At 50.3% G+C, this 57,671-nt stretch carries 56 protein-coding genes, 1 other RNA gene and 1 pseudogene (1 of these 58 running past the window's edge); 42 read left to right on the top strand and 16 right to left on the bottom strand.

The annotated features are described in order from the left end of the window. The 4 genes in view from CWE07_RS02840 to CWE07_RS02825 are tightly spaced (at most 41 nt apart) and all read right to left on the bottom strand, a layout consistent with a single transcriptional unit that may run on beyond the window. Positions 1–241: the beginning of a BON domain-containing protein gene (locus tag CWE07_RS02840; RefSeq protein WP_111570230.1), read on the bottom strand. Its footprint begins 332 nt before the window's first position; the window shows 241 of its 573 coding nt (coding positions 1–241); its start codon is at positions 239–241; the stop codon falls past the left edge of the window. A gap of 1 nt (position 242) precedes the next feature. Next, the gene (locus CWE07_RS02835) at positions 243–812 is read right to left on the bottom strand and encodes a D-sedoheptulose-7-phosphate isomerase (protein ID WP_111570231.1); all 570 of its coding nucleotides are present in this window, start codon (positions 810–812) and stop codon (positions 243–245) included. 41 nt (positions 813–853) lie between these two features. Beyond that, positions 854–1,204 (bottom strand): YraN family protein, encoded by a 351-nt coding sequence (locus CWE07_RS02830; RefSeq protein WP_111570232.1) that lies wholly within the window; start codon positions 1,202–1,204, stop codon positions 854–856. Beyond that, on the bottom strand, positions 1,173–3,029 hold the full coding sequence (locus CWE07_RS02825) for a penicillin-binding protein activator (RefSeq protein ID WP_126818966.1): 1,857 nt from the start codon (positions 3,027–3,029) through the stop codon (positions 1,173–1,175). Before CWE07_RS02825 ends, CWE07_RS02830 begins: the two co-directional genes overlap by 32 nt. Before the next feature lie 75 nt (positions 3,030–3,104). Between CWE07_RS02825 and rsmI the strand changes: the two genes are divergently transcribed. Beyond that, positions 3,105–3,950 (top strand): 16S rRNA (cytidine(1402)-2'-O)-methyltransferase, encoded by an 846-nt coding sequence (gene rsmI / locus CWE07_RS02820; protein ID WP_111570234.1) that lies wholly within the window; start codon positions 3,105–3,107, stop codon positions 3,948–3,950. A gap of 75 nt (positions 3,951–4,025) precedes the next feature. Beyond that, an RNA gene (gene rnpB / locus CWE07_RS02815) (RNase P RNA component class A) lies at positions 4,026–4,379 on the top strand. A 3-nt stretch (positions 4,380–4,382) separates the two neighbouring features. Here rnpB and CWE07_RS02810 read toward each other — a convergent pair. Beyond that, positions 4,383–6,542 (bottom strand): putative bifunctional diguanylate cyclase/phosphodiesterase, encoded by a 2,160-nt coding sequence (locus CWE07_RS02810; RefSeq protein WP_111570235.1) that lies wholly within the window; start codon positions 6,540–6,542, stop codon positions 4,383–4,385. 268 nt (positions 6,543–6,810) lie between these two features. Here CWE07_RS02810 and mraZ point away from each other — a divergent pair, with 268 nt between their 5' ends. From mraZ to lpxC, 16 genes are all read left to right on the top strand, one after another. Beyond that, positions 6,811–7,269 carry a division/cell wall cluster transcriptional repressor MraZ gene (gene mraZ / locus CWE07_RS02805; protein ID WP_111570236.1) on the top strand — a complete coding sequence of 153 codons (459 nt, stop codon included), beginning with the start codon at positions 6,811–6,813 and terminating at the stop codon, positions 7,267–7,269. Then, entirely contained in the window at positions 7,266–8,207 is a 942-nt protein-coding gene (gene rsmH, locus CWE07_RS02800; protein WP_111570237.1) for a 16S rRNA (cytosine(1402)-N(4))-methyltransferase RsmH, read from the top strand. Before mraZ ends, rsmH begins: the two co-directional genes overlap by 4 nt. Beyond that, positions 8,204–8,521 carry a cell division protein FtsL gene (ftsL, locus tag CWE07_RS02795; protein WP_111570238.1) on the top strand — a complete coding sequence of 106 codons (318 nt, stop codon included), beginning with the start codon at positions 8,204–8,206 and terminating at the stop codon, positions 8,519–8,521. Before rsmH ends, ftsL begins: the two co-directional genes overlap by 4 nt. Further along, positions 8,512–10,263, top strand: a complete 1,752-nt coding sequence (locus CWE07_RS02790; protein ID WP_111570239.1) for a penicillin-binding transpeptidase domain-containing protein — start codon at positions 8,512–8,514, stop codon at positions 10,261–10,263. The genes ftsL and CWE07_RS02790 overlap by 10 nt, the downstream gene beginning before the upstream one ends. After that, the gene (gene murE / locus CWE07_RS02785) at positions 10,256–11,761 is read left to right on the top strand and encodes a UDP-N-acetylmuramoyl-L-alanyl-D-glutamate--2,6-diaminopimelate ligase (RefSeq protein WP_111570240.1); all 1,506 of its coding nucleotides are present in this window, start codon (positions 10,256–10,258) and stop codon (positions 11,759–11,761) included. Before CWE07_RS02790 ends, murE begins: the two co-directional genes overlap by 8 nt. Then, the gene (locus CWE07_RS02780) at positions 11,758–13,185 is read left to right on the top strand and encodes a UDP-N-acetylmuramoyl-tripeptide--D-alanyl-D-alanine ligase (RefSeq protein ID WP_111570241.1); all 1,428 of its coding nucleotides are present in this window, start codon (positions 11,758–11,760) and stop codon (positions 13,183–13,185) included. Before murE ends, CWE07_RS02780 begins: the two co-directional genes overlap by 4 nt. Further along, positions 13,179–14,261 (top strand): phospho-N-acetylmuramoyl-pentapeptide-transferase, encoded by a 1,083-nt coding sequence (gene mraY / locus CWE07_RS02775; RefSeq protein WP_111570242.1) that lies wholly within the window; start codon positions 13,179–13,181, stop codon positions 14,259–14,261. The genes CWE07_RS02780 and mraY overlap by 7 nt, the downstream gene beginning before the upstream one ends. Before the next feature lie 3 nt (positions 14,262–14,264). Next, positions 14,265–15,617, top strand: coding sequence for a UDP-N-acetylmuramoyl-L-alanine--D-glutamate ligase (gene murD / locus CWE07_RS02770; protein WP_111570284.1), 1,353 nt, complete (start codon positions 14,265–14,267; stop codon positions 15,615–15,617). Beyond that, entirely contained in the window at positions 15,604–16,842 is a 1,239-nt protein-coding gene (gene ftsW / locus CWE07_RS02765) for a cell division protein FtsW (RefSeq protein ID WP_111570243.1), read from the top strand. Before murD ends, ftsW begins: the two co-directional genes overlap by 14 nt. Next, on the top strand, positions 16,839–17,945 hold the full coding sequence (gene murG, locus CWE07_RS02760) for an undecaprenyldiphospho-muramoylpentapeptide beta-N-acetylglucosaminyltransferase (RefSeq protein ID WP_111570244.1): 1,107 nt from the start codon (positions 16,839–16,841) through the stop codon (positions 17,943–17,945). Before ftsW ends, murG begins: the two co-directional genes overlap by 4 nt. Then, complete coding sequence (murC, locus tag CWE07_RS02755; protein WP_111570245.1) at positions 17,942–19,414, top strand: UDP-N-acetylmuramate--L-alanine ligase; 1,473 nt, start codon at positions 17,942–17,944, stop codon at positions 19,412–19,414. Before murG ends, murC begins: the two co-directional genes overlap by 4 nt. Further along, complete coding sequence (locus CWE07_RS02750) at positions 19,404–20,354, top strand: D-alanine--D-alanine ligase (protein WP_111570246.1); 951 nt, start codon at positions 19,404–19,406, stop codon at positions 20,352–20,354. Before murC ends, CWE07_RS02750 begins: the two co-directional genes overlap by 11 nt. Before the next feature lie 5 nt (positions 20,355–20,359). Then, positions 20,360–21,097: a cell division protein FtsQ/DivIB gene (locus tag CWE07_RS02745; protein WP_241974020.1), complete on the top strand. Its 738-nt coding sequence runs from the start codon at positions 20,360–20,362 to the stop codon at positions 21,095–21,097. Between the two features lie 30 nt (positions 21,098–21,127). Continuing rightward, complete coding sequence (ftsA, locus tag CWE07_RS02740; protein WP_420836533.1) at positions 21,128–22,336, top strand: cell division protein FtsA; 1,209 nt, start codon at positions 21,128–21,130, stop codon at positions 22,334–22,336. Between the two features lie 91 nt (positions 22,337–22,427). Continuing rightward, a complete protein-coding gene (ftsZ, locus tag CWE07_RS02735) occupies positions 22,428–23,630 on the top strand; it encodes a cell division protein FtsZ (RefSeq protein ID WP_111570286.1) in 1,203 nt (400 codons plus the stop codon). A 153-nt stretch (positions 23,631–23,783) separates the two neighbouring features. After that, positions 23,784–24,698: a UDP-3-O-acyl-N-acetylglucosamine deacetylase gene (gene lpxC, locus CWE07_RS02730; RefSeq protein ID WP_111570287.1), complete on the top strand. Its 915-nt coding sequence runs from the start codon at positions 23,784–23,786 to the stop codon at positions 24,696–24,698. A 102-nt stretch (positions 24,699–24,800) separates the two neighbouring features. Here the strand turns inward: lpxC and CWE07_RS02725 are convergent, their stop codons facing one another. Beyond that, on the bottom strand, positions 24,801–25,124 hold the full coding sequence (locus CWE07_RS02725; protein WP_111570248.1) for a DciA family protein: 324 nt from the start codon (positions 25,122–25,124) through the stop codon (positions 24,801–24,803). A gap of 28 nt (positions 25,125–25,152) precedes the next feature. Here CWE07_RS02725 and CWE07_RS02720 point away from each other — a divergent pair, with 28 nt between their 5' ends. The 3 genes from CWE07_RS02720 to mutT all read left to right on the top strand — a co-directional run bounded on the left by CWE07_RS02720 (position 25,153) and on the right by mutT (position 29,306). Beyond that, the gene (locus CWE07_RS02720) at positions 25,153–26,085 is read left to right on the top strand and encodes a M23 family metallopeptidase (protein ID WP_111570249.1); all 933 of its coding nucleotides are present in this window, start codon (positions 25,153–25,155) and stop codon (positions 26,083–26,085) included. Positions 26,086–26,165: 80 nt separating this feature from the next. After that, positions 26,166–28,895: a preprotein translocase subunit SecA gene (gene secA, locus CWE07_RS02715; protein WP_111570250.1), complete on the top strand. Its 2,730-nt coding sequence runs from the start codon at positions 26,166–26,168 to the stop codon at positions 28,893–28,895. A gap of 9 nt (positions 28,896–28,904) precedes the next feature. Continuing rightward, the gene (gene mutT, locus CWE07_RS02710; protein ID WP_111570251.1) at positions 28,905–29,306 is read left to right on the top strand and encodes an 8-oxo-dGTP diphosphatase MutT; all 402 of its coding nucleotides are present in this window, start codon (positions 28,905–28,907) and stop codon (positions 29,304–29,306) included. A gap of 17 nt (positions 29,307–29,323) precedes the next feature. Here the strand turns inward: mutT and yacG are convergent, their stop codons facing one another. From yacG to CWE07_RS02660, 10 genes are all read right to left on the bottom strand, one after another. Continuing rightward, the gene (gene yacG, locus CWE07_RS02705) at positions 29,324–29,509 is read right to left on the bottom strand and encodes a DNA gyrase inhibitor YacG (protein ID WP_111570252.1); all 186 of its coding nucleotides are present in this window, start codon (positions 29,507–29,509) and stop codon (positions 29,324–29,326) included. A 33-nt stretch (positions 29,510–29,542) separates the two neighbouring features. Next, positions 29,543–30,148, bottom strand: a complete 606-nt coding sequence (gene coaE / locus CWE07_RS02700) for a dephospho-CoA kinase (protein WP_111570288.1) — start codon at positions 30,146–30,148, stop codon at positions 29,543–29,545. Then, complete coding sequence (locus CWE07_RS02695; RefSeq protein ID WP_111570253.1) at positions 30,145–31,026, bottom strand: prepilin peptidase; 882 nt, start codon at positions 31,024–31,026, stop codon at positions 30,145–30,147. The genes coaE and CWE07_RS02695 overlap by 4 nt, the downstream gene beginning before the upstream one ends. Before the next feature lie 27 nt (positions 31,027–31,053). Next, a complete protein-coding gene (locus CWE07_RS02690) occupies positions 31,054–32,283 on the bottom strand; it encodes a type II secretion system F family protein (RefSeq protein WP_181452298.1) in 1,230 nt (409 codons plus the stop codon). Next, complete coding sequence (locus tag CWE07_RS02685) at positions 32,273–33,415, bottom strand: GspE/PulE family protein (protein WP_157983206.1); 1,143 nt, start codon at positions 33,413–33,415, stop codon at positions 32,273–32,275. Before CWE07_RS02685 ends, CWE07_RS02690 begins: the two co-directional genes overlap by 11 nt. Position 33,416: 1 nt before the next feature. Then, positions 33,417–33,905, bottom strand: a complete 489-nt coding sequence (locus CWE07_RS14570; protein ID WP_111570256.1) for a pilin — start codon at positions 33,903–33,905, stop codon at positions 33,417–33,419. 134 nt (positions 33,906–34,039) lie between these two features. After that, positions 34,040–34,912, bottom strand: coding sequence for a TraB/GumN family protein (locus CWE07_RS02675; protein WP_157983205.1), 873 nt, complete (start codon positions 34,910–34,912; stop codon positions 34,040–34,042). A gap of 104 nt (positions 34,913–35,016) precedes the next feature. Beyond that, positions 35,017–35,508 carry a hypothetical protein gene (locus tag CWE07_RS02670; protein WP_111570258.1) on the bottom strand — a complete coding sequence of 164 codons (492 nt, stop codon included), beginning with the start codon at positions 35,506–35,508 and terminating at the stop codon, positions 35,017–35,019. 113 nt (positions 35,509–35,621) lie between these two features. Further along, a complete protein-coding gene (nadC, locus tag CWE07_RS02665; RefSeq protein WP_111570259.1) occupies positions 35,622–36,500 on the bottom strand; it encodes a carboxylating nicotinate-nucleotide diphosphorylase in 879 nt (292 codons plus the stop codon). A gap of 53 nt (positions 36,501–36,553) precedes the next feature. Continuing rightward, the gene (locus tag CWE07_RS02660; protein ID WP_111570260.1) at positions 36,554–37,078 is read right to left on the bottom strand and encodes a retropepsin-like aspartic protease family protein; all 525 of its coding nucleotides are present in this window, start codon (positions 37,076–37,078) and stop codon (positions 36,554–36,556) included. Between the two features lie 75 nt (positions 37,079–37,153). Between CWE07_RS02660 and ampD the strand changes: the two genes are divergently transcribed. From ampD to CWE07_RS02550, 21 genes and pseudogenes are all read left to right on the top strand, one after another. Continuing rightward, positions 37,154–37,774 carry a 1,6-anhydro-N-acetylmuramyl-L-alanine amidase AmpD gene (gene ampD / locus CWE07_RS02655; protein ID WP_111570261.1) on the top strand — a complete coding sequence of 207 codons (621 nt, stop codon included), beginning with the start codon at positions 37,154–37,156 and terminating at the stop codon, positions 37,772–37,774. A gap of 3 nt (positions 37,775–37,777) precedes the next feature. Then, on the top strand, positions 37,778–38,665 hold the full coding sequence (gene ampE, locus CWE07_RS02650) for a regulatory signaling modulator protein AmpE (RefSeq protein ID WP_111570262.1): 888 nt from the start codon (positions 37,778–37,780) through the stop codon (positions 38,663–38,665). Positions 38,666–38,762: 97 nt separating this feature from the next. Further along, positions 38,763–39,518: a pyruvate dehydrogenase complex transcriptional repressor PdhR gene (gene pdhR, locus CWE07_RS02645; RefSeq protein ID WP_420836532.1), complete on the top strand. Its 756-nt coding sequence runs from the start codon at positions 38,763–38,765 to the stop codon at positions 39,516–39,518. Between the two features lie 76 nt (positions 39,519–39,594). Further along, the gene (gene aceE / locus CWE07_RS02640) at positions 39,595–42,267 is read left to right on the top strand and encodes a pyruvate dehydrogenase (acetyl-transferring), homodimeric type (protein WP_111570263.1); all 2,673 of its coding nucleotides are present in this window, start codon (positions 39,595–39,597) and stop codon (positions 42,265–42,267) included. 11 nt (positions 42,268–42,278) lie between these two features. After that, complete coding sequence (gene aceF / locus CWE07_RS02635; RefSeq protein WP_111570264.1) at positions 42,279–44,042, top strand: dihydrolipoyllysine-residue acetyltransferase; 1,764 nt, start codon at positions 42,279–42,281, stop codon at positions 44,040–44,042. A gap of 228 nt (positions 44,043–44,270) precedes the next feature. Beyond that, positions 44,271–45,695 carry a dihydrolipoyl dehydrogenase gene (gene lpdA / locus CWE07_RS02630; RefSeq protein WP_111570265.1) on the top strand — a complete coding sequence of 475 codons (1,425 nt, stop codon included), beginning with the start codon at positions 44,271–44,273 and terminating at the stop codon, positions 45,693–45,695. A 759-nt stretch (positions 45,696–46,454) separates the two neighbouring features. Beyond that, positions 46,455–47,087, top strand: a complete 633-nt coding sequence (locus tag CWE07_RS02625; RefSeq protein ID WP_111570267.1) for a DUF2268 domain-containing putative Zn-dependent protease — start codon at positions 46,455–46,457, stop codon at positions 47,085–47,087. Continuing rightward, positions 47,087–47,590 carry a GNAT family N-acetyltransferase gene (locus CWE07_RS02620; RefSeq protein ID WP_111570268.1) on the top strand — a complete coding sequence of 168 codons (504 nt, stop codon included), beginning with the start codon at positions 47,087–47,089 and terminating at the stop codon, positions 47,588–47,590. Before CWE07_RS02625 ends, CWE07_RS02620 begins: the two co-directional genes overlap by 1 nt. 54 nt (positions 47,591–47,644) lie before the next feature. Continuing rightward, a complete protein-coding gene (locus CWE07_RS02615) occupies positions 47,645–48,499 on the top strand; it encodes an alpha/beta hydrolase (protein WP_111570269.1) in 855 nt (284 codons plus the stop codon). A gap of 53 nt (positions 48,500–48,552) precedes the next feature. Continuing rightward, positions 48,553–48,864: a hypothetical protein gene (locus CWE07_RS02610; protein ID WP_111570270.1), complete on the top strand. Its 312-nt coding sequence runs from the start codon at positions 48,553–48,555 to the stop codon at positions 48,862–48,864. A gap of 634 nt (positions 48,865–49,498) precedes the next feature. After that, positions 49,499–49,717 carry a DUF1496 domain-containing protein gene (locus CWE07_RS02600; protein WP_111570272.1) on the top strand — a complete coding sequence of 73 codons (219 nt, stop codon included), beginning with the start codon at positions 49,499–49,501 and terminating at the stop codon, positions 49,715–49,717. Positions 49,718–49,813: 96 nt separating this feature from the next. Then, entirely contained in the window at positions 49,814–50,140 is a 327-nt protein-coding gene (locus CWE07_RS02595) for a hypothetical protein (protein ID WP_111570273.1), read from the top strand. Between the two features lie 115 nt (positions 50,141–50,255). Further along, a complete protein-coding gene (locus CWE07_RS02590) occupies positions 50,256–50,513 on the top strand; it encodes a superinfection immunity protein (protein ID WP_111570274.1) in 258 nt (85 codons plus the stop codon). Positions 50,514–50,556: 43 nt separating this feature from the next. After that, entirely contained in the window at positions 50,557–51,117 is a 561-nt protein-coding gene (locus CWE07_RS02585; protein WP_111570275.1) for a DUF7010 family protein, read from the top strand. A gap of 336 nt (positions 51,118–51,453) precedes the next feature. Further along, entirely contained in the window at positions 51,454–52,137 is a 684-nt protein-coding gene (locus CWE07_RS02580) for an HAD family hydrolase (RefSeq protein ID WP_111570276.1), read from the top strand. After that, entirely contained in the window at positions 52,134–52,757 is a 624-nt protein-coding gene (locus tag CWE07_RS02575) for an amidophosphoribosyltransferase (protein WP_111570277.1), read from the top strand. The genes CWE07_RS02580 and CWE07_RS02575 overlap by 4 nt, the downstream gene beginning before the upstream one ends. A 16-nt stretch (positions 52,758–52,773) precedes the next feature. Continuing rightward, positions 52,774–53,748 (top strand): DNA-processing protein DprA, encoded by a 975-nt coding sequence (locus CWE07_RS02570; protein ID WP_111570278.1) that lies wholly within the window; start codon positions 52,774–52,776, stop codon positions 53,746–53,748. Positions 53,749–53,791: 43 nt separating this feature from the next. After that, positions 53,792–55,330, top strand: a complete 1,539-nt coding sequence (locus tag CWE07_RS02565; RefSeq protein WP_111570279.1) for a hypothetical protein — start codon at positions 53,792–53,794, stop codon at positions 55,328–55,330. A gap of 589 nt (positions 55,331–55,919) precedes the next feature. After that, complete coding sequence (locus CWE07_RS02560; protein WP_111570280.1) at positions 55,920–56,651, top strand: hypothetical protein; 732 nt, start codon at positions 55,920–55,922, stop codon at positions 56,649–56,651. A 119-nt stretch (positions 56,652–56,770) separates the two neighbouring features. Further along, complete coding sequence (locus CWE07_RS02555; RefSeq protein ID WP_111570281.1) at positions 56,771–57,349, top strand: hypothetical protein; 579 nt, start codon at positions 56,771–56,773, stop codon at positions 57,347–57,349. A 29-nt stretch (positions 57,350–57,378) separates the two neighbouring features. Beyond that, positions 57,379–57,671 (top strand): annotated as a pseudogene (locus CWE07_RS02550) (transposase); the annotation flags it as partial.

Raw genomic sequence — 57,671 nt, 5'->3', positions numbered from 1 at the left:
CCAACACGTTACTATTATACGTCACGATAAGCACGCGTTGCTCGGCCAACTCGCTTTGTTCCTGGAGCGCAGTCTGAATACGAAGGCGTAAGTTGTTGTCGTCAACTTGGGTGCCTACGTCACGTGCATCCATGGCGACCATAGTGGCGCCCGCTGCACCACCAGCAACCACTAATGCACAGCCCTGTATTGCCGGCATGGCAATGAGTAATAGGCCGAGTGCTGCAAACCGATTGAACATACTAGTGCGCGCCTCCCTGGAAAATTTGCTGCTCTATAAGACTACACAATAAATGGCTAATAAATAATTGCTGCTCGGTGATTCGTGCCGGATTTGCGGCAGGAATCTGAATTTCAATATCGGCAGGCCCCAAAAGACCAGTGGCGTCGCCCGACTCAGTGCCAGTTATCGCAATAATTGTCATTTCACGCGATAACGCGGCTTCCATGGCCTGATGGACGCGTTCTGACTGTCGCTCGCTGATAAACGCGACCAGAATGTCACCTTGACTGCCGATAGCTTGAACTTGGCGTGCAATGGATTCAAGCTCTGAAATTTGACTCGGGCTACCCCCTAATGCGACCGCAGGAAACGGTGGACGTTCCAATTCAGCCCCTTGCAACAGCAAATCGGCGAAATGGTTGGCGACAAACAGGCTTTGTCCATCGCCACAGCTAAATACGCGTTGTCCTGCCAGCAAGCTCGACACCAACAAATCGGCGGCGTCGGTAAGCACATCCGCGAGGGTTTCAGACGCTGCGACTTGAATTTGAATGCTTTCGTTATAATAGTTTTTTAAAAACTCGCGCATGCAGTTTCCTTGTGATTGGTCGTCAATTGTTCGCTGAATCGCTAGAATGCGTCTTGAATCCAGACAATGTCATGAGGTTTTGCCGTGATAGCCACCACGTCAAAGCGACAGGGGGTACTATATTCACAAAGCCCGTGTTGTAAAAGGTAAACTTGAGCACTACGCCGGATTCGCTGCAATTGACCGGGGCGGATTTGGTTCAGAGGGTGTTCAAATGCGGTGTCAAAGCGGAACTTCACTTCGATAAATACCCAAAATTCTGAGTCACGCATGATTAAATCGATTTCACCGGTCTTCAAACGTACATTGCGGGCTACTAAACGTAGCCCGTGCTGATTTAAATAATCCGCGGCGATGTTTTCAAAGTGTGTTCCGGTCGACCGTGTTGACATGGTTAGGCTGTCGTCTGAGGGTGTTACTTTCAAACATAGCCCAACTTAACTGGCGTTGAACGGCGTTGTCGAAAATCTGCAATTGCCCAGTCAGGCCAGCATGGTCGTAACCAGGATACCAGTTCATCGCACTAATACGTGGCAGTAACTCCATGGCGTCATAACCCATGGCCACTAAGCGCTGTGACGATGGCGATAAATTAGGACGTAAGCGAGAAAAGCGCTGCAATAAATCGGCTTGCGGGTGTTCGGGTAATAACCAAGGCGCGTCAGAGAAGGTAATGCCGTCAAGATCACCGCGGCCACGGTTACCGGCGGCCTCGTGCATGGCCGATGAGGCAAACACTGGCATACGGCTCGCAAACGGACTGATGTTGGTTTCAATAAATGGTTTTAGTAAGCGCGCCTGGGCGGCGTCACCAAGCAAGTACACTGCAGTGACGTCCTGGCGACTGCGTGGCTCAGATTCGATGCTGATAGCGCCAGCGGCTGCCTCCACTTGGGCAATCCGTGCAGCAGAGTCGCGCACATGTAAGCTTTGGGCGACGACATCCGGCATGTCGTTACTCGAACGATAGCTGCCAGTGCGCGCTGAAGCAGGTCCGTGACGGCGCTGCCAAGTGGACTCAAATTGGTTGGCTAATTGACGGCCACGTTGGGTGTCAGTGCCAAATACCAATACTTGCTCATGCCCAAGCTGTGACAGATACGCCACTGCTGATTCAACTTCGGTATCAATATCAAGGGCGAAGAAATTATCCAGCGAGGCCGGGTAATCGTCAGGCGCTCGATTTAACCACAAATGCACCCAAGGCGCAGGCTCGTCCATATTCACTAACGTGCGCGCGAAGCGATCAACATATTCACGTGCCAACGGGCCTATGACTGCTTCAATGTTTTCATCATGCAGGCGGCGCAAGGCTTGTTCGGAATCAGTCAGTGAGGTGTCAATAAAGATAACATCTTCATTGCGCTCATTGCTAAGTGCAGCCAGCACACCATCACGGATAGCCTGACCTTGCTGGGCAAACTGGCCGGTTAAGGGTAACAGCACGGCGATGCGTCTAGGTTGCTCACTTATCCATGGCGCATCATTTAGTAACCGCTCGACTCTTGGTGTCGCAGGGTGGGCTGGGAATTGCTGCAACCATAGTTCAAGGCTACCAGCAATTGGCTCGCGCATATCCAGAGCTTGGGTGACGCGGGTAAACAGCGTGGTCCAGCCGCGCATAACGTCATTGTTTTCACGGACAGCTTGGCGCCAGTATGCGGCGGGTACCTGGGCAAAATGCTGCCAAGTGATGTCACTATAATCCTGTTCTGGGTCGTAGGTCGCGAGTTCCACAAGTTGACGCGCAGCACTCAAGTGCCGATTTTGTCCCGCGTATACTTGATAATAAAGCTGGGTGAGCTCTACCCGTTGTTGGCGGTCACGAGTCGACTCAATACTTTCTAACGTGGTTAAAGCACTGCGCCATTGTTCGAAGTGAATCAGTAAACGTGCGCGTTGCATCGCATAATCTGCGCGCAAACTGGTCGGTAACTGAATATCTTCAAGCTGGCTCAACACGGCAGCGCCGCGTTGCCAATCTGCGGCATCGAAAAAGGCATCAGTGGCGCGCAGCAGGTATTGGTAAGTTTGGGCACGGTTTTCGGCATTGCGCGCTAAACGCAAGTAGTCAGCGCCACTGGTGCGAATATCTGGAATTGATTCAACCAAAGGCTCGCGGTCAATGTCGCGCTCTGGCAACTGTTGTTCAGTTGGCTGAGAGGCACAACCAACGAGGGCTAAAATAGCCATGCAGGTGAGTAACTTCTTTGGCACAATACACGCTCTTTATAAATGATGTGTGCATACTATAAACGCCACAACGCAATGACACAATGTAAGGGCTTGGATATGCAGTCAACTGGCACGCTTTATATCGTCGCAACTCCTATTGGTAACCTGCAGGATATCACCTTGCGTGCCCTGGATGTGTTGCAAAGCTGCGATATGATTATGGCGGAAGACACCCGTCACAGCCGTGTATTGCTTGAGCAGCACGGCATTAGCAATAAAGTGGTGGCACTGCACGAGCACAACGAGCGGGCAAAAGCGGACGGCTTAGTGGCGCAGCTTAGCCAAGGTGCAAAAATTGCGTTAATTAGCGACGCTGGCACGCCGCTGATTAGTGACCCCGGTTATCCATTGGTGCGGGCATGCCGTCAAGCGGGTGTGGCTGTCGTTCCTGTGCCTGGCGCGAGTGCGGTGATTACGGCGTTATCCGCAGCTGGCTTACCCACCGACCGCTTCATGTTCATTGGTTTTCTTGCCGCCAAAGCAGGCGCCCGTCAATCCCAACTTAGTGCACTGATGGATGAAGCCGCGACCACGGTGTTCTATGAATCACCGCGGCGATTACTCGACACTTTGAACGCCATGCAAGACACTATGGGGCCCGAACGTGAGGTCGTGGTCGCGCGCGAACTGACTAAACAGTTCGAGACCTTTTTAAGTGGTACTTTGGCCAGCGTGATTGAACAGGTGAGCACGGACAGCAACCAACAGCGCGGTGAAATAGTGATTATGCTACACGGTGCCCGGCGTGACCCAGACGCGGTGCCAGCCGCTGCAGAGCAGCTACTGCGCTTGTTGAGCGCGCAATTGCCGTTGAAAAAAGCAGCTGCGGTTGTGGCAGAACATTATGGCTTGCGCAAAAACCAGTTATACCAATTGGGCTTGAGCTGGCAAAGTGCCGATTAGAATCGCGCCTAAGGCCAAAAAGACGGCGCTGATTATCTGATTGACTGCATGTTAGATGCGGGTACAATGGCCGCCGGAGTCAGCCAAGGCAATCGCCGCTTGCATCAGCAAGGGGAGGAAAGTCCGGGCTCCATAGGGCAGAGTGCCAGGTAACGCCTGGGCGGCGTGAGCCGACGACTAGTGCAACAGAGAGCATACCGCCGATGGCCCGCTTGCGGGATCAGGTAAGGGTGAAAGGGTGCGGTAAGAGCGCACCGCGTGGCTGGTAACAGTTCATGGCACGGTAAACTCCACTCGGAGCAAGACCAAATAGGGATCCTTGGGGTGGCCCGCCTCGGATCCGGGTAGGTTGCTTGAGGCTACAGGCGACTGTAGTCCTAGACGAATGATTGTCCACGACAGAACCCGGCTTATTGGCTGACTCCCATTCTTTTAATCGTCGGTTTGTTCAAACCGGCGCATCCAATCCATCAGCTTTTCAAGCGCTAGCGGCTTCGCATAGTAGTAACCTTGCTGATAATCGACTCCAAGTGTGTCTAAACAGGCCGCTTGGGCTTTGGTTTCTACGCCCTCTGCCACGGTACGAATGCGCAGTGCTTTGGCCATTTGCACCAATACGGCTGCCATGGCTAAACCATCTGCGTCGTGGGGTAATGGGTCAACGAAGCTTTTATCCAGTTTGATTAGCTCAGCTGGAAACCGACGCAAGTAACTGACTGACGAATACCCAGTACCAAAGTCGTCAATCGCAAAAGCGATACCTTGCTGCTGCAAATGCTGGATCATGGTTTGCTGACGCGCTTGTTGCGGCATTAATAAGCTTTCGGTAATTTCAAAAATAACATCGCTCGGCTTCACGTGAGCAAGTTGGATAATGTTTAACCATCGCGCTGGGTTAGCGGCATCGTTGAATTCGAGCGGTGAGCGGTTGACGGCGAGTTTCAAATGCGGCCAGTGTTGCTTTAGCAGCGCAAGGTCTTGGCAGGCTTGGGCTAAAACAAAATCGCCGAGCGCATGAATCGCCCCAGACTTTTCTGCGACTTCAATAAAGGCGCCCGGTGCAATGAGGCCTCGGGTGGGGTGCAACCAACGCACCAACGCCTCGACGTGAGACACCTTGCCTGACTTCGCTACAATCGGCTGATAAAACACCTTAAATTGCCCATTCTTGAGGCCTTCGCGTAGAGCATTGCTCAGGCTCAAGTGGTTCTGCGCTTCTTGTTGCATACTGACATCAAAGAATGCACTGGTATTGCGGCCCGCGCTCTTGGCACTATACATCGCTAAATCCGCGTTTTTGAGTAGCGTACTGACGTCTTTGCCATCGCTTGGATACAGCGCGATGCCAATGCTGCTGTACATATGTAGGGTGTGACCGGCGACTTCAAAGGGGTCCGCTAAAGTTTGCTGAATCTGGTGTGCTAAATTCAGGCTGGTGTCGAGGTCACCTACCTGCTTGAGCACCACCACAAATTCATCGCCACCCAAGCGTGCGATCAAGTCACGTTCGCGCAAACGCATCCACAAGCGTTGCGCCACTTCAACCAATAAAGCATCGCCGACATCGTGGCCTAAGCTGTCATTGACCTGTTTGAAGTGATCAAGGTCAATAAACAGCACACAAAACTGTTCATTGTTGAGTGCGCAGTAGTGGATATAGCGCTCGATTAACTGGCGAATATAACTGCGGCTGATTAAACCGGTTAAGGGGTCGGTTTGTGCCCGACGCTCTATTAAGTCATGGGTTGCCTGCAAACGGCGGTGACTTGAGAAAGCAAGCATCAGCAGTGCTAAGATGGCTAAAATGATGACATTACCGACAATAAAGCCGCGGTAAAAGTGCGCTAACGGCCAACGCCAGTCGCCATCTGCTGGGTACGCCCCCAATTGCCAATGCATTTGGTCTAGGCTGACATCCAACAGTACGGGTTCCTGCGCCCACACGTTGGTATCCCCGAATTGGTGTACGCCATCGACTTGTAGCGCGGTAGTAAAAGGTTGGTTGGCATGGCTGCCAATGCCAGCGTCGGTAAATAATCGTTGGTAGTCGATAACCTGAGAAATCACACCCCAAAGTTCGCCGTTCTCCAGCCGTACCGGAATTCTTGCGATCATCGCGCGGCCGCCTTGAACTAAGTTCGTCGGCGGCTGAATGGTAATATCTTCGGTGGCAATGGCTTGATTGACGCTTTCCAGCTGCGCAGGCAGGTCACGGTAGTCGACCCCTATCGCATTGTAGTTTTCAATGACTGGGTAAATATAAGTGATGACTAAATCCGGCGCAGCGGCGATATGGCGAGTATGCAGGCTATGGTCGAGTAACTGAGCCGCTATCCGCTCAAAGCGTTCCTCACTTAAATTTGGGTCGAGCACAAACTCAGCCTGCAACCCCCGCATACTGACCAAATTAATATTCATTAATCCTTCAAGTGTTGCGCGCTGGGTGGCTAAATGCTGCATTGCGCTTAGGCGTAGGCTGTCAGCGCGCTGATACTGATAGGAGATAATTAAGGCAAATAAAATCGATTGCAGGGCAATGAACGCTGCTAGCAGAAAAAGTATAAACCAATGCTGTTTCCGTTGATTAATCATACGCACATGTTAATGGCGTGTTAGCCATGTATAGTCGAGCATGTTGATATTTAAATCAATATAAACTTATTCCCCAGGCTTAAATTCTTTCCCTCCACAATTTACCACCGATATTCAAAAACTTGCTTCGGACCAGTAAAAATAAGGTAAAGCAGGGTATTAGCAGGTACTTGTTTTTGCTTGACAGCTTCCTAACTGGAGGCCTAGACTGTATTATTGTGGGGAATAGTGGAGAAAAGTGGATCGTAATGCGATCCCGGAGACGATCATGTTTCGAGGTGCGACTGCGCTTAGCATTGATGACAAAGGCCGCTTAGCGATACCAAGTAAGTATCGTAGCCAGCTATTGTCTCAAGCCGAGGGCAAAATGGTCTGCACGATCGACACCCTGCAACCTTGTTTGCTGTTGTATGCGGTGCCCGAATGGAAGGTAGTAGAAAAGCGTCTCGCCGGGTTATCCAGCTTTAACCCTGCAGAGCGTCGTTTGCAGCGCATGTTGCTAGGCCATGCAAACGACTGCGAGATGGATAAGAACGGGCGCTTACTGATTGCGCCAACATTACGTTGCCATGCCGGACTAGATAAAAAAGTGATGCTTGTCGGGCAGTTGAACAAGTTTGAAATATGGTCTGAAGATGCGTGGAATGCGCAAATTCAGCAAGATATTCAGCTTGAACAACAAGGTGGCTTTGAATTGACTGAACGACTTAAAGACTTCTCATTATAATGACAACGACCCCTGAACATGTGCCGGTATTGTTAAACGAGTCAGTGGACGCGCTCAATATCCGTGCCGATGGAACCTATATCGACATGACCTTTGGTCGTGGCGGTCACAGCCGTGCAATTTTAGCGCGTTTAGGTGAGCAAGGGCGTTTGTATGCATTTGACCGTGACCCACGTGCGGCACAAGCTGCTAAAGCATTAGCAGACTCTCCTCAGTTTCACTTCATTCACGCCCCTTTCTCCACTTTGGCTGCTGCCGCGCAACGCGAGCATATCAGCGGTCAGGTTGACGGTATTCTGTTTGATCTTGGCGTTTCGTCCCCACAACTTGACGACGCTGAGCGTGGCTTTAGCTTTATGCGCGACGGCCCCTTAGATATGCGAATGAACCCTGAAGTCGGGCCATCTGCGGCAGACTGGGTAAATAGCGCATCGATTGACGACATGGTCTACGTATTTAAACACTACGGCGAAGAACGTTACGCTCGTCGTATTGCGCGTGCCATTGAGCACGACCGTAAGCAGACTCCTTTTGTGAGCACTGCGCAGCTCGCGGGGTTGATAGCTCGGGTGAGTCCGGTGAAAGAAAAGCATAAACATCCGGCAACCCGAGTTTTTCAGGCTATCCGCATCCACGTCAACCAGGAATTAGAAGAAGCAGAAACCGCATTGCATGCGGCTATCAGCGTATTAGCGCCAGGTGGCCGTTTAGCGGTGATCAGCTTCCACAGCCTGGAAGACCGTTTAGTCAAGCGCTTCATAAAACAACAAAGCGAAGGCGCGCAGCTTCCAGCTGGTTTACCGGTGATGGAATCTGAACGACTAAAAGACTGTACCTTGAAACCACTGAGCCGTGCGATAAAACCTAGTGCGGACGAGGTACAAGCCAACCCGCGAGCGCGCAGCTCCGTTCTTCGTATTGCGGAGCGCTTAACATGAGCCGATTACAGCACATCAGCTTACTCAAAGTCATTGGCGACGACATCATGCGTCTCAAAGGCTTAATGCTGCTGTCTGTATTGTTATTGATCACGGCAATGAGTGTGGTGTACTTGAGCCACCTTAACCGTGAGTTAATGGCTGAACGTGAAGTGTTGTTGCAACAACGCGACGCCTTAGACGTGGAATGGCGGCACTTAGTCATTGAGCAAACTGCGCTAGCTGAACATAATCGCATTGAACAACTTGCCCAACGTAACTTGAGCATGCAGCGTCCTGATGACAAGCAGGAGGTACTGGTGCCATGGCGATAAAACGACCTCGCGGCCGCAATCAGCGGATACTTCGACCAGAACCCATTCAATGGCGTTTTTACACCATGCTGGGTGTGATTGGCTTGGTATTTTGCGCACTGATTGGTCGTGCTGCCTGGATTCAAGTTTTGGAGCCTGACCGCTTGCGTCACGAAGGCGATTTGCGCTCTGTGCGTGTGGCCCATGACGAAGTTCAGCGCGGTAATATTACCGACCGCAACGGTCATGAATTGGCGATTAGCGTACCAGTGCAAACGGTATGGGCGGATCCGCTGCGCCTGCATGAAGGCAATGGTTTAGCTGACATGCGCCGCTGGCAAGCCCTTGCAGAAGTATTTCAAACTCCAGTAGATACTTTAGTCGGTCGGGTCGAAAATCCGAGCCGGCGTTTTGTCTATTTGAAGCGCATGGTAACCCCTGCGGTGGCGGACTATGTGCGCCAACTGAATATTCCCGGGGTGTATTTAAAAAATGAATCACGCCGTTTTTACCCAACGGGTGAAATCAACGCCCACTTAATCGGTGTTACCAATATTGACGGCCAGGGCATCGACGGTATTGAGGCAGTCTACGACGGTCTTTTAACCGGCACACCGGGTCAGCGTCGCTATCGCAAAGACGGTCAAGGTCGTATCATTGAGGAATTAGAAGTGCGCCATGCGGAATTACCGCAAAATGTGCGCTTGAGCATTGACCAGCGCATTCAAGCATTAGCGTATCGTGAGTTGAAGAAAGTGGTCAGCTTCCATGGTGCTACCTCTGGCTCACTGGTGGTGCTTGACGTGCATACCGGTGAAGTCTTAGCGATGGCGAATAGCCCGTCTTATAACCCGAACAACCGCCAAGCCATGCAGCCGCATCAAATGCGTAACCGAGCAATTACCGATACCTTCGAACCGGGTTCAACGGTCAAGCCATTGGTATTCCTGGAAGCTTTGAATCAAGGCTTGATTGAGCCTGACAGCATGATGAACACCAGCCCTGGTTGGATGCGAATTGGCGGCCGTCGTGTGTCTGATTTACGCAATTTAGGCGAAATTAGTGCGCGCGAAGCGCTAGCACAGTCAAGTAACGTCGCGGTGACACGCTTAGCCTTGCAGTTAGACCTTGAAGATTTGCTGGGTGTGTATGGTGGCGCTGGGTTTGGCAACGACACTGGGATTAACCTCATTGGCGAGAGTATGGGCCAAATGAGTCACCGTAACCGTTGGTCTGACTTTGAAATCGCAGCCTTTTCTTATGGCTACGGCTTGGGTGTGACCACCCTGCAGCTGGCGCAGATGTATGCGATTTTGGGTAATGGCGGCGTACAGCGTCCGCTGAGTGTGCTGGCTATGGATACCCCCCATGAAGGTCGCCGCGTGTTTCCTGAAGACGTGACCCGTGAAGTGCTGGGTATGATGGAATCCGTGGTGAGCACAGATGGAACCGGACGTCAGGCTCGTGTGCGCGGCTATCGGGTTGCAGGTAAAACCGGCACCACGCGTAAAGCGGTGCCAGGCGGTTATGGTGATGAGTATGTCGGTCTGTTTGCGGGCGTGTTGCCCGCGTCTGACCCACGCATCGCGATCGCAGTGATGATCAACGAACCTGAAGGTGATGCTTACCACGGTGGTAGCGTCGCTGCGCCATTGTTCTCGACCGTTGCTGAAGGCAGTATGCGAATTCTTAATATTGCCCCAGATGATATTTCGCCCAACAACATTCGCGCCGCAGGTTTTGGGGGGCCACGCAATGACTAGTTTAATTGAGTTATTACCCGACGCACCTGAGGCATTGCCTGAGGTCATCATCAGCGGTCTTAAACTCGACAGTCGCCAGGTTACTCACGGCGACTGTTTTGTAGCTGTGCCTGGGCATCAGGTCGACGGCCGCAATTTTATTCAGGCGGCGATTAAAGCTGGTGCCAGCGTAGTTTTACAACAAGCTAACAGTTTTTCCATCGACCAAAGTGGGTCGGTTCCTATACTCTGTGTGCCGCATTTAGCCGAGCAATTATCGCTGATAGCGGGGCGGTTTTACGGGCACCCAAGCCGACACATGAAAGTGGTCGGGGTGACTGGTACCAATGGTAAAACAACCGTTACTCATTTAGTGGCGCAGCTGTTCCACCGACTTGGGCAGCCAGCCGCTGTAGTTGGAACTTTAGGAAGTGGGTTTACGGACGCCTTGTTAGCTGAAAAGAACACAACCCCAGACCCGATTACCGTGCAGGCGCGTTTAGCTGGTTTGCGCAGTGAAGGCGCGCAAGTGGTGGCAATGGAAGTATCGTCCCATGCACTCGTACAAGGGCGTGTGCAAGCCCTTGAGTTTAGTGCAGTGGCCGCGACCAATGTCAGTCGTGATCATCTGGATTACCATGGTTCGATGGAATCTTACGCTGCGGCCAAAGAAGATTTATTCAGTCATTACCCGACCAAAGCACGGGTGTATAACGAAGACGACGCTTATATTCGTGCCTGGCAACAACGCCATCCTGAGGCCGCGTTCGGCTTCAGTATCCGTGCGACTGCAGCCGATGCCCACAGCGAAGGTGCAAAGCGACTGGTCGCGACGGATCTAGCTTTTCACCCGCAAGGGGCTAGCTTCACCTTGCATTGGCAAGGTCAGCAGCTCAAAGCGCAAACCCCGTTAATTGGCGAGTTTAACGTCAGTAATGTATTGGCAGCCGTGACGGTGCTACTTGCTGACGGTGTCGCGCTCAACCAGATTATTCCACAACTGGCAAGTTTACAGCCGGTTGCAGGTCGAATGGACGCCTTTAGTGCTGACGGTCAACCGTTAGCGATTGTTGATTACGCCCACACCCCAGATGCGCTGGAGCAAGTGCTAAAAGCTGCGCGGCGGCATTGCCGTGGCCAACTCTGGTGTGTGTTTGGTTGCGGTGGGGACCGCGACCGCGGTAAGCGCCCACAAATGGGGGCTATTGCCAGTCAATTTGCCGATGTAGCAGTCGTCACAGACGACAACCCACGCACGGAAGAGCCACTGACAATTATCGCAGATATCGTTAGCGGTATGCAGGGCGGAGCGCGAGTGATTCAACACCCAGGGCGGCGTGACGCGGTGTTGTCGAGCCTCGCCCAAGCTGGGCCAGACGATGTGGTGGTAATGGCCGGTAAAGGCCATGAAGACTATCAAATTATTGGTACTACCAGCCATGCCTATAACGAGCGGCAAGTGGTCGCAGACTATATGGCAACGGCGCAAGGGAATACACCCGAGGGGGCTAGCGCATGATAGCCGTCGACTTAGCCTGGGTCGCAGAAGCGGTCACAGGGGAATTACAACTAAACGGATCGGAAACTACAAGCGATGCGGTGATTAACCGAGTCACTATCGACTCGCGTGACGTGCAAGCTGGCGATTTGTTTATAGCGATTCAAGGCCCGCGCTTTGACGGCCATGATTACGCCGCACAAGCCATTCAAGATGGCGCCGTTGCGGTGATAAGCATGCATGCACTTAAACTCGATGCGCCAGTGATTGTGGTCAAAGACACCCGTTACGCGTTAGGTCAGCTAGCAGCAGCCGTGAAGCAGCGTTGCGAAGTCAAAACCATTGCAATGACCGGCAGTAGCGGTAAAACCACCGTCAAAGAAATGTGCGCGGCTATTTTACGCCAGCACGGAAAAGTACTCGCCACCCAAGGTAACTTTAACAACGATATTGGCGTACCGCTGACCTTGCTCAACCTCACCCCTGAACATGATTACGCGGTGATAGAATTGGGCGCTAACCATCGCGGCGAAATTGCTTATACCACAGGGCTGACCAAGCCTGACGTAGCGTTAATCAACAATGTGTCGCCTGCCCATGTTGAAGGTTTTGGCGATATCTGGGGCGTTGCCCATGCCAAATCAGAAATTGCCAAAGGCTTACCTGCCAATGGCGTAATTTGGACCAATGGCAATTCGCGCTTTCATTCATTTTGGCTACAAGAATATGCCCAACGCCAACATAAAGTGTTTGCGGTCGCCAACCCTGAGTTGCCGAAACAAGTACAAGCGGATATTTGGGCGCAGGATATTCAACTCGACGCCCAGGGCTGTGCAGCCTTTACCTTATGTTTAGGCGATAAGCGTCAACCGGTTAAAGTGCCAATCCCTGGTGAGCACAATGTCGCAAATGCCGTTGCGGCGGCGGCACTTTGTAGCGAGCTTGGGGTCAACATAGAGTCGATTGCCAGCGGTATTGCCAGTATTCAGCCAGTGCCGGGGCGCATGAATGTACACACAGTGCGACCCAACCTGAGAATTATTGACGACACCTACAATGCCAATGTCGCGTCAGCCAAAGCGGCGATTGATGCGTTGGCGAGCTTCAACGGCTACCGAGTAATGGTACTGGGTGATATGGGTGAACTGGGCGCGCATGCGCGGGAATATCATGAAGAAGTCGGCGCCCACGGTATTCAGGCTGGTATCGATAATTTATTTACCCTTGGCGTGCTCAGCCAAAGTGCGAGCGAAACCTTTAATGGCCATGGCGGTCAACATTTTGACCATCAAGACGCGCTGGTTGCAGCGCTAGTAGAGACAATGACACAACAACAAGAACTCACCATTTTAGTTAAGGGCTCGCGTAGCGCCCGTATGGAACGAGTCGTAGAAGCACTGATTACGCGGGCTTCACAGACCAATCAGGGGAGCACCGCATGTTAGTTTGGCTAGCTGATTACCTACAACTCTATTACACCGGCTTCAATGTGGTGCAATACCTGACTATGCGCGTCATTTTAGGTATTTTAACTGCATTAATGCTGTCGCTGTGGCTCGGCCCGAAAGTTATCGTTGGCCTGCAACGTTTACAGGTCGGGCAAACCGTACGTGACGACGGGCCCCAAAGTCATTTAAGTAAATCAGGCACGCCAACAATGGGTGGCTTACTGATTTTAATGGCGATCTTCATATCGGTATTGCTGTGGGCAGATTTAAGTAACCGCTATGTCTGGGTAACGTTAGTGGTGATTGGCGGCTTCGGTATTGTTGGCTTCATTGACGATTATCGCAAAGTCGTGCGCAAAGACCCTGCTGGCTTAATCGCGCGCTGGAAATACTTCTGGCAGTCGGTCATCGCGGGTACGGTCGCTGTGTATTTGTTCTACACCGCAGGCCAGGACGCTGAAACTGCGTTACTGATTCCTTTTGTCAAAGACGTGATGCCGCAACTCGGCGCGCTCTACATTCTGCTGGCGTACTTTGTAATTGTGGGCACCAGTAACGCGGTTAATTTAACCGACGGCCTGGATGGGTTAGCGATTATGCCAACGGTGATGGTGGCTGGCGCATTAGGTGTATTTGCCTACGTCACGGGTAACGTCAATTTCTCTGCATATCTTCAAATTCCTTATATTCCTCAGGCTGCGGAGCTCACCGTCGTGTGCGCGGCTATCTGTGGTGCCGGGCTTGGGTTTCTTTGGTTTAACACCTACCCAGCCCAAGTATTTATGGGCGATGTCGGGTCGTTGGCGCTTGGCGCAGCGTTAGGCATTATCGCGATTTTAGTGCGCCAAGAATTAGTGTTACTGATTATGGGCGGCGTATTCGTGATGGAAACCTTATCCGTCATGCTGCAGGTGGGTTCTTACAAAATGCGCGGTAAGCGTGTGTTTAGAATGGCGCCGATTCATCACCATTATGAGCTGAAAGGTTGGCCGGAACCCCGCGTGATCGTGCGTTTCTGGATTTTGTCTTTGGTGCTGGTGCTGATTGGCCTAGCCACATTGAAATTAAGGTAAATGATGCAGGTTACAACCACATTGCAAGCATATGAGCGTATTGGCGTGCTGGGTCTAGGTTTGACCGGGCTATCGGCTGCGCGCTTTTTGCTGGGTCATGGGTTGTCGCCAGTGCTGATGGACACACGCGCTGAGAGTGTACAAAAACTGCAAGCCGAACCAGCACTGGCTGCGTGCGAGCAATACCTCGGCGCGCTAGATCTTGAAGCTTTGTTAAGCCTTGATTTAGTCATTATGAGCCCAGGCTTAGCATTTAAAGACCCCGCGCTGCTAATGGCGCGTGACGCTGGGGTTGAGTTCATTTCTGATATCGAATTATTTGCACGCTTAGTGCGGGTGCCAGTGATTGGTGTCACCGGGTCAAACGGGAAGTCGACGGTGGTGTCGTTAGTCACTCATATGCTACGCGAATGTGGTCGTGACGTTGGGTTGGGCGGCAATATAGGCACCCCAGCACTGGACTTATTTAGCGCCGAGCATGATTGCATGGTGCTCGAGCTTTCCAGCTTCCAACTAGAGCAAACCCATAGCTTGAACTTAGCTGCGGCCACGGTGCTGAATATCAGTGCTGACCATATGGACCGCTACCCGAGTTTAGATGCGTATGCACTGACCAAAAACCGAATTTATCGTCGCGCTGAAGTATTAGTGTTTAACCGCGATGACAAGCGTACGCTGCCAAGCCGTGTGCGGGCATTGCAACATACGGTTAGTTTCGGGTTGCAGGACGATGATCAAAATTTCGCATTAGAACTACAAGGCGGCGACGAATTTATTTGCTTCAACGGTCAGCCTTTGGTGGCGACCCAACGCTTAAGCTTGCCCGGTGAGTACAATAAAGCCAACGTGATGGCGAGTTTAGCCTTAGTGGCTGCCTTGGGCGTTGATCTTGAACGTGCAGCCCAAGCCGCCACAAGCTTCCAAGCGCTGAAACACCGTTGCCAGCTAGTTAAAGACGCTAAGCATGTGCGTTGGATTAACGATTCTAAAGCCACCAATATTGGCGCAGCAGCGGCGGCTGTCGAAGGGTTGCGAGCTGATGTGACAGGTAAGTTGATTTTGATTGCGGGCGGCGACGCCAAAGGTGCGGATTTAAACGAACTCAAGCCGGTATTAGCGCAGGTAGATGAGCTGATTACGTTAGGTAAAGACGGCCCTGCGATTGCGGCGTTAAAAGCTGGCAGTCACCAAGTGAGCAGCATGTCTCAAGCCGTGAAAAAAGCGGCCAGCCTGGCCAGCAAAGGTAGTTTGGTGCTGTTGTCACCAGCCTGCGCTAGCCTCGATATGTTCAATGATTACCAACAGCGCGGTGACGTATTTATTGCCGCTGTGGAGGCTGTCCATGGCGTCACGTGAACAGCAACTTGAACTCCAAATGCCGGTCGCAGCGGGTACCTGGCAACGCATAAAAGGCTGGTATGCGAGTCAACAAAGCAACCTGTTATATGACCGTCAGCTGTTATTAATTATGCTGGCGTTGGCGGCGTTAGGCTTGGTTATGGTGACGTCAGCATCGATGCCGGTTGGTGAGCGGTTAACCGGGAATCCATTCTACTTTATGCTGCGCCACGGCATGTATATGGCGTTTAGCCTGGTGGTGGCTGGCGTGGTTCTGACCCAGCCGATGTCGCGCTGGGAGCAAATGAACGGTTGGTTGTGCTTAGCCGCTATCGTGATGTTAATTGCGGTGTTATTTGTCGGCCACACCGTGAACGCGGCGACACGATGGATTCGGATTGGCCCGATGACGTTGCAGGTCGCAGAATTTGCGAAACTATTCTTTTTCGTGTTCCTTGCCAGTTATTTGCACCGGCGTCATGACGAAGTGCGAAAGAACTTAAAGGGCTTCTTTAAGGCTCTTATTCTGCTCGGCTTTATCAGTATGCTGCTGCTCCTGCAGCCGGACCTCGGTACTGTGGTGGTAGTTGCGATGACTAGCATGGGTATGTTGTTCTTAGCGGGCGCGCGAATTATGCAGTTCTTCGCGGTGGCGCTGACGCTGCTTATCGCATTATTGCTGCTGATTATTATTGAGCCTTACCGGATGCGCCGGGTGACCTCATTCTGGAGCCCCTGGGATGACCCCTTTGGCAGTGGTTATCAGCTGACCCAATCGCTGATGGCATTTGGCCGCGGCGACTGGTTCGGACAAGGGCTGGGCAACAGTGTGCAAAAGCTACAGTATCTGCCTGAAGCACATACCGACTTTATTATTTCGATTATGGCCGAGGAACTTGGTTTTATCGGCGTCGTGGTTACGGTATTATTATTGTTCGCTTTAGTGGTAAAGGCGCTATTTTTGGGTCAGCGTGCATTGCGTCAAAAGCGGCCATTCTCTGGTTACTTAGCCCACGGCATTGGTATTTGGTTTGGCTTTCAGACCATGGTCAACGTCGGTGCAGCCGCAGGGCTTATTCCTACCAAAGGCTTAACCATTCCTTTTATTAGTTACGGCGGTAGTAGCTTGTTAGCCATGACCATTGCACTCGCTATTTTGCTGCGCATCGATTACGAGTTGCGGGTGAATTATCGTGACCCCGGGCAGAAGCCGGTCAGCCGGGTCCGTGGAGGTGCGCAATGAGCGACGTCAATGGATTAAGCACTAAGCGCATCGTGATTTTTGCGGGCGGCACCGGTGGGCACGTATTTCCAGCCCTCGCGGTGGCAGAAACGCTGCGTGCAGCCGGGCACCACGTGAGCTGGGTTGGCACGGCTGAGCGGATTGAAGCGCGTTTGGTGCCGGCAGCAGGATTCGAGTTTCATTGCATGGCGCAGCAAGGTTTGCGTGGTAACGGGCTGCTTGGGTATGTGAAAGCGCCGTTTAGTTTACTGGCTGCTGTGTTCAAAGCTCGACGCTTAATTCGCCAGCAACAGGCCGACTTAGTATTGGGGTTCGGCGGTTATACCGCGGGCCCAGGTGGGGTCGCCGCACGCTTAAGTGGGGTGCCGTTACTTATTCATGAACAGAATGCGGCGCCAGGCTTGACCAATAAGTTATTGGCAAAAATCGCACAACGCACTTTATTGGGCTTTGCTGCGGCCAAAGACGTCCTAAGCGGGGCGCAGTGGGTGGGTAACCCAGTGCGTGAACAAGTGTTTAGTGCCAACCAAGACGCCAAGCGTGGCGAGCAACCGATGCGTGTGTTGGTGGTAGGTGGCAGCTTGGGCGCGCAAGTATTGAACGAGCAAGTGCCAGCTGCGCTGGCGAAATGGCCCCACAGCGACATCAAGGTCACCCATCAAGTGGGTAAAGGCCGTGCCCAAGAGACTCTGGCACGTTACGCACAGTGCCCAAGTTCGGTGCGTGTCAGCGTGCATGAGTTTATTGATGATATGGCCAAAGCCTATGCACATCATGACTTAATCATCTGTCGCGCGGGGGCTCTGACAGTCGCTGAAGTTGCGGCTGCGGGGATTGCCAGCATCTTGGTGCCCTATCCGCACGCGGTTGACGACCACCAGACCCGCAACGCAGAGGTGCTGGTGATGGCCCATGCTGGGGTGTTGATCCCACAGCCGAAGTTAACGGCTGAACATTTGCTGACCACGCTGGAAGAGCTGTATGCGGTGCCAGATAAAATTCGCGACATGGGCGCTAAGGCGCGCAGTGTGTCGCAACCCGAGGCAACGGCAAAGATTGTTGCCCATTGTTATCAATTAATGAATAAGAAGGCCGCTGTATGAGCCTAGTTACAACCAAAACGAACGCAAATAGCCGAGTGCCTGGTATGCGCCGAGTCAAGCGCATCCACTTTGTTGGTATTGGGGGCGCGGGCATGGCAGGTATTGCCGAAGTATTGCTCAACCAAGGCTATGATATTTCAGGCTCAGATATTGCTGACAATGCCAATACCTCACGTTTGCGTAGCCTCGGCGCTTGCATCAAGATTGGCCACGCTGCTGAGCACGTGCATGCCGCTAATGTGGTGGTAGTCTCATCGGCGATTAAAGCCTCTAACCCTGAATTAGCAGAAGCGAAATCGCAGTTAATTCCAGTGGTGCGCCGAGCTGAAATGTTGGCAGAGTTGATGCGTTTTCGTCATGGCATCGCGGTGGCGGGCACCCATGGTAAAACTACCACCACCAGCCTGATCGCGAGTATTTTCGCAGCCGCTGAGCGTGACCCGACGTTTGTGATCGGTGGTTTGTTAAATAGTGCAGGCAGTAATGCGCGCCTTGGCAGTAGCAAGTATTTAGTTGCCGAAGCGGACGAAAGTGATGCGTCATTTTTGCATTTACAGCCAATGGTATCGGTAGTGACGAATATTGAAGCCGACCATATGGACACCTACGGCGGTGACTTTAGCCGGGTGCAGGAGACCTTTGTCGACTTTTTGCATAATTTACCGTTTTACGGTGTCGCAGTGATGTGCACCGACGACCCAGTCATTTGCGATTTATTACCGCGCGTTGGGCGTCAGATTATTTCTTATGGGTTTAATCAGCAAGCGGACGTACGTGCCACGCAGTACGCGCAGCAAGGCAATCAGAGCCAATTTGTGGTTGAGCGTAAAGGTCACCAGCCGTTGGCATTGGCCCTGAATTTACCCGGTCGCCACAATGTACTTAATGCCCTTGCTGCCATAGCGGTAGCCACTGATGAAGGTATTGATGATGCGGCCATTAAACAAGCGCTACTGAGCTTTGAAGGCATCGGGCGACGCTTCCAGCATTATGGCACCTACCCACTGGGTGGCGGCGATGTGATGTTGGTGGATGATTACGGTCACCACCCCAGCGAAGTGGCTGCGACCATTGCCGCAGTGCGTTCAGGCTGGCCAGAGCGTCGTTTAGTGATGTGTTTTCAACCACACCGCTACAGCCGCACACGCGACTTATATGAAGACTTTGTTGAAGTGCTCAGTGACACCGACGCCTTGCTGTTGCTTGAAGTATATGGCGCCGGTGAAGAGCCGATTGCTGGTGCGGACAGCCGTTCATTATGTCGCTCGTTACGTCAACAGGCGGGTTTAGAGCCGGTCTATGTCAAGCGCGTGGAAGAACTGGCTTCGCGTTTAGCCGACGTGGTGCAACCGGGCGATATCGTGTTGACTCAAGGTGCGGGCAATGTTGGCGCGCTAGCACGTGAATTACATGCTACCCAGTTGCAGCCTCAAGCTTTACAGGGGCAAGGGGGCGAGCATGACGCATAAGTTTGGCAAAGTTGCGGTATTAGCCGGCGGCACGTCGGCAGAACGTGAAGTGTCATTGCGTTCAGGTGCGGCAGTGACAGAAGGGTTACAAGCTGCGGGTGTTGATGCCCATTGGGTCGACCCTGCCAGCACGGATGTGTTGCAGTTACGAGCGCTGGGTTATGAACGTGTATTTATAGCTTTGCATGGCCGTGGTGGTGAAGATGGGCACATGCAGGCTTTGCTTGAAGCCCTCGGTTTGCCCTATACCGGCAGCGGTGTGATGGCCTGCGCGTTGGCCATGGACAAAGCACGCACTAAGTACTTATGGCGTGGCATGGGGTTACCAACAGCCGCAAGTGCGGTGTTACACGCAGCAACCTGGCAACAGGTCGACCTAACCCAATTGCTGGCGCAATTAGGTGGCAAAGTCATGGTGAAGCCAAGCCAGGAAGGGTCAAGTGTGGGTATGGCCCAAGCCAATAATGCAGAAGAATTGCAGCATGCGTTGACCGAGGCGCTGCATTACGACAGTGAAATTTTGGTCGAGCAGTGGTTGCATGGCGCTGAATATACGGTCGCGGTGGTTGATGGCGAAGCCTTGCCTGCGATTGAAGTGCGCACGCCACATGCATTTTACGATTACGCAGCGAAGTACCAAGACAATACCACGGAATATATTTGCCCTGCGCCGGTAAGTGCTGAACTTGAACAACAGCTTCGCACCTTGGCGTTAGAAGCCTTTGCCGCAGTTGGCGGGCGTGGCTGGGGCCGCGTTGATATCAAGCAAGATCAACATGGCGAACTGCAGTTGTTAGAAGTGAATATGGCGCCGGGAATGACCACAAAAAGCTTAGTGCCGATGGCGGCCAAGCAGCAGGGCATGAGTTTTAGCCAATTAGTGGTGCGTATCCTGGACGGCGCGCAAGTAGCTGACAAGGCACCTGGCGTTCTGGGGTGATGCGTATGGCGGTAGATTGGCGCGCCATTCGCTGGGACTTTTGGCTCGGGCTCTTGTCGCTGGTGCTGTTGATTACCGCACTTGTGATAGCCGGGCGCTGGGTCCATGCAACCTTAATGGACGAACAGCAAGTGCCATTAGACGCCATCGTATTGCAAGGCGACTTGCATTACACCTCGGTGGATGAAGTGCGAGAGGCGCTAATTGCCGAGGAGGTTGGCAGCTTTTTTGCCGCCGATGTGGCGACCTTGAAAGCTCGGGTTGAGGCCTTGCCATGGATATACAGCGCGGCGGTGCGAAAGGAATGGCCAGGACGCTTGCGCATTTATGTGGTTGAGCAAACGCCGATGGCCATCTGGAATGATAGCGCCTTGCTCAATACGCAAGGCCAGGTGTTTGACGGACGGGTAGAGCAAGTTGAAGGACAATTGCCGCATTTACGCGGCCCGGTGAATGATGTCGATGAAGTGATTCACCAGTACGAACGAGTGAAAGAGTTATTGACCCTGAATGGTTACGGGGTGGCTGAGCTAAGCATGACGGAGCGGTTTTCAGTTGATGTGCAGCTAGACAACGGAATTACCTTGCGCTTGGGGCGTGAGGCGCGCTTACAGCGCATCCAGAGGTTTATTGATTTACATAGTAGGTTACGTAATGCCGACGAGCGCGAAATTGAGTATGTCGACTTACGTTATGACACAGGCGTCGCGGTAGGGTGGCGAGACAAACAAGCAGGTGAATAGACAGTGATTGTAAAGACAGACGAAGACAAGATGATTGTCAGCCTCGATGTCGGCACCAGCAAAGTGGTGGCGCTCATCGGCGAAATGCTTCCTGACGGCGAACTCAGTGTTGTGGGCGTCGGTGTGACTGCGTCACGAGGCATGGACAAAGGCGGGGTGAATGACCTCAATTTAGTCGTGCAATCGATTCAGCGGGCAATCGATGAAGCCGAATTGATGGCGGACTGCCGCGTGTCTTCGGTCTACCTCAATATTTCAGGTCGTCATATTGGCTGCCAGAATGAAAATGGCATGGTGCCGATTAACGAAACTGAAGTGACTCAAGACGACGTTGAAAGCGTGATTCACGCAGCGAAGTCCGTACCCATTGCTCAAGAACGTCGCATTCTGCACGTGTTGCCGCAAGAATACGTGATTGACTCACAAGAGAGCATTAAAAGCCCAATCGGCATGTCGGGTGTGCGTATGGAAGCACGGGTGCATATCATCACTTGTGCGAACGACATGGCAAAAAATATCCAAAAAGCCGTCGAACGCTGCGAATTAAAGGTCGAATCCTTGATTTTCTCGGCTTTGGCGTCTAGTTATGCGGTACTGACTGAAGATGAGAAAGAATTGGGTTGTGCTTTGGTCGACATGGGTGGCGGTACTATCGATATCAGTTTGTTCTCTGGCGGCGTGCTACGTCACACCGCAGTGATCCCCGTGGCAGGTAATCAAGTCACGAACGATATCGCTAAGATCTTCCGTACGCCACTAAGCCACGCAGAAGATATTAAAGTGCAGTACGCTTGCGCGCTGCGCCAATTGGTCAGCCAAGAAGATAATATCGAAGTCCCTTCCGTTGGAGGGCGTCCTTCGCGTACTATGTCGCGCCACATTTTGGCCGAAGTGGTGGAGCCGCGCTATCAAGAGCTATTTGAGCTGGTGCGCGATGAAATCGAAAAGAGCGGCCTGGACGAGCAAATCGCGGCGGGTGTGGTACTCACGGGCGGCACTTCCAAGATGGAAGGTGCGCTTGAGTTTGCCGAAGAAATTTTTCAGATGCCGGTGCGCTTAGGCGAGCCGTTGAACGTCAAAGGGTTAACCGACTATGTCAGTGACCCTTGCTACGCCACCAGCGTTGGTTTGCTGCGGTTTGGGCAATTAAAGCTGAACGAGCAATTGAAGGAACGTGAGCGTAGCGAAACCACGCGTTGGTGGAAGCGCGTGCAAAGCTGGTTTAAAGGCGAGTTTTAATCTGTCAGGCTAAGGGCGTGGCAGCATAAGAAAAGAGTTTTTTGGGGTAACAAAAAAGCAAGCAGGAAATTGGAGAACAGCGATGAGTAGCATGTTTGAACTAATGGACAATTATGAGTCCGATGCAGTAATTAAGGTCATCGGTGTTGGTGGCGGTGGTGGTAATGCCGTTCAACACATGGTGAGTGAATCCATTGAAGGTGTGCAATTTATTGCCGCCAATACAGACGCACAGGCGTTACGCCGCCATGAAGCCGATGTCACCATTCAACTGGGTGTTGATGTGACCAAAGGTTTAGGTGCAGGCGCGAACCCTGAAATTGGGCGTTTAGCTGCGGAAGAAAACCGCGAAGAGCTCGCACGTCAGCTGCAAGGTGCCGATATGGTATTTATTGCGGCGGGTATGGGCGGCGGTACAGGCACAGGTGCAGCGCCAGTAGTTGCAGAAGTGGCCAAAGAATTGGGCATTTTGACCGTGGCAGTGGTGACCAAGCCGTTTCCGTTTGAAGGTAAAAAGCGTATGGCGTCAGCCGATGCAGGTATTGCTGCATTAGCGGAACACGTTGACTCGCTGATTACGATTCCAAACGAGAAGTTGCTTAAAGTACTTGGCCGTGGCACGAGTTTGTTGGACGCATTTAGCGCCGCTAACAACGTGTTACTTGGCGCAGTGCAAGGTATCGCTGAGCTGATTACACGCCCTGGCTTGATCAACGTCGACTTTGCTGACGTCCAAGCGGTTATGCGTGAAATGGGTACCGCGATGATGGGGACTGGCGTGGCGCGTGGTGAAGACCGTGCTCAGGAAGCCGCTGAAATGGCCATCAACAGCCCATTGCTGGAAGATATCGACTTGTCTGGCGCACGCGGTGTACTGGTCAATGTGACTGCCGGTATGGACATGAGCATTGAAGAATTTGAAACCGTGGGTAACATCGTCAAAGCATTTGCATCAGATAACGCGACCGTGATTGTGGGAACTGTTATCGACCTTGAGATGTCGGACGAGTTACGAGTGACTGTGGTCGCCACCGGTATCGGCGCTGAGCGTAAACCAGACATTTCTTTGGTCAATACGCAGAAGAGCGAAGGTACAGGGGCACGCACCTCGAACCATAGCAGCCACACCAGTGGTGGCAGCTACGCGATGAGCAAAGAAGCAACGGCACGTGCGTATAAGCAAGAGCAAGCGGAACATCAGGAAGTAGCGGAAAAACCTGCGGCGAAAAGTAAGCCGTCAGCGGACACCGATTTCCTCGATATCCCAGCGTTTTTGCGGCGTCAAGCGGACTAATTACGAACGGTTATGGTTTGACCGATGCTTTAATGTTTGTTATATTGGCCGACCGCTCAGGACAGGGCGGACCAGTGCCGCATTGACTCGTGCGCTCAAGACTTGAAAGTCTTGCACGCAGAGGTCATGCAACAAGAAAAGTGTGAGGTTCCTATGATTAGACAACGGACTATCCAGCAAGCTATCCGCACCACGGGTGTCGGCTTGCACAAAGGCAATAAGGTCAATTTGGCGTTGCTTCCAGCAGCGGCGAATACCGGTATTGTGTTTCGTCGTGTCGATTTGAACCCAGCCGTAGAAATCAAGGCTGAACCTGAACTTGTGCGTGACACGCGGATGTGTACCTGCTTGATCAACGACGAGAACGTGCGCGTTTCTACCGTTGAGCACTTACTGGCAGCCATCGCAGGCATGGGCATTGATAACCTGATCGTCGAAGTAGACAGCCATGAGATTCCAATCATGGACGGTAGCTCGCACCCATTTATCTACCTGCTGCAGTCAGCAGGCGTGCAAGAGCAAATGCTGCCGAAGAAGTTTGTCCGCGTGAAGCAGAAAATTCGCGTTGAAGACGGTGACAAGTGGGCGGAACTGTTACCCCATAATGGGTTCCGCATCGACTTTGCTATCGACTTTGACCACCCTGCGATTGCTGACACCAACCAAGTGGTATCGATGGACTTTAGTAGTCAAAACTTTATTAAAGACATCAGCCGTGCACGTACCTTCGGTTTCATGAAAGACATCGAAATGTTACGTCAGCACAACTTAGCTCTGGGTGGTAGCTTCGACAATGCAGTCGTACTGGACGAGTTCCGCGTGTTAAACAGCGACGGTCTGCGTTATGACGACGAGTTCGTAAAGCATAAAATTCTGGACGCCGTGGGCGACTTATACATGGGCGGGCACAGCATTTTAGGCCACTTACGTGCATATAAGTCAGGCCACGCATTGAACAACCAACTATTGGTCGCGCTGATGCAGAACCAAGAAGCTTGGGAATTCACCACATTTGAAGAAGAGCGGGTTGAGTCTCCAATCAGCTACTTATCGCCCGTTCTTGCATAATGTGTTGAATTAGCTAAAAAATTAAAGCGGTGCCCCACAAGGCGCCGCTTTTGTATTTTAAGTGATTAGGAAATTGCCAGACAGACTGGCCGCCATGGAGGGTTAGCGACGTCGAGCGCTTTGACTTAACTCGGGGTCGACTTTGATTTCACATGCATGCACAGGTTGTTCTAGAAATTGATTGAAATAATCAATAAGATGGGGCTCAAGCATGCGAAGACGCGGAATCCAGGCGGCACTGGCGACAGCCACTTTAATGACCCCCTGTGACACCGCGGTACAACGACAAAACGGCGCTAAATCCGCAGGAACCGATGCTTGCCATAACCGTTGCCACAACTGAAACTGCTCACTACGTTGCTGTATCGAGCCGAGTTTACTTTGTTGCAATAACTGGCGAATGTCCTTGGTACGTCGGCGGATCATAGATTCTCAGCAAGTGAAGAGTAGTAGCATGAGTTTATCAATTATTTATCGTGGCAGAAAAGTTAAATTCGGATTTCAGTTCACCCGTCGGCGTTTATTGTCGCTGGTTGGCCTGAGTGCGTTTTTAGCGGTTAGCTATCATCAGCCTTGGTCATACAACGGTGTCGACCAGCAGCTGGCGCAACAGCGGATTACCGAGCAACAGCTGGAATTGGCGATGCAGAGCGAAGCCGTGATGCAAGTACGTCGTCATGCCGAGCAAGAATTATCGGCAATGACGATGAAAGTGGGCGAGCTGCAAGGGCAAATATTGCGCCTTGAAGCACTTGGTCAGCGTTTGACCGAAGTCGCGCAACTTGAACCAGGCGAGTTCGATTTTTCCCAGCCGTTACCCGTAGGCGGCCCTGAAATCACCACCAACGAATGGCCGACTGTGAGTGACCATTCGTTGTTGCAAGATTTAGACGCCATGCTTGGGCAGCTTAATGAGAAACAAAAACAGCTGCGCCTACTTGAGTCTGTGATGGTTAGCCACCATATGAATGATGAACGTCAGATTTCCGGGCGCCCAATTGAATCAGGTTGGCAGTCGTCGGCGTTTGGTGTACGCAAAGACCCGTTCAACGGTACACCCCGTATGCACCGCGGCATGGACTTTGCCAGTGCGGAAGGTAACCCGATTATCGCAACCGGTGCTGGTATTGTAACGTTTGCAGGTCGCCGCGCAGGTTACGGTAAGTTGGTTGAAATTGACCACGGTGGCGGGCTGCGCACGCGTTATGCGCACATGAAGCGGATTGACGTTGCCGTCGGTGATGTAGTGACCCGGGGTCAGCATATCGCCGCAGTCGGTACAACCGGGCGCTCGACCGGCCCACACGTGCATTACGAAGTTTTAGAGAATGGGCGCCATGTGAACCCCAGCCCATTTATTCAGCGCCGCACGGCTGAAGCACGTTAGCAAATACCTGCTAACCTAAGATGCGACTGCAGGCTCGCAGTCAGACAACACTTTTGATGGATTAGGACAGAATACAACTCATGATCAGCAGTCTTTTTAAGCGCCTTTTTGGCAGCCGCAACGACCGTATTATTCGCCAGCTGCGTAAAGTGGCCAACCAAGTCAACGCCCTGGAAAGTGAGTACGAGCAATTAAGTGACGATGCGCTGCGTGCCAAAACCTTAGAGTTCAAGCAGCGCTTAGAGCAAGGCGCTAAGTTAAACGACCTAATTCCTGAAGCATTTGCGACGGTGCGCGAAGCCAGTAAGCGCGTATTCGAAATGCGTCACTTTGACGTGCAGCTTATCGGCGGCATGATCTTAAACGACCATAAAATTGCGGAAATGCGTACCGGTGAAGGTAAAACCTTAACCGCGACCTTGCCAGCTTACCTGAACGCACTGACTGACCGTGGCGTCCACATCATTACCGTGAACGACTACCTTGCGCGCCGTGACGCGGAATGGAGCCGTCCATTATTTGAATTCCTGGGAATGACAGTGGCGTGTAATGTCGCTGGCATGCCGCCCCAGGAAAAGCGCAGCGCCTATCAAGCCGATATTTTATATGGCACCAACAATGAGTTTGGTTTTGACTACCTGCGCGACAACATGGCGTTTAGCCCGCAAGATCGCGTGCAGCGCCCATTACATTACGCCATTGTCGATGAGGTTGACTCAATCTTAATCGACGAAGCACGTACGCCGTTGATTATCTCGGGTGCCGCGGAAGACAGCTCAGAGCTGTATATGCGCATGAACACCATAGTGCCAAACCTCAAGCGTCAGCTTATGGAAAATGGCGAAGAAGTGGGTGAAACCGGCGACTTCACCATTGACGAAAAAGCGCGTCAGTTGCACCTGACGGAATACGGCCAAGAGCATATTGAAGAAATTATGCAGCAAGAAGGCCTGTTAGAAGAAGGTCAGTCGTTGTACTCAGCTTCAAACATCAGCTTGTTGCACCATATCAATGCCGCCTTACGCGCGCATCACTTGTTCCAAAAAGACGTCGATTACATCGTTAAAGACGGTCAAATCGTGATTGTCGATGAACATACCGGTCGTACCATGGAAGGCCGTCGCTGGTCTGAAGGTTTACACCAAGCGGTGGAAGCCAAAGAAGGCGTGAAGATTCAAAACGAAAACCAGACATTGGCATCGATTACCTTCCAGAACTTCTTCCGCTTGTATGACAAGTTAGCGGGTATGACAGGTACGGCTGACACCGAAGCGTTCGAGTTCCAGTCTATTTATGGCTTGGAAACTGTGGTGGTGCCAACCAACAAAGATATGGTGCGTGACGACCGCGCAGATTTGATTTTCTTAAACGCAGAAGACAAATACAAAGCGATTATTGATGACATCAAGCTGTGCATCAAAGAAAAGCGCCCGGTATTGGTGGGTACCAGCTCGATTGAGAGCTCAGAGCTGGTGTCGCGGTTACTGAAGAAAGCCAAAATTAAGCATGCGGTATTGAATGCTAAGTTCCACGCTCAGGAAGCGGAAATTATTGCCCAAGCCGGTAAAGCGGGCGCGGTCACCATTGCGACCAACATGGCCGGTCGTGGTACGGACATCGTGCTAGGTGGTAACTGGCAGGCTGAACTTGATGCGATGGACAAAGAAGTCACCGAAGAGCAGGTCAAGAAAGCACGTGAAGCATGGCAAAAGCGCCATGACGAAGTCAAAGCAGCCGGTGGCTTACACATTATCGGTACTGAGCGTCACGAATCGCGTCGTATCGATAACCAGCTACGTGGTCGTGCCGGTCGTCAAGGTGACCCAGGTTCATCACGTTTCTACTTATCATTAGAAGACGGTTTAATGCGTATTTTTGCCACTGACCGCATGGGCGCTATGATGAAGCGTTTAGGCATGAAGGAAGGCGAAGCGATTGAGCACCCGTGGGTGACCAAAGCGATTGAGAATGCGCAGCGTAAAGTCGAAGCACGCAACTTTGATATCCGTAAGCAGTTGCTTGAGTTTGACGATGTGGCCAACGACCAACGTAAGGTGGTGTACGAGCAGCGCAACGAACTACTGGACGAAGGTGATATTGAAGAAACCATCAGCCGCATTCGTGACGACGTTTTCGAAGATGTGATCAGCGAATACATTGCACCAGGTTCTTTAGACGAGCTGTGGAATATCAGCGGCCTTGAAGACCGCTTACGTGCTGACTTTGATCTAGAACTGCCAATCCAAAAATGGCTGGATGAAGACGACAAGCTGTTCGAAGAAACCTTGCGTGAACGCATCATTGAAGAAGCCGCAAACGCGTATAAGGCCAAAGAAGCCCGGGTTGGCGAGAAAGTACTGCGTCAGTTTGAAAAAGCGGTGATGCTGCAAAGCCTTGACCAGCATTGGAAAGAGCACTTGGCGGCAATGGATCAGTTGCGTCAGGGTATCCACTTACGTGGTTATGCGCAGAAGAACCCGAAACAAGAATATAAGCGTGAATCTTACGACTTGTTTATGCAAATGCTGGAGACTTTGAAAGTCGATGTAATCAGCATTTTAAGTAAAGTTCAGGTGCGCGCTGAAGAAGATGTTGAAGCGGTAGAAGCTCAGCGTCGCAAGTCAGAAAGTGGCCCACGTTCGTATCAGCACGAAAGCGCAGCCACCAGCGGCACCGATAACCAACGCCCATTGCCTGTTGGTGCCCCTACGGGTACACCAGCGCGCGCAGGCGATAAGGTAGGTCGTAATGACCCATGTCCTTGTGGTTCAGGCAAGAAGTATAAGCAATGCTGCGGTAAGTTGACCTAAGGCATTGCTATGAGTACCAAAGTGGTTCATGTCGCGGTGGGCGTGGTAGAAAACCCTGCAGGGGAAATTCTTATCAGCCGCCGTGCCGCGCACCAACACCAAGGCAACTTGTGGGAGTTTCCGGGTGGTAAAGTAGAAGCGGGTGAAAGCGTGCAACACGCACTCGCCCGTGAACTACTCGAAGAAATGAATATTGAAGTGACCGAGTGTGCGCCCTTAACGGTCATTGAGCATGCCTACCCAGACAAGCGGGTGCGTTTAGACGTTTGGCAGGTGACTGCCTTTAATGGTCAGGCGAAGGGGCTCGAAGGCCAAGAGTGGCTTTGGGTGGCGCGCCGTGAACTCGACGCTTACCCGTTCCCTGCCGGCAACGTACCGATATTAGAGCGCTTACTGGCGCAGCAGCCGTAAGCGCTTAAAGCTTATAGTTAATACTCGTCGTGACCTTGGTCAGTCATCGGCGGTAGTTCCTCACCCGGAATAACCTTTTCCTCGTTTGCCCATTCACCTAAATCGATTAACCGACAGCGGTCGCTGCAAAACGGGCGAGATGCTGACTCTGGACCCCATGGCACAGGCTTTTCACAGGTCGGACAGCGGACAACTATATTCATAAAGACAACCTTTGGGTGTTTGCGTGGTGAATGTCACTCGTCTTGCGCCAACTGTAGGTACTGCGAATGCAAGCGAGCCACTTGATCATACACATCTTGCAGTGAACCGTCATTATTGAGTACGTCATCGGCTTGAGCCACGCGCTCGCTGCGCGGCATTTGTGCCTGCATAATTGCGCGCACCTGGGCTTCGTCGTTACTATCGCGTGCCATCGTGCGGGCAAGTTGAGTGTCTTCACTGACATCAATCACCAGTACTCGCTGGGTTAAATACGTCAGTTTATTTTCCAGCAATAAGGGCGCGGACAGTATCGCATAGGGTGATTGTGCGGCGCCTAACTGGGTGACGATGCTATCGCGAATACGTGGGTGAAGTAATTGGTTGAGCCATTGTTTGTGGCCATCATTCGCAAACACTTGCTGGCGCAGCCATGCGCGGTTGAGCTCGCCCGCAGCAGTGAGCGCTTGCTCACCAAAATGTGCAGCGATGGCATCCAAGGCTTCGGAGCCAGGCGCCACCACTTCACGGGCAATCACATCAGCATCGATGACTTCAATACCTAAGCGCGCAAAGGCATCGGTGACCGTGGTTTTACCGCTACCGATACCGCCGGTTACGCCGACAACAAAGTTGCTCATACTAAGCCCGCCCATTGCCAGTACCAATGGTACAAGTTATCGCCGACCAATAAAGCGGCGACGCCACCCATGGCTAAGAATGGCCCAAATGGCAGCGGTGTGCCTTGGGCTTTGCGCTTCGTCACAATTAAGCCAATGCCGACTAACGCCCCAGCTAAAGACGCGAGTAGCACGACCATCGGCAACAGCTGCCAGCCCAGCCAGGCACCTAGGGCCGCAAGCAATTTAAAATCGCCATAGCCCAACCCTTCTTTGCCGGTGAGCAGTTTAAACAACCAAAACAGCGACCATAGGAAAGCGTAACCCACAACCGCACCGATAATCGCGTCGGTTGGGCTGACTGGAAGCACGCTGATTGACCCTAGTAGCCCCAGCCACATGAGTGGCAACGTCAGTTGATCAGGCAGCAGCATGTGGTCCAGGTCAATCATGCTGAGCACGAGTAAAAACCAGAGCAAGACGGTATAAGCCAATGCTTCGGCGCTAAAACCAAACACAGTTAAGCTGAGCACAATTAAGCCTGCGCTTAACAGCTCAACCGCCGGGTAACGCACGCTAATCCGGGTGCTGCAATGGCGACAGCGACCGCGCAGTAAGATATAGCTAAGTACCGGAATATTGTCGCGCGCGGCCACTGGCTGTTTGCACTGTGGGCATTGCGACCGCGGGGTGGCTAGATTAAATGGCGCTGTATCGGCGTGAGAAGCTTTTGTTTTAGTAGCCGGGGCTTGGCTTGCAGCTGCAACCTCGCGTTGCCATGCGCGCTGCATCATCACCGGCAGGCGCGCAATGACCACATTGAAAAAGCTACCGAATACTAAACCGAATAAAGCGGCAAATATATAAAGCCAACTTGCGGGTAGTTGGGTGACATCCATTAGAGCGCTCCTTAAAGTTACCCCAGTTTACCCCACCAACTGGCCAAGCTGAAAGAGCGGAATATACAGCGCCATCAGAATGCCCGCCGTGAGCCCGCCAGTAAGTAATAAAAACGCTGGCTCAAGGGCCTTTAGATATCGCCCTTGGGCATCGTCGGCGCGCTGCTGCCACGTGGCAATAAGCTGCTCAAGTTGTTCAAGTAAGCGCCCACTTTGCTCACCAATGCGCACATGGCGAATGGCGTCTTCGGGCATTAACGGGTGCTGCTGTAAGATTTCATCCAAGCTTGAGCCGCTGGCAAGTAAGCGCCCACATTGTTGCCAATGTTGGCGCATCAGCGCACTCGGGGCACTGCGGGCGGTGAGTTGGCAAGCATCCGTGAGCGGCATCGCACTGGCGTAGGCCAATTGTAATGTCGCCATATCGTGTAACACATGGCTGCGGGCTAAATACGCACCCAAATACGGTAAGCGATACACCCAGCGACTTAATTGAGCGGAATTTAAAGCGCTACGTAATAGCCAGGGGATGAGCAGCAAGACTGCGATGGGCAGGCTCAGCAGCGCCCAAGTGCTGCCTTGTTGCAGTTGTTCTGCGGTGCGAATAAGCAGTGCCGTGGCGGCTGGAATCTCCGCATTCATTTGCTGATACATAGCCACAAACTGCGGCACGACAAAGTAAAGCATGGCGACCACTACCAACGCCGCCACCCCAAGCACCACCATCGGGTAGGTGAGTGCCTTCTTCAGCGCTCGACGTTGGGCAATACGCAATTCACTTTGGCTGACAATGCGTTGCAGAATTTGGCTTAAGCTGCCGCTATTCTCGCCCACTTCTACCAAGCGACAATATTGGTGACTAAAGCCAGCACCTGATTGTGCCAAGCTTTGGTGTAATGGCACCCCCGCGTGCAGGCGCTGCGAGATACGCGTGAGCCAGCGCGCGACTTGGGCATGCTGCGCTTGCTGTTGCAGCAAGCTCAGTGCCTCTAACTGCGGAATACCGGCCTTTAACAGGCTTAACCATGCTTTGGTGAAGTCTAATTGCCATTGTTGCAGACGCTGACCATATAGCGCGCGTTGACGCACATGCCGCGTGCGCTTGAGCACAATGCCTTGTTGCCAAAGGTTCAGGCGCAAAATCGCAGGCGGGCTAAAAGCGACCCCACGCAACTTCAAGCCCTGGCGGCTTTGACCCCGCCAGTGCCAAGCGTGAAAACTTTGCCAGTATTGTTGCAGATTAAATTTAGCTGGCATCAGCGGGCACCTCGCAGCTTTCAAGGGCGCGGCGATGCCACGCTTCTGCTTCTGCCAATGTGGTTTGGCCACAACAGGCCGCATCGATGTCCTGCCAGTAAGTTGCGCAATGTTGGTTCGCTAATAGCGCCGCACGCAGTGGCGGATGCATTGCCACCGCCTCGTACACGCCGATGCGCTGGGTGTGACCGTGGTGGGTTACTTTCACCAAGCGCTGATTCAGCAACACCAGCAAGCTGGCGGCGAGCTGATACCCATCGACGCCCAGTTGCTGCAAGCGGATTAATGCGCTAAGTGGGCTCGACGCATGTAAGGTAGCCAGCACTAAGTGACCAGTTTGCGCGGCTTGGCAGGCCATCATCGCCGTTTCTGCGTCACGGATTTCGCCGACCATAATCACATCGGGATCTTGGCGCATCAGTGCGCGTAAGGCTTGGGCAAAACTAAACCCAACGGCTGGGTTGACGTTAATTTGATTCACCCCTGCCAAATCAACTTCCACAGGGTCTTCCACCGTACTGATGTTACGACTGTCATCGTGCAGTGCATGCAATAGCGTATACAGCGTTTGAGTTTTGCCGCTCCCCGTTGGCCCCGTAGTAAGAATCAAGCCTTCACGTTGAGCAAGGGCCGTGGTCAGCAACTGTTGCTGTTCACTTAGTAAACCCGCCTGTTGCATACGTTGCTGGGCGGTCAGTTCGATACCTGCGCTATGCTCGGTGTACGGCTCGCTCGGTTCGTTCACCGTGTGGCCGGCACCCAGCATACGCATGACCAGCTTTTCCCCGTTCAAGGTTGGGGTGGTATTGACGCGGCAATCCAGCGTGCGCCCAGCAACCGAGAAACGACAACGACCATCCTGGGGCAGCCGACGCTCGGTGATGTCGAGCTGGGCCAAGACCTTAATATGTGCCAGCACCCGGGGCGCCAATTGCGCACTGATATGCGCAATTGGCTGCAAACTTCCAAGTAACCGCAAGCGCACACGATACCCGTGCTGAGCAGGCTCTATATGCAGATCGGACGCTTGCTGCACGGCGCATTGCTCCAACAACTGTTGCACTAAGCGTTCGACCGCAGAATCGGCGGTGAGCTGCGAGCTCATGGTTGAACTTGCTATGCCACTGACCATGTTAGCTCGCCTGTTCGCATTGGCTGACATAAGACGCCTTAGCTTGCTCGGCATCGGTACAACTAAGTGCCCATTTAAGACTGCCATTGGCGGTCACTTGTGGGCTGTAGGTAACACTGAGTGGTTGCCCGTCGCTGCCGGACATATCCAGGTTAACAGTCAGATCATTGCCGTTGGCTGTCATGCTAAGCACACCATCGGGCAAGGTATCGTCGGCGGGCAATTGTGGCACATACGCGCTGGTGTAGTCGCAGGTGTCCAAGCTACCCAAGGTTTGGTAGCAAATACTGACCGCGGTTAACCAGGGGGTGACCCCAACTAAAAAGCTCGACACCCGAGCGCGCTGGGTATAGTCAGTATACGCAGGGACTGCCACCGAACTGAGTATGCCAATGATGGCGATCACCACCATGAGTTCAATGAGGTTAAAACCTTGGGCTCGGCCGCGGGCAGTGGCCGATGCATTGTGGGGTTGTTGATATGTGTTCATACGCCATCCTTAGCTATGTTAGCTATCAAAAGCGGCACCCGATGTGCCGCCTTTGAGTATGACGCGCGAGGTAAAAGTTGCGTGTCAGCGATGACGTATTGTCTAGGGGGTTATAAGTTCAGCACGCGCGCTGTTTAGTCAGCACGCGCAATCGGCTCCACGGTATAACCTTCTGCACGAAGCAGTTCCAACATGCCAAGCTCACCAGCGATATGGCCAGAGCCTACCGCAATAAAGGTTGGCTGCTGGTGAATTTGAGCGCGAATGGGCTCAACCCAGGCTAAGTTACGGTCATCCAGGATAAGCCCTTGGTATTCCTGAAACTCTGGCTCAGACACAATCACCTCAAATAGCGCATCCATGTCTTCGCTTAAATACACCGAGGTCAGCTCTTGGAATAATGCCTGGCCCGCCTCAACGTCATCAACGATTTCCCACAACCAATTCACTTGCTGCTGCATAGGAATATCATCAAATAAAGTGGCTTGGAATTCAGCGCTTTCTACCGCAGTGACGGTGTAATCACCGGTCATTGCTTGCTCTAAGAAATACCCCTCGTAAGACACCACCTCGTCACAAGATGCAGTGACCGCCATCGCGGTTGCCTGCAGTGCAAATGGCTTTAATGCGCCTAAAAATTGTAAGCCTGCCCCCACATGTTGTTGAAAGAATGCATCCACTTGGGCGTATTGATCGTCGTCCAAATACTCATCTAAGTATGGCCCTGACGGGTTCACCATCAGTTGCTGCAGGCGCATCATTTCAGATTCAGAACTCATGTCGAGCTCTAGCATCAAGCTTTGCGTATTGGCAAAAGCCTGCTCAATGCGCTCGTCCATATAAAAGTCGCTCTGACAAATCATATGTACGGTGCCAAATAGGTAGGAAGGCTGCTCCAGATCATTACCGCTGACTTTCCAAAGTAGCGATGCCTGAGCCGAGCCAGCAACAAGAAGCGCAGCAGTCGCGCAGGTGTTCACAAACGTTTTAAGGGTTTTTCCAGTCATCTTCATCTCCTTTTGAAGCGGCAAACGTTAACAATTTGGTTACATGATTTCAAGCGCTTGGGTGGCTGTTGGATTGAGTTTCATTATTACATTCTGGGTGAGCACTATGATGAGCCAAAGAGTTTTCTATTAACTACTTGGAAGCCATTCAGCGTAGCAACTTTAACCGGGCTATAGTTGTTTGCGCTGTCTCTAATTTCTTTTAAAGATTTATTAAATAGGTAATACCGGCCGGAGAACTCTTCGCTTTTGTCAGCTTTAACCGTAATTAAGCGATATGACTTGGTTGAGTCTCCATTGCCGACAAAATATATTTTACTAAAACTGGAAGGCTCTTGTTTGCTACTGTACTTGATGAGCCCCTCGTTGAGGTCGACTAAAACCGTCGTGCCAGCTTTGTTGTACTCGACAATGTCGGTGATGACCACAAGTGCTATGGAAAAAAATCCAAAAAGCATTGAGACCCATAATATTGGGGTCAAGTTATCAGTCGAAATTGCCCAAATCGCGGCGAGGAAAAATGGTGAGAATACCAATAAAGTAATAGTGACATTCTCAACTACTAAGCCAGGTTTTTTATAGCCTTCAATGCGCATCGTATTCATCCTTTATTGAAGGAAGCCAACAGCTCCTTTACCAGTCCATGGAGGTTCTCGTACCTCCTAGCATGTCCGCACGCGGCCGCTAACTCAGCGCAAAAGAGTCTACATTAACCCTCAGCGGCGAGGCCGCTGAGGCGCATCGACAGGTCAATCGCTTGCACGTGTTTGGTCAGTGCGCCCGATGAAATAAAGTCGACGCCTGTGGCGGCGTAGTCTTTAAGCTGGTCGGCGGTGACGTTACCCGATACTTCTAATTTGGCGCGGCCTTTGGCGCGCGCCACCGCCGTGCGAATGTCGTCCATGCTAAAGTTATCCAGCATAATCACATCGGCACCTGCGTTTAAAGCTTGCTCTAATTCGTCGAGGTTTTCAACTTCGACTTCCACCCAGCGCTCTGGGTGGCGCTGACGTGCTGTGCTGACCGCGGCTTCAACACCACCGCAGGCGCTAATGTGGTTTTCTTTAATTAAATACGCGTCGAACAAGCCAATTCGATGGTTTTGTCCGCCGCCACAGGTCACCGCATACTTTTGCGCAAAGCGTAAGCCGGGCAAGGTTTTACGGGTGTCGAGTAAGCGTGTGGCAGAACCTTCTAAAAACGCCACTGCGCGGGCAGTGTGGGTGGCCGTTGCCGATAAGGTTTGCACAAAGTTCAGTGCACTGCGCTCGCCGGTCAACAAATGCCGTGCCGGGCCTGCCAATTCGAATAATACGCTGTTCGCGCTAACGTGGTCGCCATCGGCCACATGCCAGGTCACAGTGACCGCATCCCCTAATTGCCGAAATACTTCATTGACCCATGCCTGGCCGCAAAATACGCAATCTTCACGGGTAATGACACGGGCAGTGGCTTGGGTGTGAGGGGCGATAAGCTGCGCAGTGATGTCGTGGTGAATATCGATGTCGCCGCCTAAATCTTCTCGCAGGGCAAACGCAACTTGAGCTTGAACGTGCTGTTGTAACACGTCAGGCGAAATAGTATTCATGCAAAAACCTTGTAACAATTAAGTGCTGTAATAAGGGCAAAGCGAGCTAGCCGCTATTGGTAAATGGTCAACACGCGATTCTGTTGGTTAAATTCTAACGTACTCAAGGCGCTCATACCCAATAAAATTTGCTCGGATTGGTAACCAGGCACTATGGTGCCCGCGACATTTTGTAAGTGAATGTCGCCTAAGCGTAATTCGTCAATGCGGGTCGCGTAAGCACGCGCGGTGCCATTGGCGGTGCGCACCATCATTGGGGTACCGCGGTTTAACCCTAAGTTATCCGCAATAGCGGACGGAATCGCGACCTGAGTGGCTCCAGTGTCGAGCATAAAGGTGACTTGCTGACCATTAATTTGGCCGTTGGCCACATACATGCCAGCACGATTTTGCTGCAACTCGACCACTGCGCGACCGCCGTCGCGGTAGCTATGTACGTTCATATTCGGGTTTTGCTGGCGCTCGAGCAGGTCGCCAAACCATAGGTACAAAATAGCGAGCAAGGCTATCCATGCGAACCAAGCGAACCACTTACCCACTTTCGCCGAGGAATCCGGCGTTGAATGCTGGCTTGTCATACCACAGTTACCTTTGCTTTACCTTTGACCTATTACCTTAGATACTAAATGTTGAATCTCTAACCGATGGAAATTATGTCTTCAAGCTTTAGCCTAACACAGCATTTGCTCGATCAGGCACGCTTTATTGCCTCGCCTCACTGCGACGAGCGCCCAGCCGATAGCGCCATTGAGCTGATTGTCATTCATGGCATTAGCTTGCCAGCAGGGCAGTTTGGTTTGCATTACATCACCGATTTATTTCTCGGCCAGTTAAATATAGACGCCGATGAGAGTTTCAAGCCGTTAGCCAATTTACGCGTCTCGGCGCATCTTTTGATCAGACGCACTGGTGAAATTATTCAGTATGTGCCGTTTGACCGCCGTGCATGGCATGCTGGGGTGTCGAATTGGCAAGGGCGCAGTGCGTGTAATGATTTCTCGATTGGTATAGAGCTTGAAGGCACCGATGATTTGCCTTACACCGATGCGCAATATGCACAGTTGGCGCAGGTGGTGGATGCGCTGCGCGACGCGTATCCAAGTATTTCGCCGCAGGCAGTCACCGGGCATGAACATATTGCACCGGGGCGTAAAACCGACCCAGGCCCGCATTTTGATTGGGACCGCTTGAGTCGTGCCTGCAGTGCGCAGCCGACCACAGTGGCGCAATCGCAGCTTGATGACAGCGCACACGTTGGCACCACGGAGGCATAAGCAATGGTCATTTTTTCGTTATTAATTGCGATTCTGATTGACCGGGCGATGCGAAATCGCGGTCATTGGCAGTTAAAACCAATTGCAGATACCTGGCATCAGCATTTTGCCAAGCTGCGCACACGCAAAGCAGTGGCCGAACACGCACCGCTACAAGTCTTGATTTGGATAGTCCCGGCCTTGCTATTTGCGTTGTTGGTGTACTTACAAGGTAGCCTGCTACTAACGTTTATTATCAACGTGCTGGTGCTGCTTATTTGTTTGGGGTGCGGGCCGCAGCGAGAGTTGGTGCGCAGCTATTTAGCCAAAGCGCAGCATCACCAGCCTGAGCATTGTATGCAGTTACAACAGCGTTTTGCCGCGTTGCAGCCGGAATTAGCCGGTCAAAGCGTCGGCGCGCACATTATTTGGCTGAATTTTCGCTACTACTTTGCAGTTGCTGCGTGGTTTATCGTGTTTGGTGCCGCAGGGGCGCTGGTGTATGCGCTGATGCGGGAGTATGTGGTTGGTGGCTATGACAACGAACGGCTGGCACCAGAGGCGGATGAAGCGCCAGAACCAAAACCTGAACAAAACTCGCTGTTTGCGCGTATTTTGTACTGGATGGAATGGCCCGCAGCACGTATCGCCGGGTTTGGGTATTTGCTGGTGGGGCACTTTAGCCGTGCGTTGCCGGTGTGGCTCAAAGGCGTCGCCGCAATTCAGCCAAGTCACAGCGATTACTTAATTGGTGTCGCTCGTAAAGCCGAAGATGGGTGCGAGCCAAACCCTGAGAACGCGGCGCATGAACTAACCGACGAGCCTTGCGCCATGCTGACTTTAGCCAAGCGCAGTATGATTTTGCTGCTCGCGGCCACCGCGCTTGCGACCTTATTTGGATGGCTCGGCTAGGCTGGTCATACCAATTAAATGCGCATAGTACTTGGGTTTTGCTTGCCATGGCTTTAAAATAGGTCATTTGGTAAGACCAATTGGCAGAGGACGCAGCATGGCAGGCTTGTCACGCGTGCAGGTAACCAAGTTATCTGACGTGATTATGCAACAACTGGAAGCGCGTATTATCGACGGCACCTATGCGGCCGGCGAACGCTTGCCTGCAGAACGTGAATTGGCGAAGCAGTTGGACGTGTCACGACCTTCATTGCGCGAAGCCATTCAAAAATTGGAAGCCAAAGGGTTAGTGACTCGACGTCAAGGTGGCGGCACGTACGTGTCAGGTGCATTGCACCAAAAAGTCACCGACCCGTTGTTTGCGTTACTCGCGCATAACAGTGAGGCGCATTATGACTTGCTGGAATTTCGCCACGCCTTGGAGGGTGTGTCGTCGTTTTATGCAGCAATGCGTGGGTCAGACGCCGACCGCGAACATATTCAGCGTACATTTAAAGCGGCGACTGACGCTGCTGATATGAGCGCCAAGGAACAAGCGCAGGCATTAATGCGTTTTTACATCGCAATCGTTGAAGCGTCACACAACGTGGTGTTGCTTCACTTAATTCGCGGTATGCAGGACATTTTGATGGAAAATATGCGACAGAATTTGGCTGTGCTGAATCGTCGTAGTGAAATTCGGGCTCAATTACACGAGCACCGCAGTTCAATCGTAGCCGCGATTATGGCAGGGCAACCTGAACAGGCGCGTGATGCATGTCATCAGCATCTGACCTATATTGAGGCTACATTGTTGCAATTAAATCGTGATCACCAGCGCATTGAACGTTCAGTTCGGCGCAGTGAGCAGTAACTCCCTGACTGTAGCCAGTTAAAGTGACTTGTCACTAGTTTACACACAACTTAAGTGCGTTATGTAAGGAATGATTATGGCGGAACATGAGAAGAACGACATCGATCAACAGGAAACGCTGGAGTGGCTTGAAGCCCTCGAAGGCGTGCTCGAGGCTGAAGGCCCGAAGCGTGCCCACTTCCTGTTAGAAGAGCTGATCGATAAAGCACGTCGCAGCGGCGCGTATTTGCCGTATAAGCCTACCACGGCTTACCTAAACACCATTCCTGTGAGCCAGGAGCCGGTGATGCCAGGCGACCACAGCATGGAATCGCGCATTCGCGCAGCAATTCGCTGGAACGCATTGGCGATGGTGCTGCGTGCGTCGAAAAAAGAACTTGAGCTGGGTGGCCATATTTCCAGCTTTGCGTCTTCAGCGATGTTATACGATGTCGGCTTCAACCACTTTTTCCGTGCTCCAACTGAAGAAGACGGCGGCGATTTCCTATTCATTCAAGGTCACGTGTCGCCAGGTATCTACGCACGTGCGTTCTTAGAAGGCCGCTTAACCGAAGCGCAGCTAGACAAATTCCGCCAGGAAGTGGACGGCGATGGCTTATCAAGCTACCCACACCCGAAATTAATGCCTGACTTCTGGCAGTTCCCAACGGTATCTATGGGCTTGGGTCCGATTCAAGCTATTTACCTTGCGCGTTTCTTAAAGTACCTCACTGACCGTGGCATTAAAGATTGCTCGAAGCAGCGCGTGTATTGCTTCTTGGGCGACGGTGAAGTCGATGAGCCAGAAAGCTTAGGTGCGATTGGCTTGGCGACCCGTGAAGGGCTCGACAACCTGACCTTTATCGTGAACTGTAACTTGCAGCGCTTAGACGGCCCTGTACGTGGTAACGGTAAAATTATCCAGGAGCTTGAAGGCACGTTCCGTGGCGCTGGCTGGGAAGTAATTAAAGTGATTTGGGGTCGTTATTGGGATCCACTGTTGTATCGCGACACTGAGGGCAAACTAGCTCAGGTGATGGAAGAAAGCGTAGACGGTGAATACCAAAACTATAAAGCCAAAGGTGGCGCGTACACGCGTGAGCACTTCTTTGGTAAGTACCCAGAAACCAAAGAAATGGTTGCTAACTTGTCAGACGAAGACATCTGGCGCTTAAACCGTGGTGGTCATGACCCAGTGAAGGTCTACGCGGCTTACCACAAAGCAGCCAACACCAAAGGCCGCCCACAAGTTATCTTAGCCAAAACCGTGAAAGGGTATGGCATGGGTCAGGCTGGTGAAGGTAAGAACGTTGCCCACCAGGTGAAGAAAATGGACATGGACGCTATCAAGCATTTCCGTGACCGCTTTAACATTCCAATCAAAGACGAAGATTTGGAAAGCATGCCGTACTACAGCTTCCCTGAGGACAGCGAAGAGTATAAGTACATGAAAGCCCGCCGCGAGAAGCTTGGTGGTTTCATGCCGGTGCGCCGCAAAGATTCTGACAAAGAAATGGAAATTCCAAGCTTGAAAGCCTTTGAAGCCGTCACCAAAGGTTCAGGCGAGCGTGAAATTTCAACCACGATGGCATTTGTGCGCGTGTTAACCGCGATGCTCAAAGACAAGAAAATTGGTCAGCGCGTGGTGCCAATTATTCCAGACGAAGCCCGTACGTTCGGGATGGAAGGCTTGTTCCGTCAGGTCGGTATTTATGCCCACCAAGGCCAGAAATATACCCCACAAGACGCCGACCAAGTTGCCTATTATCGTGAAGATAAGAAAGGCCAGGTGTTACAAGAGGGTATTAACGAGCTTGGCGCATTAGCCTCATGGGTTGCCGCAGGTACTAGCTACTCGTTGAACAACGAGCCGATGATCCCTGTGTATATCTACTACTCTATGTTCGGACCACAGCGCGTTGGCGACTTGGTTTGGGCAGCGGGCGATAGCCAGACTCGTGGTTTCCTGATTGGTGGTACAGCGGGCCGTACAACATTGAACGGCGAAGGCTTACAGCACCAAGACGGCCACAGCTTAATTTTATTCAACACCGTGCCAAACTGCATTAGCTATGACCCAACCTATGGTTATGAAGTGGCAGTGATTGTACAAGACGGCTTGCGCCGCATGTACGAGCAAAACGAGAACGTGTTCTACTACATCACGGTGATGAACGAGAACTACCAGCAGCCAGAAATGCCAGAAGGTGCCGAAGAAGGTATCTTGCGCGGTATTTACAAGCTGGACGAGAAGAAAGCCAAGAAAGCAGAAGGCCATGTACGCCTGTTAGGTTCAGGTACTATCTTGCAGCAAGTACGTGAAGCCGCCGCTATTTTGGAGCAAGACTACAACGTCAGCAGCACCGTATTTAGCGCAACCTCGTTTAACGAGCTGGCGCGTGACGGTCAGGACGTGTCGCGCTTCAACATGCTGAACCCAACTAAGAAAGCGAAGAAAGCTTACTTAACCGAGGTGTTGGAAACGACCGGTCAAGGCCCAGTAATTGCCGCCACCGATTATATGAAGTTGTACGCTGACCAAGTGCGTGCGTGGGTGCCAGCACCTTATCGCGTATTGGGCACAGACGGTTTCGGCCGCTCTGACAGCCGTGCGAACTTGCGTCGCCACTTCGAAGTCAACGCCCATTACATTGTGGTGGCAGCGCTGGCTGAATTGGCTGAAGCGGGCGATATCGACAAGAAAGTGGTTGCCCAGGCAATCAAAGACTTCGATATCGACGCTGATAAGTTGAACCCACTGTACGCGTAACGGAGGCTGATATGGCAGATGCAAAAGAAGTAAAAGTCCCCGACGTCGGTGGCGATGAAGTTGAAGTCATTGAGGTTCTGGTCAGCAAAGGCGATAGCGTCGACGCTGAAGAATCTCTGATCACCGTAGAAAGCGATAAGGCGTCGATGGACATTCCAGCGCCTTTCGCCGGCACCATCGAAGACATTAAAGTCAAAGAAGGTGACAAAATTAAAGAAGGCGACTTGCTGGCGCTTATCGCAGAAGCGAGCGGCTCTAGCGACGATGGCGACGACAGCGACGACAGCTCGGACGACAGTTCAGATGACGCCGAAGAGCCGGAAGCGGATTCGGACGAGTCTGACGACGAGCAGGCGCAAGCAGCGGATGACAGCGCAGACGAAGACGATGATTCAGGCGAAGCCAAAGTCATCGACGTTGAAGTGCCTGACATCGGTGAAGACGGCGAAGTTGAAGTCATTGAAGTCTTGGTGAAAGAAGGCGACAGCGTCAATGCAGAAGACGGCCTGATTACCCTTGAAACCGATAAAGCAACCATGGACGTGCCATGCCCTGAAGCGGGCACGGTGAAAGAAGTGGTAGTGAAAGAAGGTGACAAGGTTAAGCAAGGTTCGTTGGTGATCAAGCTTGAAGTTAAAGGCTCTGGCGGCGCGAAAAAAGCTAAGAGCAAAGACTCTGGCAGCTCCGATGCGAAGAGCAAGGACAAGCAAGCCAGCAGCTCAGCCAGCACCAGCAGCGACAGCAAAGAAGACAGCAGCCAGGAAAGCAGCAGCCAAGAAACCAGTAGCTCGCGTTCGCGTAAGCCACCGGTGCCAGATCACCCGTTAGCGCGCAAAGGCCAAAGCGAAGGTATCGTGCATGCGTCACCGTCGGTGCGTCGTGTTGCCCGCGAATTTGGCGTCGACTTGAGCCAAGTGAAAGGCAGCGGCCCGAAAGACCGTATTTTGAAAGAAGACGTGCAGCAGTTCGTGAAATACGAGTTGTCGCGCCCGAAAGCGTCTTCAGCGCCAAGCACTGGCGGTGAAGGTGGCCTGCAGGTTATCGCGCAGCCTAAAGTCGACTTTGAGAAGTTCGGTGAAGTAGAAAAAGTTCAGATGTCACGCATTCAGCGTATTTCTGGGCCAAACCTGCACCGCAACTGGGTCACCATTCCACACGTGACACAATTCGACGAAGCAGACATTACTGAGCTGGAAAGCTTCCGTAAGTCAGAAAACGAGATGCAGGCAAAAATGAAGACTGGCATGAAGTTCACCCCGTTGGTGTTCATCATGAAAGCCTGTGCCCAGGCACTGCGCGAATATCCAGTGTTCAACTCGTCGCTACACGAAGACGGCGAGCACCTGATCATGAAGAAATACGTGCATATCGGTATCGCAGTCGACACCCCGAATGGCCTTGTAGTGCCAGTGGTGCGTGACGTCGATAAGAAAGGTATCAAGCAGTTGACCGAAGAGCTCAACGAAATCAGCGCCAAAGCGCGTGACGGTAAGTTAAAAGCTACCGACATGCAGGGCGGTTGCTTCTCGATTTCAAGCTTGGGCGGCATTGGTGGTACAGCATTTACCCCAATCGTCAATGCACCAGACGTGGCTATCTTAGGCGTGTCGAAAAGTGAAATGAAGCCAGTGTGGAACGGTAAAGAGTTCGTACCGCGCTTGAAACTGCCATTGAGCTTGTCATACGACCATCGTGTCATTGACGGCGCGGTTGCAGCACGCTTCACTACGTACTTGAACCACGCATTGTCAGACATCCGCAAGTTATTGCTGTAGTCATGACCAGCCGGCCAACTAAGTTGGGCGGCTTTTTCGCGCTTGCTGGCAACAGCGTAATTTGAGCGCAATTTGGCAAGACGCTGAACGAAATAATCGGTACAATAATTGCCATTTCGCGCATTTTGTACCTAATTTGTACAAATTTTGGACTAACACGTTTCGTCGGATGAAAGCGACTTAGTCGTTAAAACGTAAAATTAGAAACGGGTAACTATAGGGGTCATCATGAGTAACGAGATCAAAACTCAGGTTGTAGTGCTAGGCGCAGGACCTGGCGGGTATTCAGCAGCATTCCGCGCGGCCGACTTAGGCCTTGAGGTGGTATTAGTTGAGCGTTACAGCACCCTAGGTGGTGTATGTTTGAACGTTGGCTGTATTCCTTCAAAAGCATTATTGCACTTAGCCAAGCACATTGAAGATTCAAAGCACATGGCCGACCACGGCGTGAGCTTCGGCGAAGCTAAAATCGACCTAGACAAGATCCGCGCACACAAAGAAAAAGTTGTTGGTCAATTGACTGGCGGCTTAGACCAAATGTCGAAAATGCGTAAAGTGAAAGTGGTTACCGGTAAAGGTGAATTTACTGGCGCGAACGAACTGAAAGTCGTTGGCGATGAAGAAACCACCATTAAGTTCGACAACGCGATTATCGCAGCAGGCTCACAGCCAGTTGAATTGCCGTTTATTCCACATGACGACAAGCGCATTTGGGATTCAACCGACGCGCTGGAACTGCCTTTCGTTCCAGAAAAAATGTTGATTTTGGGCGGCGGTATTATCGGTCTTGAAATGGGCTGTGTGTACAGCGCATTAGGCTCAAAACTAGACGTAGTTGAGTTCATGGACCAGTTGATCCCTGCAGCGGATAAAGACTTAATCAAAGTCTTCACCAAAGAAATGCAGAAAAAGTATGAGAACATCATGCTTGAAACCAAAGTCACTAAAGTTGAAGCCAAGAAAGATGGCATTCACGTGACATTTGAAGGCAAAAACGCGCCAGAAAAACCAGTTAAATACGACGCGGTATTAGTCGCGGTTGGCCGTACGCCAAATGGTAAGAAAATTGGTGCTGACAAAGCCGGCGTTGACGTCGACGACCGTGGCTTTATCAAAACTGACAACCAATTACGCACCAGCGCTGACAATATCTTCGCGATTGGTGACATCATCGGTCAGCCGATGTTAGCGCATAAAGCGGTACATGAAGGCCACGTGGCTGCCGAAAACATCGCTGGTAAGAAGCACTTCTTCGAACCGAAGGTCATTCCTTCAATTGCTTACACTGACCCAGAAGTTGCATGGGCAGGTGTGACCGAGAAAGAAGCGAAAGAGCAAGGCATTAAGTACGAAGCGGTAACTTTCCCTTGGTCAGCGTCAGGCCGTGCCATTGCGTCAAACGCAACCAACGGTTTCACCAAGCTAATTTTCGATAAAGAAAATGACCGCTTGATCGGTGGTGCTATGGTCGGTTCACACGCCGGTGAATTGTTAGGCGAAGTCTGCTTAGCAATCGAAATGGGCAGCGACGCAGAAGACATCGCGTTAACTGTACACGCGCACCCAACCTTACATGAATCAGTAGGCCTGGCCGCTGAAATCTACGAAGGTTCAATCACCGATTTGCCAAACAAAAAGGCAAAGAAGAAATAAGGTAGGGCAGGCCACGCCTGCCGTTATACCCAACTAAAAGCGCTGCTCGGCAGCGCTTTTTTTGTGGTGCGCCAGGCATGGCTCTGCGCACGTCACGTTGCGCCTGGCGCCCCTCCAACCCCGCCCCTTGCACGAACCGAAATTTATCCCCTTGCCAGCTACGTAACATTTAGATAGCATGTAAATAAGTTGTAAACGCCAGCGGGATTTTTGGCAAATAAGTCTGACGCAGATCAGATATCAACATGGAACCTTTACGCTCGAACTCCATGCCCTCGACCTGCATCCGCACCTGTTTGTGATACCCCGCGTTTACCTTATCTATTGGGGGCGCTAACTGCTGCATCTAGGGGCGGTAGCGTGCCTTCAAGCTGTTTTCAGAGTGGTAACTATGTTCTGGTTTTATGTTGTAACGTTCACCTGCACAGCAGTCGTGCTCCTACTATCACTCGCATTGAGGCGCTCCAAGCGTCTTAACGCCCCGAGCGCGTATCTCGTGCCGACGCCTAGCGGAGTTCACGTTCGTCAATATCCGATAGAACGCATACTTAGCAGCAAAGGAAAGCTAGTCGAGGTAAACAGCGTCAGTAAAGTGCAGCTCAGTAACGGCTTAATCAGCGTCTTTAAACATAACGGTGCCGCTTACGACATGTGGGTGCCACATAGGTTTGAACGTGACCTACTTGCACATGCCAAGCAGCTGTTTCCACATGCAGAGTTTACAAAGGTTTGAAAGTCGGTAGCACGCACGTCCACTTGATGAATGCTACGCACGCGTTTGATAGGCTAGCCGATGATGTTATCGAACAATGTAACGCTGTATTGCAGCGGATACAGCAGGTTCTACCGTTACCCGCTGTGGACATTACGATAAGTTCGGACACCAGCGACCCAAATATGCTGAGTGGGATTGTCGGTACAGTGTTTACGCACTCACGCATAGAAATTTTTCTAAATACCGAGCACCAGAATATTGCGGCGCTTATTCGTGAGGAGTTACCCCGAACTATCGCTCACGAAATACACCATGTTGTGCGAGCCCAGTCCGGGTGCAGTGACGAAACACTCTTTGACACGTTAGTTACCGAGGGGCTAGCGTGCGCATTTGAAGCGCTAGTTATGAGCGACGATAACGCTGAGTTTTTTGACGCATTCCGTAGCGACTCTAACCCCCAAAGCTGGCGTTTATTGCTTCAGAAATTTAATCCTGACTTAGACAGTACCGTCTTTGATTACCCGCTTTACTTCGGTGGAAAAGATGAGGGGCACTACCCAAACCGCGCAGGCTACTGGGTAGGTTATAACTTGGTGCAATCACATTTCAGCGCGAACGGTGGCAATGCCGCCACGCACGTTGCCATCAAAGCCTCAGATCTAAGAGCAACTATTTAATGAGCCACCAACTAGTGCTACCCAGCGCGACATACGAAGTCAGTTATCGCAATTATATTCATGAGCTCGGTGGAGAAGAGCGTTATCCGTTCCCGCTTGATTTCGATCACAGTGACTTCGCAGCGATGCTGCAAAAGCTTAAAGATTTTCAGCGAGGTGTGAATTTGCCTGAAGGGTTCGTACCCTCGAGCACCTATTGGCTAGTGCGCGGTGAAGAACTTATCGGCGTCACGAATATACGCCACTATTTGAATGACCGTATTCGCCATGCGGGCGGTCACATTGGCCTTGGCATCCGTCCCAGTGCTCGAGGGCAGGGGCTGGGTAATTTGCTCATGCAGCTTTCGATTGAAAAGGCTCTAGCGTTGGGTGCGAACCCAGTTCATATCCACTGCTATAAAGACAACCCGGCGTCGGCGCACGCTATCATGCGCAACGGCGGCGAGCTTGAATCAGAGATAACCGATGGCGATAAAGTTGTGCAGCGGTATTTGGTGAAGTGAATAAACCTTAAGCGTTATTAAAATAACTTAATACAAACTTTCAAAGGGATTTATATGTTTAAAATTTTAGCCAACAAGCTGCTACTTACCGCTGCTTTTGTAATATTTTTTTCAGGTTGCGCAGTCACGGTAACGGAACAAATGATTGTGTCCCCTTCGACAGACATAGACCAAGCAAATTTAAGTCAATTGGTAGACGGGAGTGGTTATCAAGAGCGTTTCATTCAGTACCCAGATGGCACTAACTTACATACTCTTCAATTAGATAAACCAGATGCGCCGATGACAATTGTCGTTTTTCATGGCAATGCCTTGAATATGACGTTGCAGCCTTGGTTTGGTTTACTGGGCTCCTTGTCTCAGTTCGACGTGAACGTGATAGCGTTAGATTATCAAGGTTTTGGCAAAAGCGATGGAGTGGCGAGCTTCAGCAATATGAGTCGGGATGCCGAGCTTTTGATGAGTACAATTGCACAGGATTCCCAGATCATTGTTTACGGGTTATCTCTAGGCTCAGTCATGGCTATGTCGGTGAGTGAGGACCCTCGCGTAAAGGGGGTTATTTTAGAGGGCGCGGTTTCTACTGATAAAGAGATGATTGAATTCTTTAGAGATAGAAATCGACTTGGAAGATTCGCGTCCTTAGATGTTGATCCGAATATTAATTTTGACAATAACGCCGTCGCTGAAAACTTAACATCGCCCATGCTGGTTATTCACGGAAAAGACGACGAAAACATTCCGTATCGAATGGGGCAGTCAATTTATAACAGCTACCAAGGGGACAATGCTGAGTTTCTATTGGTCGAGAACGGTGGGCATTGTGATACGTTTCACGTCGCACCAAGCTTATTTGACGATGCAATTTCTGGATTCATAAGCGAAGTAGCCGAATCTGGCAGGTTGTGATGTGGTCAGGAAGGTGCAGAAACTGGATGAGCGAGTTTTAAGAGGCAGTAAAAGTGGTTTTATTTGGACTGTTCATGACGCTTATGTTTGGAGTTTTACCTTGTCTTGGCTTTGGTTACCTCATTGCTTACAAACAAGCGCGTACCCTTATAACGCGCTGGGACGACGATAAATTTCATGATCCGGTTGCTGCTGCAACTATAGTTGGCAAAAGCATCATGGCGATGGGCGTCTTGATATTTGTATTCGTTCTAGTCCTGATAACTGGCATATTGCCAGAGTGGTTTGCTGTTGGTTTGCTTATACTTTTATCGTGTCTGCCGCTGATAGCGTTATGGCATGTGCGAAAGGTATACGGGGTGTAATTCTTACCGCCTGTAATCCAATCCGTATTTGTATACTTCGTGATTGGCTTTCCAATCGTGGTCATTCTGTTGTTTTTAGTAGTTCTGTATTTCCCGAACGGTGTATTTCGATCTGGGGCAGGGGACTGATTCACCCGTGAGAACATATTGACGTGCGAGCCGTAAAAAAGACCGTCTTAATTGTATGGATTGCAGGCATGGTGGCTGGAGGCGCGACCCATGTATTCGACAATGTGTATTTCGGATTTCTTCCTTACCGATTCGCACCCGATTGGTTGAATATTTATTGGTCGGCCTTGGGCTTGCTCGACTTTTTAGCCGCGCTACTACTGTGGAAAGTACGCAAGCTAGGAATTTTACTAACCATTGCCATTATGCTCAGCAACGTAATCATTAACTCGATAGCTGTGCATGCTTTGGGTGTCATTTCAGAGACCATACCATTGCAGCTACAAACGCTGTTTCTAGGGTTCTGCTTGGGTTCCGCGTATTTGCTTTGGCCGCGTGGTAGATCAGATGATATGGCAAGAGTGAATCGCTAGAAGAACATGATGTAATCGCAAGCCTATGGCGTAACAGAGCGCTATTTAATGACAAATCTACATTTAATTAGGATCGATAAAATGAAAGAGTAATGATTTTACTTGTCGCCAGTGCTTTTGTGGGTGGCGTTCATGCCGCAACCGAGCAAACCATAGATCCAACCGAAGATATGAAACTTTGTTATTACGCGGATAGTGAATATTCGCTCGGCTCACGTCTCAAACAAGCTGGCGTCAATATGGAGTGCGTGGTTAGCGAAGAACACATAGAACCAGTGTGGCGAGCGCGTCAACAAGAAGAATCGGCGTAAGCTAGCTAGGCATTAGTGTCAGTCACTGAATGGTTCGTAACGCGAAGGCTGCTCAAACTTTGCTGGTTGACGTAAGTTTTTTGAAGGAGCTCAACGGTGGAGTCTAAATATGTTAATTACTTCGACGAAATTAAACACAAAAGTGAGCGCGAGCAGTTACATATTTTATCAGAAGCGAGGTATGAGGCTTTCGTGATTCAACGGCTCGGCGTCAAAGCAGCAGTGTATCTGACTCTCTTAGTCGCGTCCTTGGCCGCGTTCATGTTCGTAGTGCAGGCATACTTAAGCCCAAGCTTTATGTTTTTTGGGTTCGTTCAAGCCCTAGTTATCGTAGATAGCCTAGCCGCCTATAAATACCTGAGCGGAAAGCTGCTTTATAAAGGGTTAAAGCGTGTTCTCGCTGAAGGTAATGCCAATAATTGAACAGTTTATGGGTGGGCAAGTCGCCGCACATTGCACCGAAGAAAAACACAGCAAGAAACTAAGTAACACAACGGCGCAAGCATGCGCCATAACAATACTAACAAAGGGTAAATAGATGGAATTTCTAAACAGCATATTCGTGAGCGAAAATTACGCCATGATAGCCATCGTCGGTGTTATCGCTATCGCGCTATGGTTCTTACCGGCAATCCTCGCTTTATTCTTCAACCGCAAGCACTTCAAATTAATCTTACTTGCGTGCATTCCGGCAGGTTTGTCATTTATCGCGTGGAGCGGCGTGATGATTTGGGCTACGACTGGCAAGGTAGTCGATAAGTACTCTAAAAAGACTGAGTCTGAGCCGCAGGCGTAGTGCTTCCAGTTCTATAGCTGATACATGCCAACGTGAGGCGCTTATGCAAAAAATAAGAACACTTGAGGAACAGCGAGAAGAATTCGCTCAACGACGCTTAATAGCATTGCCAATTGCCGGGCTGATCGCTTGGGCCGTTATAGGAATCGGCTCGCTCTTTTTAAGCCCTTTTGCAATATCTATGCTCCTTTTCGCTGCGACAGGGTCAATTGTGTATCTTGGCATGTTTATTTCAAAGTTCACCGGTGAAAACTTTCTAGAAAAAGGAAAGCCAAAAAACACGTTTGATACACTGTTCTTCTATTCCTTTGGCATGTCTTTGCTTGTCTTCGGCATTGCGATTCCGTTCTTTCAAGCTGATTACACGTCGCTGCCGCTTACAGTGGGTATTTTGACGGGTTTAATGTGGCTGCCAATTACATGGATTATCCAGCATTGGATCGGCGTGATTCATGGGGTCGCCAGAACCATCACAGTGGTGATGGTTTGGTATATCTTCCCTGACCATAGATTTCTAGCCGTGTCTATCGTCATCGTTCTTCTGTATGTATTTGCCATAGCAGTGCTTGAACTTCGGTGGCGCGGTTTGCGGCGGCAGGCTTAAGGCTAATAGTTCTCGCTTGAAAATTATCGAGCTCAGCAAACGCGGTTATGGTTACCTACGCAGTATATTCATGCATGGTGCTAAAGCAGTCATTCGACACTCGAACTAGAACCGTTTGGGCTCTGCTAAGTAGAGGAACAAAATACCAGGAGGCTTACTCCTGATAACTGGCTCGCAACCGTGTTGCGCAGGTAAGAAGTAGAAGGCAAAGAGATGACATCGTCGCTGGGCAAACCTGAACCTAACATAGCTCTCTAAGAGCGTTCAAATGATTAGGACCCAGTTAGCGAATACCGTCAGTGGTCGCAGAAAATCAGGTAATGAAAGCCCGGATAGATGGCTGCAACACATTCTTATGGCTTTGATATTTTACTTGCACAAATGGGAGCGTCCATAGATGTTATGCGAATGAGGTGGAGCATGGTTGACAGAATTCAAGTACGTGAAGAATGGCTGGCTAAAGCTGAGCGAGCGGATGTTATCGTGTTTGATTTGGACGGAACCTTGGTGGATTCCGATTACGCCAATTACTTAGCGTATAAAGATGCTGTGATGAGCGTTTTATCAACACAAATAGAAATAGATTTCACTCTGGGCACCAGAATAACGCGAGATTTGCTTGAAGAGCTCATTCCGGCCATCACTCACAAACAACTCGACGAGATCGCCTTACTTAAAGAACGCTTATATCATAAATTTCTTTCAGAAACAGAGACTAGCCCGCGACTCATTGAAATGGTTGCACGCGTTCAAGACAAAGAAGTTGTATTGGCTACAAATAGCCGCAGATGTCGAGCGGAAATGTTACTCAACCATCACGGACTTATCGAAAAGTTCACGCGGAAGATCTATAGAGACGCTGAATCTCAAAGAGACAAGTACGTGCAGTTGATGGCCGAACTTCCGAAAGGTAGCATGTCCATACTGGTGTTTGAGAATGATAAAAAGGCCATTGAGTCAGCTGTTGCTTGCGGTATTGGAATTGACCAGATAATAGATGTAAGCAGGATTCCAAGATGAATAAATTCTTAATGGAAGCAAACCAGTTCTTGAGCCGAAATGTGCCAGGGTATTTTCATACCGACTTTCCTGGAGCGGGTCAACCAGGTAATCCTGATTTCCTGTATAAAATCAAGAATGATCCCCATCACAAATGGAGTCAACAGCATATTAGAAACGCCCTAAATGGTTTGAATGCGGTTCTCAGTACAGATTTCCCGGAAATTCTCAGGCAGGTCGAGGCAAGTGTCTTGACGGTTTGCGTCGTCCCAAGAGCCAAGGCAGAATCCTCTTATCGTCTAGACCAGTTATTGTTTAAGAAAACGGTAGGAGAATATGCTCATTCAACATCAGGATTTATAGATGGGTCGAATTTTATTATCCGGCACACGAACACCAGAACTACCCACCTGCGAAACCCTGTCGAGGGATTCGAAAACGATGGTCGAATGCCCTATCGAGGCATCGCTTCAGATACCTGCAACTTTTCAGAGCATATCCGAGGGCGCGATATCCTACTTGTCGATGATATATATACAAAAACGGTGAACATTGATGAAGATATGGTGCAAGCTTTGTTTGATAACAGGGCTAGGTCTGTGGTGTTCTACGCTATTGGAAACACGCCGAAGAGATTTTGAGGAATGGGAAGCTGATATGAAATATAGCGAAAATGCCATCAATGTCATGGCTGCCAGAATTTACAAAGGTATTGGGCGGGCTTGGATTGTTAAAAATCTTTCAACCCCAAAGCCCGAAGAAGCCATCGTTAAGCTATTGAACGAATCCGCTAAGTCAGAGAGCGCAATCACCATTGAGGACTTTAATAAGAAAAAATCGACGTTGCAAAGAATACTTTCCGAGTCAGCGGGTGCAGTTGATGGCGTTGTCGCTATTGGAGATGATGATTTTCCCGCGCATCGCGGCTCCGTGAAAAATAGTGAACGCCCGGTTTTTCTATTTTATAAAGGGGATCTTTCGCTGCTATCCACTGAAAGCAATAATATTGCTGTAATAGGACTACTGAATCCGACCCAAGAGATAGAAGCGATAGAACGGAAACTTGTTGCTAACTTGGTATCCAATGGCGCTGTAATAGTTAGTGGTCTAGCGTTGGGATGTGACTCCATTGCTCATTTGCAAGCCTTAGATTCCAAGGGAAAGACAGTTGCAATCCTCCCAAGCCCGCTAAACGATATTATGCCAGCCAAGAACAAAGATTTGGCTAAGGAGATTGTGGCAAGTGGTGGATTATTAATTTCTGAATATCTTACCGCGCCCAAATCCAAAGTGAAGCTAAGTAGCAGGTATCAAGAGCGAGATAGATTACAGGCCCTCTTTAGCAATTCAATTGTATTGTCTGCTAGCTACGCCAAGAACGATATAGGAAATGATAGCGGTTCTAGATTAGCAATGGGTTACGCCAAAGATTATTCAATACCTAGGGCAGTTATCTACGATGAAAAGAAGCACTTAAACAACCCAATGTTTGATTTAAATAGGCAACTTATTTCAGAAGAGCCTAGCATTGTGATTTTTAGTGAAGAAAGCAGTGCAACAGCACTTCCAAAAATTCTTTGTTCAAGTGATGCCGTCATGGCGCCAACTCCGGTCCAACAAAGCATGATTTAGCACGGCGTTACATCAATATGAGATTCGAGAACTTGGAGGTTGAATGAAATTAGGATTTTTTTTCGGAGCAGGGGCGGAGATAGGTTATGGGCTTCCAAGTGGAGGGAAGTTTGCTATCGATCTCTTTCGACAGGACGTGAGTGAGCACAAGAAAAAGTTGAGAGAGCAGCTTAGTCAGATTGATCCTCGGACAAATTACGCAACTACCTGGCTTCCGGAGAACTACGCCACACAACGGATTCATGCATTTGGGAAAAATGAATTCACGGCGTTGATCGAGTCGTCAATTGAATATAGAAAAAATGAAATTATTCGAAGGCTTAACACCTTCGATGAAGAGGTCGAATACGCTCTTGCTCAATTAGGTATAGGGAAAAATAACCTTATAGAGAAGTTCAATGAACAGATGGATACCGATTTCGGCGAACATCTGTATTCAACCGCAATCAGAATGAATCCAATTCTTGCCAATGAAGTTAGGCTTTTTGGAAGCGAATCATATTCTGCAATTTTAAGTGTTATTAGTAGCGGGCAAAACTCTGCCGACCTCCAGCGATACGCAGGAGCTTTTCTTCAGTTACTTGTAGGGGCTCATGGTCAACACTTAGTTCAACGACTAAACCAGGAGCTTTTTGAAGCAGCTCCGGACGACATTCCAATTTTCGATGATGTTACAGGTATGTTTAGGATTGAGTTCAGTCGTGCTGGTCTAACCGCGTTGGAGTTGCTTCTCGAAAAGCGTCGCGATTACGATCTGGAAAACGGGAATGTTTCCGAAGTCTTATGTGCCGTTTCTCAGCAGGTATTAGAGAATATATTTACCACCGTCCTTGATTATCAATCGTTAATAGATAGCCATTTTAGATACCTTTTTTCGCCCAGAACAGAATGGGCAAAGTTTTCTAAAATGGTAATTTTTTTGAGAGCAACTCGAGATTATATAGTTAAGCAATTGGAGGAGATTGGTGATCTCCCCGAAAGTGGTTACTATCACGACCTTGAAAACTGTGAACAACTCGGGCTTGAAATATCGGCAATTGGAACTTCTAACTATAATAATTTGGTTGAAAAAATATCGCAGGACCTTAATTTTGAAATACCCCCTGTCCAGCATTTAAACGGTGGTGTGACTGATTACTATAATCCATACAAAAATTCGGTAATCTCAGAGTGTAAGCCTGAGCAGGTAGCGGAGAATCAGATACATGTTCCTTTCGTTCTTACTCAAAGCGGGTTGAAGCCTTTAACATCTGTAGATATGTCTCGTAGGTATGTAGGTCTCTACGATGAGTACATTATGTGTGATCGTCTAGTCGTTGTGGGTTATGGATTTAACATTGATGACAGTCACATAAACGGTCTTTTTAGGAAGCTTATCGAGGAAGCAGAAAAGCCAATGGCATGGGTTTGTTTGGATAAAGATGGTTCAGCTGAATCTCAGAAAAGAGCCTTGGTTAAGCGTTTGCGCATTGCGCCAGAGCACCGCGATTTAATTAAGGTAATTCCTGTAAATCCAGTGACCAGGTCAATCGGTGATGAAGGATGGCTGGAGCTTGTAACAAAGGACAATGATGAGATGTAATAAAACATTGCAGCGGAGAAGCCGCTAAATGCGGCGTTATGATCATTTAAGAAGAAGTTGTAGTTAATCAACAGTTTTATAATTTTGAAAGATCTGATTTTATCTGATGGATTGTTGAGTATTTCTTGCCGTGCACTAACTGCCGCAACTCGCTTTGATGCCTCTACTAAAGCATTGGCAAGATTGTCGTTATTCAAATTTTCTATCGTAAGCAGATGTGTTTTAAATAACGGTGAATATAATTATCTGAACCAAGGCTTTACAAAAATAGCAAATTCAAATGTAGCCACTGAGTCGCTGAAATTTAAATATAGGATTGGTTGTTTATTGAATTGCGCTAGGGAGTCAAGAAACGAGATAACTCATGAAGCCACTCTTGGGTCTATTGATGGGTTTGATAAGTAAAATCAAAAGGAACTATATCAGCTTCTTGAGCGCGTAACGGGTTTAGTACTTGAATTGATGAAATGAGAGATGGTAAATTTGCGATAATATCATTTTTAGAATGATGAACCTGTATCTCATCATCAATTTTTACGTGAGCATGAGAGTCAATATGTAAACTGGTAATGGAGCGATATGAAAGTTAATGGAAAGCATATATAAAGTCACTTCAGCGAGTGTGGGGAAAACAAATAGAGGCTATAAGTTCTTTGAGATTCAGTTAAATAGTTATATGCTGGCAACAAAGCTTTTCCCTTTGCGTAAGTATGACCTTAGAAATGATAAGCTTTATCATTTATATGAAAAAAATAATGGATTAGATTTTTTAATTGGGAAATACATTTCGCTTACAATAAGTCAATCTCAATACGGTCATCAATTTAATTACATTAATTCATTTGATGTTTTTGAGGATTTTAAAAAGGAGATAGATCATTCAAAAGGAATTGCATTTTCAACGAGGCTGCCTATTTATGATTTCTTGAAAAGTATCAATCGACACATAGAAGACGATGGCTCTATAAAAATAAAGTCCGAATATGGTGATATGAGAGCATTTAAAGTTGACGGGGTAAGTATTTGTTATCAGTACGATTCTGGTAATGAAAAATTAAACATTAATAATATTTCAAAAATTTTCAAGCAGTTTTATGAGGGCGTTGACCTGCCTGTGTACGCATTAACTGCTGATGGTCAAAAGTCATATTACAAAATTAGCTGGAAAGATGTTGCCATTGTAAGGATGGATAATCACGTTAAAATTAGCTATAAAATGACTACTAGCGGTGATTATAACAAGTGGGTCGCTACAAAGGTACTGACAATTGGGGATGGTCTTCCTGATGAATATGTTGATTTTCTCAATGAGCAATCCTGACCGTGCGCTCCAACAAAAATATAACAGGCCAATCAACTTAGCGCTTGCGGCGCCGGACGCAGCAAAGCTGTGTCGGTTATTGAGGTGTTAGTGTTCCTCATCAATCTGAGAGAGTAAGCTTGAATATTGAGCCTGGATTACAATTTTTTGGAAGTCTAGTTGATCTTGATTGTCACATTCAGGATTTAAAGCTTGTACTGAAAAAGACTGAAGAAATCAGCTTTTCTGAGCATCGCGAAAGTGAATCGTTGATTTCAGATATTTATCCAGATACTACTCGTAAGACCTTTATCGTCAGTTTGCTAATTTCTCTAAATGCACAAATGTCGGGATACTGTACACACCTCAAGAAGTATGATGGTCAAAAGATAAAATGGAACGACTTGAAAGGCTCTGCGTTAGAGCGCTTCATAAAGTACTCGGAAAAAGTATGCGGGTTAAGCCCCGTTGCTGATGAAGCGACGAAGCAAAAAATGAGGGGGCTAATCGAACTGAGAAACTGTATCGTGCATAGCGACTCAGAAATTGAAGGGTTTGGTAAGGCTGCAGCACTTAGATCTTTTACAAGTCATATCAAGGGTATTTCTCTTGCGAGTGGTCGAATCGAGCTTACCTTAGAGGCATGTATGGAATGCGCGGACTTAATCCATAGCTTTATGGAAAGTGATCTGTACCAGTACTTTTGGACACCGAGCTAAGTGAGTAAAATCACTTAACGAGGTGAATCATGAAAGCAAATAAAATACGCAAAGTCCACACACAAGAATTTAAAGCAGAAGCCCTGAAATTAGCTGAAAGAATAGGCGTTGCAGCGGCGGCTAGAGAACTGAAAGTCTACGAATCCCAGCTGTACAGTTGGCGGACTGCGGCGCAAAAAAAATCTAGCACGAGCGCCAGAGAAGCAGAGCAAGCCGCTGAAATTGCTCGATTAAAACGTCAATTAGCTGAACAGGCAGAGGACCTGGCCATATTAAAAAAGGCGGCTACCTACTTCGCGAAGAACCAAAAATAGCCAGATTT

The organism is Aliidiomarina maris (genome assembly GCF_003987335.1).
In the GTDB taxonomy this organism is placed as follows: domain Bacteria; phylum Pseudomonadota; class Gammaproteobacteria; order Enterobacterales; family Alteromonadaceae; genus Aliidiomarina; species Aliidiomarina maris.
Note: the sequence above shows the minus strand (reverse complement) of the source record. Positions and strands in the feature narration are given on the sequence as shown.

Coding starts and splice junctions, on each gene's coding strand:
- lpdA (WP_111570265.1), top strand. CDS start 44,271: ATGAGTAACGAGATCAAAACTCAGGTTGTAGTGCTAGGCGCAGGACCT.
- CWE07_RS14570 (WP_111570256.1), bottom strand. CDS start 33,905: ATGAACACATATCAACAACCCCACAATGCATCGGCCACTGCCCGCGGC.
- CWE07_RS02720 (WP_111570249.1), top strand. CDS start 25,153: ATGAGTTTATCAATTATTTATCGTGGCAGAAAAGTTAAATTCGGATTT.
- aceF (WP_111570264.1), top strand. CDS start 42,279: ATGGCAGATGCAAAAGAAGTAAAAGTCCCCGACGTCGGTGGCGATGAA.
- CWE07_RS02560 (WP_111570280.1), top strand. CDS start 55,920: ATGGAAAGCATATATAAAGTCACTTCAGCGAGTGTGGGGAAAACAAAT.
- CWE07_RS02685 (WP_157983206.1), bottom strand. CDS start 33,415: ATGGTCAGTGGCATAGCAAGTTCAACCATGAGCTCGCAGCTCACCGCC.
- CWE07_RS02670 (WP_111570258.1), bottom strand. CDS start 35,508: ATGCGCATTGAAGGCTATAAAAAACCTGGCTTAGTAGTTGAGAATGTC.
- aceE (WP_111570263.1), top strand. CDS start 39,595: ATGGCGGAACATGAGAAGAACGACATCGATCAACAGGAAACGCTGGAG.
- CWE07_RS02625 (WP_111570267.1), top strand. CDS start 46,455: ATGAATGCTACGCACGCGTTTGATAGGCTAGCCGATGATGTTATCGAA.
- coaE (WP_111570288.1), bottom strand. CDS start 30,148: ATGAGCAACTTTGTTGTCGGCGTAACCGGCGGTATCGGTAGCGGTAAA.
- CWE07_RS02565 (WP_111570279.1), top strand. CDS start 53,792: ATGAAATTAGGATTTTTTTTCGGAGCAGGGGCGGAGATAGGTTATGGG.
- CWE07_RS02745 (WP_241974020.1), top strand. CDS start 20,360: ATGGCGGTAGATTGGCGCGCCATTCGCTGGGACTTTTGGCTCGGGCTC.
- CWE07_RS02835 (WP_111570231.1), bottom strand. CDS start 812: ATGCGCGAGTTTTTAAAAAACTATTATAACGAAAGCATTCAAATTCAA.
- CWE07_RS02790 (WP_111570239.1), top strand. CDS start 8,512: ATGGCGATAAAACGACCTCGCGGCCGCAATCAGCGGATACTTCGACCA.
- CWE07_RS02600 (WP_111570272.1), top strand. CDS start 49,499: ATGATTTTACTTGTCGCCAGTGCTTTTGTGGGTGGCGTTCATGCCGCA.
- CWE07_RS02585 (WP_111570275.1), top strand. CDS start 50,557: ATGCAAAAAATAAGAACACTTGAGGAACAGCGAGAAGAATTCGCTCAA.
- CWE07_RS02810 (WP_111570235.1), bottom strand. CDS start 6,542: ATGATTAATCAACGGAAACAGCATTGGTTTATACTTTTTCTGCTAGCA.
- ftsA (WP_420836533.1), top strand. CDS start 21,128: ATGATTGTCAGCCTCGATGTCGGCACCAGCAAAGTGGTGGCGCTCATC.
- CWE07_RS02570 (WP_111570278.1), top strand. CDS start 52,774: ATGAAATATAGCGAAAATGCCATCAATGTCATGGCTGCCAGAATTTAC.
- mraY (WP_111570242.1), top strand. CDS start 13,179: ATGTTAGTTTGGCTAGCTGATTACCTACAACTCTATTACACCGGCTTC.
- CWE07_RS02615 (WP_111570269.1), top strand. CDS start 47,645: ATGTTTAAAATTTTAGCCAACAAGCTGCTACTTACCGCTGCTTTTGTA.
- CWE07_RS02590 (WP_111570274.1), top strand. CDS start 50,256: ATGGAATTTCTAAACAGCATATTCGTGAGCGAAAATTACGCCATGATA.
- secA (WP_111570250.1), top strand. CDS start 26,166: ATGATCAGCAGTCTTTTTAAGCGCCTTTTTGGCAGCCGCAACGACCGT.
- CWE07_RS02725 (WP_111570248.1), bottom strand. CDS start 25,124: ATGATCCGCCGACGTACCAAGGACATTCGCCAGTTATTGCAACAAAGT.
- pdhR (WP_420836532.1), top strand. CDS start 38,763: ATGGCAGGCTTGTCACGCGTGCAGGTAACCAAGTTATCTGACGTGATT.
- CWE07_RS02695 (WP_111570253.1), bottom strand. CDS start 31,026: ATGGATGTCACCCAACTACCCGCAAGTTGGCTTTATATATTTGCCGCT.
- CWE07_RS02690 (WP_181452298.1), bottom strand. CDS start 32,283: ATGCCAGCTAAATTTAATCTGCAACAATACTGGCAAAGTTTTCACGCT.
- murG (WP_111570244.1), top strand. CDS start 16,839: ATGAGCGACGTCAATGGATTAAGCACTAAGCGCATCGTGATTTTTGCG.
- ftsZ (WP_111570286.1), top strand. CDS start 22,428: ATGTTTGAACTAATGGACAATTATGAGTCCGATGCAGTAATTAAGGTC.
- CWE07_RS02675 (WP_157983205.1), bottom strand. CDS start 34,912: ATGACTGGAAAAACCCTTAAAACGTTTGTGAACACCTGCGCGACTGCT.
- ftsW (WP_111570243.1), top strand. CDS start 15,604: ATGGCGTCACGTGAACAGCAACTTGAACTCCAAATGCCGGTCGCAGCG.
- CWE07_RS02660 (WP_111570260.1), bottom strand. CDS start 37,078: ATGACAAGCCAGCATTCAACGCCGGATTCCTCGGCGAAAGTGGGTAAG.
- mraZ (WP_111570236.1), top strand. CDS start 6,811: ATGTTTCGAGGTGCGACTGCGCTTAGCATTGATGACAAAGGCCGCTTA.
- ampE (WP_111570262.1), top strand. CDS start 37,778: ATGGTCATTTTTTCGTTATTAATTGCGATTCTGATTGACCGGGCGATG.
- ampD (WP_111570261.1), top strand. CDS start 37,154: ATGTCTTCAAGCTTTAGCCTAACACAGCATTTGCTCGATCAGGCACGC.
- murE (WP_111570240.1), top strand. CDS start 10,256: ATGACTAGTTTAATTGAGTTATTACCCGACGCACCTGAGGCATTGCCT.
- CWE07_RS02575 (WP_111570277.1), top strand. CDS start 52,134: ATGAATAAATTCTTAATGGAAGCAAACCAGTTCTTGAGCCGAAATGTG.
- CWE07_RS02750 (WP_111570246.1), top strand. CDS start 19,404: ATGACGCATAAGTTTGGCAAAGTTGCGGTATTAGCCGGCGGCACGTCG.
- rsmI (WP_111570234.1), top strand. CDS start 3,105: ATGCAGTCAACTGGCACGCTTTATATCGTCGCAACTCCTATTGGTAAC.
- CWE07_RS02830 (WP_111570232.1), bottom strand. CDS start 1,204: ATGTCAACACGGTCGACCGGAACACACTTTGAAAACATCGCCGCGGAT.
- CWE07_RS02580 (WP_111570276.1), top strand. CDS start 51,454: ATGGCTGCAACACATTCTTATGGCTTTGATATTTTACTTGCACAAATG.
- CWE07_RS02780 (WP_111570241.1), top strand. CDS start 11,758: ATGATAGCCGTCGACTTAGCCTGGGTCGCAGAAGCGGTCACAGGGGAA.
- murD (WP_111570284.1), top strand. CDS start 14,265: ATGCAGGTTACAACCACATTGCAAGCATATGAGCGTATTGGCGTGCTG.
- nadC (WP_111570259.1), bottom strand. CDS start 36,500: ATGAATACTATTTCGCCTGACGTGTTACAACAGCACGTTCAAGCTCAA.
- lpxC (WP_111570287.1), top strand. CDS start 23,784: ATGATTAGACAACGGACTATCCAGCAAGCTATCCGCACCACGGGTGTC.
- ftsL (WP_111570238.1), top strand. CDS start 8,204: ATGAGCCGATTACAGCACATCAGCTTACTCAAAGTCATTGGCGACGAC.
- mutT (WP_111570251.1), top strand. CDS start 28,905: ATGAGTACCAAAGTGGTTCATGTCGCGGTGGGCGTGGTAGAAAACCCT.
- CWE07_RS02620 (WP_111570268.1), top strand. CDS start 47,087: ATGAGCCACCAACTAGTGCTACCCAGCGCGACATACGAAGTCAGTTAT.
- yacG (WP_111570252.1), bottom strand. CDS start 29,509: ATGAATATAGTTGTCCGCTGTCCGACCTGTGAAAAGCCTGTGCCATGG.
- murC (WP_111570245.1), top strand. CDS start 17,942: ATGAGCCTAGTTACAACCAAAACGAACGCAAATAGCCGAGTGCCTGGT.